This is a genomic window from Streptomyces sp. NPDC004539, assembly GCF_040610055.1.
Classification (GTDB): Bacteria; Actinomycetota; Actinomycetes; order Streptomycetales; family Streptomycetaceae; genus Streptomyces.
This window is the reverse complement of sequence record NZ_JBEXLS010000054.1, coordinates 1-40,472: the sequence shown is the minus strand read 5'-3', so window position 1 is coordinate 40,472 and position 40,472 is coordinate 1. Positions and strand designations below refer to the sequence as shown.

Annotated in this window: 38 protein-coding genes, 1 rRNA gene and 1 pseudogene; 32 read left to right on the top strand and 8 right to left on the bottom strand. The window is 72.2% G+C overall.

What is annotated here, in order from left to right; all coding sequences use genetic code 11:
• Positions 1-183: 183 nt before the first annotated feature.
• The 3 genes and pseudogenes from rrf (at position 184) to ABZX85_RS49645 (ending at position 2,565) form a co-directional block, all read left to right on the top strand.
• Positions 184-300: ribosomal RNA gene (rrf, locus tag ABZX85_RS49655) — 5S ribosomal RNA — on the top strand.
• A 156-nt stretch (positions 301-456) separates the two neighbouring features.
• A pseudogene (locus ABZX85_RS49650) lies at positions 457-1,617 on the top strand (hypothetical protein); the annotation flags it as partial.
• Between the two features lie 24 nt (positions 1,618-1,641).
• Complete coding sequence (locus ABZX85_RS49645; RefSeq protein ID WP_355885030.1) at positions 1,642-2,565, top strand: hypothetical protein; 924 nt, start codon at positions 1,642-1,644, stop codon at positions 2,563-2,565.
• A 59-nt stretch (positions 2,566-2,624) separates the two neighbouring features.
• Here ABZX85_RS49645 and ABZX85_RS49640 read toward each other — a convergent pair whose 3' ends face one another.
• Positions 2,625-3,911, bottom strand: a complete 1,287-nt coding sequence (locus ABZX85_RS49640; RefSeq protein ID WP_355885026.1) for a DUF1015 domain-containing protein — start codon at positions 3,909-3,911, stop codon at positions 2,625-2,627.
• Between the two features lie 83 nt (positions 3,912-3,994).
• On the opposite strand from ABZX85_RS49640, the gene ABZX85_RS49635 reads away from it, so the two are divergent.
• The 4 genes from ABZX85_RS49635 to ABZX85_RS49620 all read left to right on the top strand — a co-directional run bounded on the left by ABZX85_RS49635 (position 3,995) and on the right by ABZX85_RS49620 (position 8,045).
• Complete coding sequence (locus ABZX85_RS49635) at positions 3,995-5,023, top strand: HAD hydrolase-like protein (protein ID WP_355885025.1); 1,029 nt, start codon at positions 3,995-3,997, stop codon at positions 5,021-5,023.
• A 51-nt stretch (positions 5,024-5,074) separates the two neighbouring features.
• Complete coding sequence (locus ABZX85_RS49630) at positions 5,075-6,109, top strand: iron chelate uptake ABC transporter family permease subunit (RefSeq protein ID WP_355885024.1); 1,035 nt, start codon at positions 5,075-5,077, stop codon at positions 6,107-6,109.
• Positions 6,106-7,149 carry an iron chelate uptake ABC transporter family permease subunit gene (locus ABZX85_RS49625; protein WP_355885023.1) on the top strand — a complete coding sequence of 348 codons (1,044 nt, stop codon included), beginning with the start codon at positions 6,106-6,108 and terminating at the stop codon, positions 7,147-7,149. The genes ABZX85_RS49630 and ABZX85_RS49625 overlap by 4 nt, the downstream gene beginning before the upstream one ends.
• Before the next feature lie 83 nt (positions 7,150-7,232).
• Complete coding sequence (locus ABZX85_RS49620) at positions 7,233-8,045, top strand: ABC transporter ATP-binding protein (RefSeq protein WP_355885022.1); 813 nt, start codon at positions 7,233-7,235, stop codon at positions 8,043-8,045.
• Here the strand turns inward: ABZX85_RS49620 and ABZX85_RS49615 are convergent.
• Positions 8,029-8,376 carry an alkyl sulfatase C-terminal domain-containing protein gene (locus ABZX85_RS49615; RefSeq protein WP_355885021.1) on the bottom strand — a complete coding sequence of 116 codons (348 nt, stop codon included), beginning with the start codon at positions 8,374-8,376 and terminating at the stop codon, positions 8,029-8,031. The two genes, ABZX85_RS49620 and ABZX85_RS49615, sit on opposite strands and share 17 nt — an antisense overlap.
• A 42-nt stretch (positions 8,377-8,418) precedes the next feature.
• Between ABZX85_RS49615 and ABZX85_RS49610 the strand changes: the two genes are divergently transcribed.
• The 5 genes from ABZX85_RS49610 to ABZX85_RS49590 all read left to right on the top strand — a co-directional run bounded on the left by ABZX85_RS49610 (position 8,419) and on the right by ABZX85_RS49590 (position 13,756).
• Entirely contained in the window at positions 8,419-8,607 is a 189-nt protein-coding gene (locus ABZX85_RS49610) for a hypothetical protein (RefSeq protein WP_355885031.1), read from the top strand.
• Between the two features lie 14 nt (positions 8,608-8,621).
• Positions 8,622-9,437, top strand: coding sequence for a TlyA family RNA methyltransferase (locus ABZX85_RS49605; protein WP_355885020.1), 816 nt, complete (start codon positions 8,622-8,624; stop codon positions 9,435-9,437).
• Positions 9,434-10,339, top strand: coding sequence for an NAD kinase (locus ABZX85_RS49600; protein ID WP_355885019.1), 906 nt, complete (start codon positions 9,434-9,436; stop codon positions 10,337-10,339). The genes ABZX85_RS49605 and ABZX85_RS49600 overlap by 4 nt, the downstream gene beginning before the upstream one ends.
• A gap of 156 nt (positions 10,340-10,495) precedes the next feature.
• The gene (gene recN, locus ABZX85_RS49595; RefSeq protein ID WP_355885018.1) at positions 10,496-12,238 is read left to right on the top strand and encodes a DNA repair protein RecN; all 1,743 of its coding nucleotides are present in this window, start codon (positions 10,496-10,498) and stop codon (positions 12,236-12,238) included.
• 381 nt (positions 12,239-12,619) lie between these two features.
• Positions 12,620-13,756 carry a glycosyltransferase family 4 protein gene (locus ABZX85_RS49590; protein ID WP_355885017.1) on the top strand — a complete coding sequence of 379 codons (1,137 nt, stop codon included), beginning with the start codon at positions 12,620-12,622 and terminating at the stop codon, positions 13,754-13,756.
• Between the two features lie 10 nt (positions 13,757-13,766).
• Here ABZX85_RS49590 and ABZX85_RS49585 read toward each other — a convergent pair whose 3' ends face one another.
• From ABZX85_RS49585 to ABZX85_RS49575, 3 genes are all read right to left on the bottom strand, one after another.
• Complete coding sequence (locus ABZX85_RS49585) at positions 13,767-15,413, bottom strand: PucR family transcriptional regulator (RefSeq protein WP_355885016.1); 1,647 nt, start codon at positions 15,411-15,413, stop codon at positions 13,767-13,769.
• 65 nt (positions 15,414-15,478) lie between these two features.
• A complete protein-coding gene (locus ABZX85_RS49580) occupies positions 15,479-15,742 on the bottom strand; it encodes a hypothetical protein (protein ID WP_355885015.1) in 264 nt (87 codons plus the stop codon).
• A 150-nt stretch (positions 15,743-15,892) separates the two neighbouring features.
• A complete protein-coding gene (locus tag ABZX85_RS49575) occupies positions 15,893-17,719 on the bottom strand; it encodes a glycoside hydrolase family 15 protein (RefSeq protein ID WP_355885014.1) in 1,827 nt (608 codons plus the stop codon).
• Positions 17,720-18,176: 457 nt separating this feature from the next.
• Here ABZX85_RS49575 and ABZX85_RS49570 point away from each other — a divergent pair, with 457 nt between their 5' ends.
• From ABZX85_RS49570 to ABZX85_RS49520, 11 genes are all read left to right on the top strand, one after another.
• The gene (locus ABZX85_RS49570; RefSeq protein WP_355885013.1) at positions 18,177-19,826 is read left to right on the top strand and encodes a CTP synthase; all 1,650 of its coding nucleotides are present in this window, start codon (positions 18,177-18,179) and stop codon (positions 19,824-19,826) included.
• A gap of 88 nt (positions 19,827-19,914) precedes the next feature.
• Positions 19,915-20,541 (top strand): NUDIX hydrolase, encoded by a 627-nt coding sequence (locus tag ABZX85_RS49565; protein ID WP_355885012.1) that lies wholly within the window; start codon positions 19,915-19,917, stop codon positions 20,539-20,541.
• Between the two features lie 188 nt (positions 20,542-20,729).
• Complete coding sequence (locus ABZX85_RS49560; RefSeq protein WP_355885011.1) at positions 20,730-22,802, top strand: tetratricopeptide repeat protein; 2,073 nt, start codon at positions 20,730-20,732, stop codon at positions 22,800-22,802.
• A 110-nt stretch (positions 22,803-22,912) separates the two neighbouring features.
• Complete coding sequence (ald, locus tag ABZX85_RS49555; RefSeq protein ID WP_355885010.1) at positions 22,913-24,037, top strand: alanine dehydrogenase; 1,125 nt, start codon at positions 22,913-22,915, stop codon at positions 24,035-24,037.
• Between the two features lie 425 nt (positions 24,038-24,462).
• A complete protein-coding gene (locus ABZX85_RS49550) occupies positions 24,463-25,590 on the top strand; it encodes a ParA family protein (protein WP_355885009.1) in 1,128 nt (375 codons plus the stop codon).
• Complete coding sequence (locus ABZX85_RS49545; RefSeq protein WP_355885008.1) at positions 25,575-26,162, top strand: hypothetical protein; 588 nt, start codon at positions 25,575-25,577, stop codon at positions 26,160-26,162. Before ABZX85_RS49550 ends, ABZX85_RS49545 begins: the two co-directional genes overlap by 16 nt.
• A gap of 18 nt (positions 26,163-26,180) precedes the next feature.
• Complete coding sequence (locus tag ABZX85_RS49540) at positions 26,181-27,182, top strand: segregation/condensation protein A (protein WP_355885007.1); 1,002 nt, start codon at positions 26,181-26,183, stop codon at positions 27,180-27,182.
• 50 nt (positions 27,183-27,232) lie between these two features.
• On the top strand, positions 27,233-27,799 hold the full coding sequence (scpB, locus tag ABZX85_RS49535) for an SMC-Scp complex subunit ScpB (RefSeq protein WP_355885029.1): 567 nt from the start codon (positions 27,233-27,235) through the stop codon (positions 27,797-27,799).
• Positions 27,799-28,923: a pseudouridine synthase gene (locus tag ABZX85_RS49530; protein ID WP_355885006.1), complete on the top strand. Its 1,125-nt coding sequence runs from the start codon at positions 27,799-27,801 to the stop codon at positions 28,921-28,923. Before scpB ends, ABZX85_RS49530 begins: the two co-directional genes overlap by 1 nt.
• Before the next feature lie 120 nt (positions 28,924-29,043).
• Positions 29,044-29,808: an NUDIX domain-containing protein gene (locus ABZX85_RS49525; protein WP_355885005.1), complete on the top strand. Its 765-nt coding sequence runs from the start codon at positions 29,044-29,046 to the stop codon at positions 29,806-29,808.
• Positions 29,805-30,830, top strand: a complete 1,026-nt coding sequence (locus tag ABZX85_RS49520) for an ADP-ribosylglycohydrolase family protein (RefSeq protein WP_355885004.1) — start codon at positions 29,805-29,807, stop codon at positions 30,828-30,830. The genes ABZX85_RS49525 and ABZX85_RS49520 overlap by 4 nt, the downstream gene beginning before the upstream one ends.
• 38 nt (positions 30,831-30,868) lie before the next feature.
• Here the strand turns inward: ABZX85_RS49520 and ABZX85_RS49515 are convergent, their stop codons facing one another.
• Positions 30,869-31,300: a Rieske (2Fe-2S) protein gene (locus tag ABZX85_RS49515; protein ID WP_355885003.1), complete on the bottom strand. Its 432-nt coding sequence runs from the start codon at positions 31,298-31,300 to the stop codon at positions 30,869-30,871.
• A gap of 169 nt (positions 31,301-31,469) precedes the next feature.
• Between ABZX85_RS49515 and aroH the strand changes: the two genes are divergently transcribed.
• From aroH to der, 5 genes are all read left to right on the top strand, one after another.
• On the top strand, positions 31,470-31,832 hold the full coding sequence (gene aroH, locus ABZX85_RS49510; protein ID WP_355885002.1) for a chorismate mutase: 363 nt from the start codon (positions 31,470-31,472) through the stop codon (positions 31,830-31,832).
• Entirely contained in the window at positions 31,829-32,914 is a 1,086-nt protein-coding gene (locus ABZX85_RS49505) for a prephenate dehydrogenase (RefSeq protein ID WP_355885001.1), read from the top strand. Before aroH ends, ABZX85_RS49505 begins: the two co-directional genes overlap by 4 nt.
• A 108-nt stretch (positions 32,915-33,022) precedes the next feature.
• Positions 33,023-33,712, top strand: a complete 690-nt coding sequence (gene cmk, locus ABZX85_RS49500) for a (d)CMP kinase (RefSeq protein ID WP_355885000.1) — start codon at positions 33,023-33,025, stop codon at positions 33,710-33,712.
• A 107-nt stretch (positions 33,713-33,819) separates the two neighbouring features.
• Positions 33,820-34,407: a lysophospholipid acyltransferase family protein gene (locus tag ABZX85_RS49495; protein WP_355885028.1), complete on the top strand. Its 588-nt coding sequence runs from the start codon at positions 33,820-33,822 to the stop codon at positions 34,405-34,407.
• Positions 34,408-34,481: 74 nt separating this feature from the next.
• On the top strand, positions 34,482-35,936 hold the full coding sequence (gene der, locus ABZX85_RS49490; protein ID WP_355885027.1) for a ribosome biogenesis GTPase Der: 1,455 nt from the start codon (positions 34,482-34,484) through the stop codon (positions 35,934-35,936).
• A 61-nt stretch (positions 35,937-35,997) separates the two neighbouring features.
• On the opposite strand, the gene ABZX85_RS49485 is transcribed toward der, so the two are convergent.
• Together ABZX85_RS49485 and ABZX85_RS49480 are read right to left on the bottom strand one after the other, a co-directional pair.
• Positions 35,998-36,402 (bottom strand): hypothetical protein, encoded by a 405-nt coding sequence (locus tag ABZX85_RS49485; RefSeq protein WP_355884999.1) that lies wholly within the window; start codon positions 36,400-36,402, stop codon positions 35,998-36,000.
• A 62-nt stretch (positions 36,403-36,464) separates the two neighbouring features.
• The gene (locus tag ABZX85_RS49480) at positions 36,465-37,241 is read right to left on the bottom strand and encodes a hypothetical protein (protein ID WP_355884998.1); all 777 of its coding nucleotides are present in this window, start codon (positions 37,239-37,241) and stop codon (positions 36,465-36,467) included.
• A gap of 519 nt (positions 37,242-37,760) precedes the next feature.
• On the opposite strand from ABZX85_RS49480, the gene ABZX85_RS49475 reads away from it, so the two are divergent.
• The 4 genes from ABZX85_RS49475 to ABZX85_RS49460 all read left to right on the top strand — a co-directional run bounded on the left by ABZX85_RS49475 (position 37,761) and on the right by ABZX85_RS49460 (position 40,340).
• Complete coding sequence (locus tag ABZX85_RS49475; protein WP_355884997.1) at positions 37,761-38,516, top strand: transglycosylase family protein; 756 nt, start codon at positions 37,761-37,763, stop codon at positions 38,514-38,516.
• 113 nt (positions 38,517-38,629) lie between these two features.
• Positions 38,630-39,247: a transglycosylase family protein gene (locus ABZX85_RS49470; protein WP_355884996.1), complete on the top strand. Its 618-nt coding sequence runs from the start codon at positions 38,630-38,632 to the stop codon at positions 39,245-39,247.
• A 106-nt stretch (positions 39,248-39,353) separates the two neighbouring features.
• Positions 39,354-39,854 carry a hypothetical protein gene (locus ABZX85_RS49465; protein ID WP_355884995.1) on the top strand — a complete coding sequence of 167 codons (501 nt, stop codon included), beginning with the start codon at positions 39,354-39,356 and terminating at the stop codon, positions 39,852-39,854.
• A 270-nt stretch (positions 39,855-40,124) separates the two neighbouring features.
• Positions 40,125-40,340, top strand: a complete 216-nt coding sequence (locus tag ABZX85_RS49460; protein ID WP_355884994.1) for an I78 family peptidase inhibitor — start codon at positions 40,125-40,127, stop codon at positions 40,338-40,340.
• Positions 40,341-40,472: the final 132 nt, after the last annotated feature.

The following is a 40,472-nucleotide window of genomic DNA, read 5'->3' as shown; positions in this document are numbered from 1 at the left end:
GTTGATAGGCCAGATCTGGAAGCCCTGTAAGGGGTGGAGGTGACTGGTACTAATAGGCCGAGGGCTTGTCCTCAGTTGCTCGCGTCCACTGTGTTAGTTCTGAGACAACGAACCGTTGTCGGCTTCAGAGCAGAACCACACCATAATTAAAGAGTGTGCTTGTTCGCTCGAAACCATTAGGGTTTCGGTGGTCATAGCGTGAGGGAAACGCCCGGTTACATTCCGAACCCGGAAGCTAAGCCTTTCAGCGCCGATGGTACTGCAGGGGGGACCCTGTGGGAGAGTAGGACGCCGCCGAACAATATTTGGAGGACCCCTGGTCCCAGCGTTCAGCTGGGCCCAGGGGTCCTTTTGTTTTTACAATGCTTGAGGTACCGAAGACAGGAGTCACCGATGTCCACCAACTCTCCCGACGACCGACCGGAGCGCGACCAGCGGCGACGGGACAGTGGGGACCGCAACGACCGTGGTGATCGCGGCGACCGTGGCGGTTTCCGCCGCGACGACCGCCGTGACCAGGGCCGGGACCGGGGTGGCTTCCGTCGGGACGACCGGCGCGATGACCGCCGTGACAACGACCGCCGCGACGACCGCGGTGGCTTCGGCCGGCGTGACGACCGGGACCGTGGGCCTCGCCCCGCGTTCCAGCGCGATGACCGGCGTGACGACCGGGGCGGGCGCCCCGGTGGTGGCTTCCGCCGCGACAACGACCGGCGTGACAACGACCGCCGTGATGATCGCCGTGATGACCGTGGTGGCTTCCGCCGCGACGACCGTCCTTCCTTCAACCGGGACAACGACCGCGACCGTGGTGGCTACGGCCGCCGCGACGACCGCCCCGGTTTCCGCCGCGACGGCGACCGCCGTGACGACCGCCCCGCGTTCCGCCGTGATGACCGCCGCGACGGCGACCGTGGCGGTTTCCGCCGGGACAACGACCGCCCGTCCCAGGACCGTCCCTCTCACGACCGCCCGTCTTACGGCCGGCGTGACGACCGCGACCGTGGCTCGCGTCCCCAGTTCCAGCGCGACGACCGTCGCGATGACCGGCGCGACGGCGACCGGCGTGACGACCGTGGCGGCTTCCGTCGTGACAACGACCGCCCGTCCTTCCGCCGTGACGACAGGCGTGACGACCGCAGGGACGACCGCCGCGATGACCGTGGTGGCTTCCGTCGCGACGACCGCCCGTCCTTCAACCGGGACAACGACCGGGACCGTGGTCCTCGTCCCCAGTTCCAGCGCGATGACCGTCGAGACGACCGCCGTGACAACGACCGGCGCGACGACCGCGGTGGCTTCCGTCGCGACAACGACCGCCCCTCTCACGACCGTCCCTCCTACGACCGCCGTGACGACCGCGGCTCGCGCCCCGCGTACCAGCGCGATGACCGACGCGATGACCGTGGCGGCTTCCGCCGCGACAACGACCGCCCGTCCCACGATCGCCGCGACGACCGCCGCGACTCCGGCCGAGGCAACTACGGCGGCCCCCGTCGCGACGACCGAGGCGGGCGCCCCGGCGGCGGCTTCCGTGGCCGTGACGACCGCAGGGACGACCGCCGTGGAGGTGGCTACCGGGGTGGCCGAGACGACCGGGACCGGGATCACCGCGACCGTGACCGCGAGCCGATCAAGCGCCTGCCGATCCCCGAGGACGTCACGGGCGACGAGATCGACAAGGACGTACGGCAGGAGCTGCTGAGCCTGCCGAAGGGGCTCGCCGAGGACGTCGCCAAGAACCTGGTGATGGTGGCGCGGCTGATCGACGAGGAGCCGGAGAAGGCGTACGGCTACTCGAAGGTCGCTCTGCGGCTGGCGTCGCGGGTCGCCGCCGTGCGTGAGGCCGCCGGGTTCGCGGCGTATGCGAACCAGCAGTTCAGCGAGGCCCTCGCGGAGTTCCGCGCGGCCCGCCGGATGACCGGGAACACCGAGCTGTGGCCGCTGATGGCCGACTGTGAGCGCGGTCTCGGCCGGCCGGAGAAGGCGCTGGACATGGCCGGTGCCCCGGAGGTCAACAAGCTGGACAAGGCCGGCCAGGTCGAGATGCGGCTCGTCGCGGCGGGTGCCCGGCGTGACATGGGCCAGCTCGACGCGGCCATCGTGACGCTCCAGAGCCCCGAGCTGGCGTCCAACACGGTCCAGCCCTGGACCGCCCGCCTGCGGTACGCCTACGCGGACGCGCTCCTCGAAGCCGACCGCGTCGCCGAGGCACGCGAGTGGTTCGCCAAGGCCGTCGAGGCCGACCGCGACGGCAGCACCGACGCCTCCGACCGCCTCGCCGAGCTGGACGGTGTGGAGTTCGTGGACGCCCTCGACGAGGACTCCGAGACCCCCGAAGCGCCCGCGCAGGCCACCGTCACTTCGTCCGAGGAACCCTCCGAGGAAGCCGACGAGGCCGACGACGACCTCGAAGACGAGGACGACGAAGAGGCTGACGACGAGGACGACGCCGAGGACGAGGCGGAGACCGACGCCGAAGCCTCCGTCTCCGAGGACTCGACCCCGAAGACCGCCGCCCCGAAGGACTCCGAGGACTCCAAGGACTCCGACGACAACGCGTGACCCTCACACAATGGGCCCCCTCTCTCCAGAGGGGGCCCATTCGTCTGTCACGACCCCTCTCACACGTCCAACGCCCGCAACACCAGCCCCGTAGCCGGCTTAGGCCCGAACGACGTCGACTTCCTCGGCATCGTCACCCCCTGCCGGGCCAGCTCCCGCACGACCTCCTCCCGCACGGGATGCAGCAGCACGGCCGTCCCCCCGTCCCGCTCGGCCTTGAGGACGGTCGCCTCCGTGTCGTGGATGTACGCCACGCGCGCGGGATCGTCCTCCGGGATGTGCCAGACGGCGGCGAGGAGGGTGGCGTGCAGGACGGTCGCGTCGAGGGTGCGCCAGGCGGTCGGATGCTCGGCGGGGACGGTCCGCGCGAGGAGCGCCGCGTCCGGCCGGTCGACGAGGTGGAACGCGCCGTCCCCGGCGAGGAGGTACGCGTTCCCGGCGCACGCGGCGTCCGCGAGCGTCTCCAGGGCCTCCGGGAGGGCCGATTCCAGGCGCCGGACGTGGAAGCGGCCGTCCAGGGCGGCGACCGCCTCGGCGACCGGCAGGCCGGGCAGGTAGCGGTGGATGGCGCGCACGCGCAGCGGGTAGCGGGCGGTGTCGACGAGGAGGACCAGCCCGTGGTCCCAGGGGCCGGGGGAGGGGTGTTCCGCGCGGAGCATGCGGTACGTCGCCCAGCGGTGGTGCCCGTCGGCGATGAGGGCCTGGTGGCGGGCCAGGTCGGTCTGGACGCCGGTGACCTCGGCGGGGTCGGTGAGGCGCCAGAGGCGGTGCCGGTAGCCGTCGTCCGTGGTGGTCGCGAGCAGGGGCGGGCGGGCCGCCGTCCGCTCGACGAGGTCCGCCGTCGTACCGCCGTCGCCCCGGTAGGTGAGGAGGAGGGGTTCGAGGTTGGCGTGGGTGGCGCGCATGAGGGCCGCGCGGTCGGCGACGACGTGCGGCATGACGTCCTCGTGGGGCAGGACGATGCCCTCGGCGGGCTCCGAGACGCGCAGGGTGCCGATCAGGCCGCGTTGCAGCATGCCGTCCGGGTGGCGCTGTTCGTAGACGTACAGGGCCGGTTCGGGGTCCGGGGTGAGGATGCCCTCGGCGAGCCACTCGCGCAGGGTCGCGGCGGCCTGTTCGTTCCGCGCGGCGGGGGTGGTGGCCTGCGGAAGGATCAGCCGGACGATGTTGTGCGGGTCGGCGTCGTGGAGTTCGTGCAGGCCGTCCGGGCGGACGACGACGTCGTACGGCGGTGAGGTGACCGCGGCGAGTCCGCCGACCCGGTCGGGGTCGTAGCGCAGTCCTCGGAACGGGGTGAGTTCCAGCCCTCGGGGCGCCGTTGCCTGCGGGTGACCTGCTGTGTTCATCAGGGCATCGTACGGCTGTCAGTGGCATGGGGGATGATCGGTGGAAAGGCGAGCGAACGCTGATGAACGAGGAGCGATGCGGAATGGGGCAGGGCGTGCGGAGGGTTCCGGACGGCAGTGGGCGGGCCCTGAGCGAGGCGTACGACACCGCGCTGCTCGATCTCGACGGGGTGGTGTACGCGGGAGGGAACGCGATCGCGCACGCCGTGGAGTCGCTGCACACGGCCCGCGAGGGCGGCATGCGGCTCGCGTACGTCACGAACAATGCGCTGCGTACGCCGGACACGGTGGCGGATCACCTGACGGAGCTGGGGATAGCGACCGCTCCGGAGGATGTGATCACGTCCGCGCAGGCCGTCGCCCGGCTGATCAGCGAGCAGGTGCCCGCGGGCGCGCGCGTGCTGGTCATCGGCGGTGAGGGGCTGCGGGTCGCGCTGCGCGAGCGCGGGCTGGAGCCGGTCGAGTCGGCGGACGACGACCCGGTGGCCGTCGTCCAGGGGTACGGCGGCCCGGAGCTGCCGTGGGGCCGGTTCGCGGAGGCGTCGTACGCGATCGCGCGCGGGGTGCCGTGGTTCGCGTCGAACACGGACCTCACGATCCCCAGCGGGCGCGGCATCGCCCCGGGCAACGGCGCGGCGGTCCAGGTGGTCCGGATCGCGACCGGCGCCGAGCCGCAGGTGGCGGGGAAGCCGTTGCCCCCGATGCACCGGGAGACGATCCTGCGGACGGGCGCGGAGCGGCCGTTGGTCGTGGGGGACCGGCTGGACACGGACATCGAGGGCGCGTTCAACGGCGAGGTGGACTCGCTGCTGGTGCTGACCGGCGTGACGGACGGCGCGCAGCTCCTCGCCGCGCCCCCGCAGCACCGCCCGACCTACGTGGACCGCGATCTGCGCGGCCTGCTCACCGGCCAGCCGGAGGTCGTCGAGGACGGCGACGGCGGCTTCCGCTGCGGAGGCTGGACGGCGACGGCGGCCGAGGTGCTCGAACTGACCGGTGACGGCGACCCGTTGGACGGTCTGCGGGCGCTGTGCGCGGCGGCGTGGACGGCGGCGGGCGAGGGCTCCTGCGCGCTGGACGGGGGGAAGGCGCTGGCGAGGCTGGGGGTCTGAACCGCTGTCACCAGCACGGAGGCCATAGCAGGGTAGGCTAACCTAACCTCCGTGTTGGTCGACAGCGTTCCCGAACAGACGGTCTCCCCACCCCGGAGCAGGCGAGGGGCCCGGTCCCTCGGGCTCGTGGCCTCGGCGGTGCTCCTCGCGGCGGTAGCCGTCGCGAGCATCGCCATCGGGGCGAAAGAGCTGTCGCTGGAGCAGGTGTGGCACGGCCTGTTCGAGGACTCCGGGAGCTACGCGGACGTCGTCGTCGGCGACCGCCTCTCGCGGACCCTGCTCGGCGTCCTGGCCGGCGCCGCGCTCGGCCTCGCCGGGGCCGTCCTCCAGGCGCTCACCCGCAATCCGCTGGCCGACCCCGGCATCCTCGGCATCAACGCGGGCGCCTCCGCCGCCGTCGTCACCGCCATCACCTACTTCGGCGTCACGAGCCTGAACGGCTATGTGTGGTTCGCGTTCTTCGGCGCGGCGGCCGTCGGCGCGCTCGTCTGGTTCCTCGGCGGCAGCCGGGGCGCGACCCCGGTCCGCCTCGCGCTCGCCGGGACGGCGATCACGGCCGCGCTGTACGGCTACGTCCAGGCCGTGATGATCACGGACGACGCGGCGCTGGGCCGGATGCGGTTCTGGACGGTCGGATCACTGAACCAAGCCTCTGACGAGACGATTCTTCAGGTGCTGCCCTTCCTGGCCGTCGGCACCCTCCTCGCGTTCACGCTCGCCCGCCCCCTCAACGCCGTGGCCATGGGCGACGACACCGCGAAGGCGCTCGGCGCGAACCTGAGCCGCACCCGCGCGCTGTCGATGCTCGCGGCGACCGTGCTGTGCGGGGCGGCCACCGCGGCCTGCGGTCCGATCGCGTTCGTCGGGCTGATGGTCCCGCACGTCGTGCGCTCCTTCACCGGCCCCGACCTGCGCTGGATCATGCCGTACGCGGCGGTCCTGTCGCCCGTCCTGCTGCTCGGCTCCGACGTCCTCGGACGGGTCGTCGCCCGGCCCTCCGAGGTGCAGGTCGGCATCATCACCGCGATCGTCGGCGGGCCGGTGTTCATCTTTCTCGTACGGCGGCGGAGGACGGCCCAGCTGTGAAGACGAACCGGAAGAGCCGGGCCCTGCGCACCGGCGGGCTCTCGCTGCGCCTCGACCCGCGTGCCCTGGCCGTCACCGCCGCCCTGCTGCTGGCCGCGCTCACCGCGAGCGTCGTCCTGATCGGCACCGGCGACTTCCCGATCCCCGCCTCCGACGTCCTCAAGGTGCTGTTCGGGGACGGGAATCCGGGTCAGGAGTTCATCGTCAACGAGCTGCGGCTGCCGCGGGTCCTGGTCGGGCTGCTCGTCGGGGCGTCGCTCGGGCTCGGGGGGGCGCTGTTCCAGGCCGTGTCGCGCAACCCGCTGGGCAGCCCGGACGTCCTCGGGCTGAGCCAGGGGGCGACCGCCGGGGCGCTGGTCATGATCGTGCTGTTCTCCGGGTCCACCGCGCAGGTCACCCTCGGGGCGCTGGCCGGCGGGCTCGTCACCGGGCTGCTGATCTATCTGCTGGCCTGGAAGCGGGGGGTGCACGGCTACCGGCTCGTCCTCGTCGGGATCGGGGTCTCGGCCGTGGCGACCGCCGTCAACGGCTACCTCATCACCAAGGCCGACCTGGTGGACGCCGCGCGGGCCGTCGTCTGGATGACAGGGACGCTCGACGGGCGGGACTGGAAGCAGGTCTGGCCGCTGCTGGCGCTGGTCTGCGTGCTGGTGCCGGTCGTCCTCGCCAACGCGCGGGGGCTGCGGATGATGGAGATGGGGGACGACGTCTCGAACGCGCTCGGGGTGCCCGTCGAGCGCGTACGGATGCTGCTGCTGGTGTCCGCCGTGCTGCTCACCGCCGCCGCGACCGCCGCCGCCGGGCCCGTCAGCTTCGTCGCGCTCACCGCGCCGCAGCTCGCCCGCAGGCTGACCCGCTCGCCCGGCCCGAACCTCCTGCCCTCCCTCTGCATGGGCGCCGCCCTCCTGGTCACCGCGGACTGGGCCTCCCAGCGCCTCTTCGGCGACGGCCAGCTGCCCGTCGGCGTCGTCACCGGTGTCCTCGGCGGGGTGTACCTGCTGTGGCTGCTGGTCACCGAGCGGAAGGCGGGGCGGATATGAGCGGATCGTACGACCGCGAATCCCCTGACACCGGCCCGGCCCGAACCCCCGTCGTCACCCAGAAAGAGAACCCAAGGAGCACCGTGAACCGCCTCTCCGCCGAGAACGTCACCCTCGCCTACGACCAGCGGGTCATCGCCGAGCAGCTCTCGGTGGAGATACCCGACAACTCGTTCACGGTCATCGTCGGGCCGAACGCCTGCGGGAAGTCGACGCTTCTGCGGGCGCTCTCCCGGATGCTGAAGCCGCAGCAGGGGCGGGTGCTGCTCGACGGGCAGGCCATCCAGTCGATGCCGGCGAAGAAGGTCGCGCGCACGCTCGGGCTGCTGCCGCAGTCGTCGATCGCGCCGGACGGGATCACCGTGGGCGACTTGGTCGGCCGGGGGCGCTACCCCCACCAGGGCATCCTGCGCCAGTGGTCGACCGAGGACGAGAGGGTCGTCCAGGAGTCCATGGAACAGACCGGGGTCGCGGAACTCGCGGACCGGTACGTCGACGAGCTGTCCGGCGGGCAGCGCCAGCGCGTGTGGATCGCGATGGCGCTCGCGCAGCAGACCCCGCTCCTGCTGCTGGACGAGCCGACGACCTACCTCGACATCCAGCACCAGATCGACGTCCTCGACCTGTGCGCGCAGCTCCACGAGGAACAGGGGCGCACGCTCGTCGCCGTCCTGCACGACCTGAACCACGCCGCCCGCTACGCCACCCACCTGATCGCCCTCAAGGGCGGGCAGGTCATCGCCGAGGGCGCGCCGAACGACATCGTCACGGCGGGGCTCGTCGAGGAGGTGTTCGGGCTGCGCTGCCAGGTCATCGACGACCCGGAGACGGGGACGCCGCTGGTCGTGCCGGCCGCCCGCCAGACCCGTAGGAAGGCCGCTACAGCAGCTTCCTGAGGCTCAGCAGATCGCGGAAGCCCGCCTCCAGCTTCACCCGGCCGGACCCCCACGCCTTCGCGAAGTTCAGCTCACCGGCCACCAGGGCGACCAGGTCGTCCCCGGTCATCGTGAGGCGGATCTGCGCCTTCTCGGCGGGCGGGCCGGGGCGGACGTCGTCCACGACGATCGCGCCGCCCGTCATCCGGCCGGTGAACGTCACGTCCAGGTCGGTGATCCGGCACGTCACCGTGCGCTCCATCGCCGCCGCCGCGCGTACGTCGCCGTCGGCGCCCCGCATGTTCTGCGCGAGCTTCTCCAGTGCCGTCCGGCACTCCTCGATCGTGGCCATCGGGAGCGACGGTACACCGGGACGCCGGGGTAGCGTCGGGGCATGAACGACGGACCGTCCCCCGCACCCACCGGGAACCCCGAGGTCGACGCCCTCCTCGACCGGCTCGCCGACATCGGGCACCTCGCGACCGAGGGGCACGTGGAGGTGTACGAGGATGTACACCGAGGGCTGCGCGACGCGCTCACCGCGCTCGACGCCCGCCCGGGTCCATCGTCGTACGGGAATTAGGAGCTGAACCCACCGTGGCAGGAGTGGCACGTCGTCGTCTGGACGCGGAGTTGGTACGGCGCAAGCTCGCGCGGTCGCGGGAGCACGCCGGGCAGCTGATCGCGGCCGGGCGGGTCACCGTCGGCAAGACCGTGGCGACCAAACCGGCGACGCAGGTGGAGACCGCGGCGGCGATCGTCGTCCAGGCCGACGACGGCGACCCCGACTACGTCTCCCGGGGCGGGCACAAGCTCGCCGGGGCACTGGCGGCGTTCGTGCCGCTCGGACTCGCCGTCGAGGGGCGCCGGGCGCTCGACGCGGGGGCGTCCACCGGCGGGTTCACCGACGTGCTGCTGCGGGCGGGGGCCGCGCACGTCGTCGCCGTCGACGTCGGATACGGACAACTCGCCTGGTCTCTCCGCAGTGATGAACGCGTCACCGTCAAAGACCGTACGAACGTACGCGAGTTGACGCTTGATCTGATCGATGGGGAGCCTGTGGATCTTGTCGTGGGGGACTTGTCCTTCATCCCGCTCGGGCTCGTGCTGCCCGCGCTGGCGCGGTGCACGAAACCGGACGCCGACCTGGTGATGATGGTCAAGCCCCAGTTCGAGGTGGGGAAGGAACGGCTCGGCAGCGGGGGCGTCGTACGCAGTCCCGAACTGCGCGCCGAGGCCGTCCGGGGGGTGGCCGCGAAGGCGGCCGAGCTGGGGCTCGGGGTGAACGGTGTCACCGCCAGTCCGCTGCCCGGGCCCTCCGGGAACGTCGAATACTTCCTGTGGCTGCGTGCCGGGGCGCCCGCTCTGGACCCGGCCGATGTTGACCGTGCAGTGGCGGAGGGGCCGCGGTGACACAGAATTCTGGTCGTACTGTTTTCCTGCTCGCGCACACGGGGCGGCCCGCCGCCATCCGTAGCGCCGAGCTCGTCGTGAAGGGGCTGCTGCGGTCCGGGATCGGCGTGCGGGTCCTGGAGTACGAGGCCCGCGACCTGCCGTTGCCCGTGGAGGTCGAGCTGGTCTCCGAGGCGACTCCGCAGTGCCTTGAGGGGTGCGAGCTGCTGATCGTCCTCGGCGGGGACGGGACGCTGCTGCGCGGCGCCGAGTTCGCGCGGGCGTCCGGGGTGCCGATGCTCGGCGTCAACCTCGGGAGCGTGGGGTTCCTCGCGGAGGCCGAGCGGGACGATCTCGACAAGGTCGTCGACCGGGTGGTGACCCGGGCGTACGAGGTCGAGGAGCGGATGACCGTCGATGTGGTCGTCCACAGCAACGGGGACATCGTCCACACGGACTGGGCGCTGAACGAGGCGGCTGTGCAGAAGGCGGGCGCCGAGAAGCTGCTCGAAGTCGTCCTGGAGATCGACGGGCGGCCCGTCACCGGGTTCGGGTGTGACGGGATCTGTCTGTCGACGCCGACCGGGTCGACGGCGTACGCGTTCTCCGCGGGCGGGCCTGTCGTATGGCCCGAGGTGGAGGCGTTGCTGATGGTGCCGATCAGTGCGCACGCGCTGTTCGCGAAGCCGTTGGTGACGTCGCCGGATTCCGTGCTGGCCGTGGAGATCCTGCCGCACGTTCCTCCGGGGGTGCTGTGGTGTGACGGGCGGCGGACCGTCGAACTGCCGCCCGGGGCGCGGGTGGAGGTGCGGCGGGGGTCGGTGCCGGTGCGGTTGGCTCGGCTGCATCATGCTTCGTTCACTGATCGGTTGGTGGCGAAATTCGCGTTGCCGGTTTCTGGTTGGAGGGGGGCTCCGCACTAGCCCGCTGTGGGGGGTGGTGCTGGTTCGACGGCGGGTGCGGGGAGTGTGTGGCTGGTCGCGCAGTTCCTCGCGCCCCTAAAAGCTCTCCACTCACCCGCGAAACCTCCACCCGCCCGAGTGACAAGGGTGCCTCGCGCTTCTCCCCGCCCACCTCGTATGGTCTTCTGCGTGCTGGAAGAGATGCGGATACGGTCCCTCGGAGTCATCGACGACGCGGTCGTCGAGTTGTCGTCCGGGTTCACCGCCGTGACCGGTGAGACGGGTGCGGGCAAGACCATGGTGGTCACCAGCCTGGGGCTGCTGCTCGGTGGAAGGGCTGATCCGGCGTTGGTGCGGATCGGGGCCGAGCGGGCGGTCGTCGAGGGGCGGATCTCGCTGCCCTCGGGGGCCGCGGTCGCCCTGCGGGCGGAGGAGGCCGGTGCCGAGCTGGACGACGGGGCGCTGCTCATCAGCCGTACCGTTTCGGCGGAGGGGCGCTCACGGGCGCACGTCGGCGGACGGAGCGTGCCGGTCGGGGTGCTCGCGGAGCTGGCCGACGAGCTGGTCGCCGTCCACGGGCAGACCGATCAGCAGGGGCTGCTGAAGCTGACCCGGCAGCGGCAGGCGCTCGACCGGTACGCCGGGGACGCCGTCACCGGGCCGCTCGCCAAGTACGGGGAGGCGTACCGGCGGCTGCGGTCCGTCGCCGCCGAGCTCGACGAGATCACCACGCGCGCCCGTGAGCGGGCCCAGGAGGCCGACCTCCTGCGCTTCGGGCTCGACGAGATCGCGGCCGTCGAACCCCGCGCCGGCGAGGACGTCGAGCTGGCGGAGGAGGCGGAGCGGCTCGGGCACGCCGAGGCCCTGTCGTCCGCCGCGACCCTCGCGCACGCCGCTCTCGCGGGCAACCCCGAGGACCCCGAGGGCATCGACGCGGCGACCCTCGTCGCGGGCGCCCAGCGGGCCCTGGAGGCCGTCCGCTCGCACGACCCGGCCCTCGCCGCCCTCGCCGACCGGATCGGCGAGATCGGCATCCTCCTCGGCGACGTCGCGGGCGAACTCGCCGGGTACGCCGACGACCTGGACGCCGACCCCCGGCGCCTGGCGGCCGTCGAGGAACGCCGCGCCGCCCTCACCGCCCTGACCCGCAAGTACGGCACCGACGTGAACGCCGTCCTGGAGTGGGCGGAGACGAGCGCCGCCCGCCTCACCGAACTCGACTCCGACGACGAACGCATCGGTGAGCTGACCGCCGAACGCGACGCCCTGCGCACCGGACTCGCCGTCCTCGCCCAGGCGTTGACCGACGCCCGCACCGAGGCCGCCGACCGGTTCGCCGCCGCCGTCACCGCCGAGCTGGCCTCGCTCGCGATGCCCCACGCGCGCGTGTCCTTCGCGATCCGGCAGACCGAGGACCCCGAGGGCGTCGAGGTCGACGGCCGTACGGTCGCCTACGGGCCGTCCGGCGCGGACGAGGTCGAGCTGCTGCTCGCCCCCCACCCGGGCGCCCCGCCCCGGCCGATCGCCAAGGGCGCGTCCGGCGGTGAGCTGTCGCGCGTGATGCTCGCGGTGGAGGTCGTGTTCGCCGGCACGGACCCCGTCCCGACGTACCTCTTCGACGAGGTCGACGCGGGCGTCGGCGGGAAGGCGGCCGTCGAGATCGGCCGGCGGCTCGCCAAGCTCGCCAAGACCGCGCAGGTCGTCGTCGTCACCCACCTTCCGCAGGTCGCCGCGTTCGCCGACCGGCAGCTGCTCGTCGAGAAGACCAACGACGGGACCGTCACCCGCTCCGGGGTGAAGGTCCTGGAGGGCGAGGAGCGCATCCGGGAGCTGTCGCGGATGCTCGCCGGGCAGGAGGACTCGGAGACGGCGCGGGCGCACGCGGAGGAACTCCTCGCGACGGCGCGGGCGGACGCGTAGGACGACGGCTCGCGGGCGTGGGGCCGAGGCTTCGAGGGGCGCACTTCCTGACGGGGTGCGCCCCTCTCCTTGTCGGCCGAACGTCGGCCGAACGGGTGATGCGGGGGACGTCCGGGGGCCGTGTGACGGGCTGGTGTGCGAGGTTCTTCAGCCGTGGAGAGCTTGTTCGTACGTAACCGCACGGCGTCACTCATGTGGGTGACAAGAGGGTTCAGGTCAGGGGATTCCGCACAGTCGGGCGGTTCGGAACCGCCGTGCGGGCTGGCATCCTTGGCAGGGAGCGGGAAGGTGGGCGCGGGGGCCCCGTCCCCGTCGTCCCCGTGTGTTCCCTCCGTACGTCCCCCCGTGACCGTCCCATGCCGAACCAGGAGCCCCGGCCGCGTGAGCCACGTGAGCAGCCCTTCGTCCCAGGGCCAGGCGCCGCTGCGCACCGTACAGGTGCTCGGCGGCGGCAACGCCGGCAGCAGCGCACACGTGCGCTCGCTGACCGCCGGGCTCGTCGCACGGGGCGTGCGGGTCACGGTGTGCGCCCCCTCCGAGTCCGATCACACCTACGACTTCTCCGGCGCCGGCGCGGACCACATCCCCGTGCCGCGCAGCAGCGACCCCGGTTCCGTCGCCGCGCTGCGGGCCGCCTGCGCCGACGCCGACCTCGTCCACGCGCACGGCCTGCACGCCTCGTTCCGGGCCGTCCTCGCGCTCAGCGGGCGGCGCGTCCCGCTGGTCGTCACCTGGCACAACGGGGCCCGCGCCGAGGGGGCTCGCGCGCATCTGCTGCGCATGCTGGAGCGGCGGGTCGTGAAGGCGGCGACCGTCGTCCTCGGCACCACCTCCGGGCTCGTCGACCGGGCCCGGCGCACCGGGGCGCGGGACGCCCGGCTCGCCGCGGTGTCCCTGCCGGGGCGGCGGGAGCCGGACGGGCCGGACGGGCCGGGTTCGGCGGGCGGCAAGGTGCGGGCCGAACTCGGGGTCACCGAGCGGCCGTTGCTGCTGGCCGTCGGCTCCCTCGACCGGCACCGCGGCTACGACGTGCTGCTCGACGCGGCTCGGGCGTGGCGGTTCCTCGACCCCGTGCCGCTGGTCGTCGTCGCCGGAGAGGGGCCGCTGCGGGGGGAGTTGCAGGCGCGGATCGACCGCGAGGGGCTGCCCGTGCTGCTCGCCGGGCGCCGGGAGGACGTGCCCGGGCTGCTGGCGGCGGCCGATCTCGCGCTGCTGCCCGGCGCCGACGAGTCCCGTTCCGTCCTCGCGCAGGAGGCGCTGCGCGCGGGCGTCCCGCTGATCGCCCCGCTGACCGGCGGGGTGCGTGAACTGGTCGGGGACGCGGCGGAGTTGGTGGCCCCCGGGGACGCGGCGGCGCTGGCGGGTGCCGCGGTGCGGCTGCTGGACGATCCCGAACGGCGGGACGCGCTGCGGGAGTCGGGGTTGCGGCAGGCCGGGAGCTGGCCCACGGAGGACGAGACGGTGGCGCAGGTGCTGAGCGTCTACGACGAGTTGACGCAGCTTCGGCCCCTCGGCTGACCGCCCGTCCTCACTGCCGGTGCACGTGCCTGCGTGCCCTCAGGGCCAGGCTCAGGGCCAGCACCGTCTGAGGGTCCTCCAGGTCCGTGCTGAGCAACTCGCCGATTCTCGCGAGGCGGTTGTACAACGTCTGGCGGTTCAGGTGGAGTTCGCGGGCCGTCTCCGCCTTGCGGCCGGCGTGCGCGAGATAGGTCTCCAGGGTGGGCAGGAGCGGGGGCTTGGCGCGGGCGTCGTGGGCGCGCAGGGAGCCGATCGCGCGGTCCACGAAGGCCGCGAGGTCGGGGTGGTCGCGCAGCCGCCACAGCAGGAGGTCGATGTCGAGGTGGCGGGCGTCGTGCCAGGGGCGGGGCGGGAGGCCCTGGGCGGCCGTCGCCGCCTCCGCCGCGTGCCGCAGGCCCGCCGAGACCGCCGCCCAGGTGCCGGGCACGCCCACGACGACGACCGGGGGAGGGGAGCCGGGGCGGGGAGTGCCGGCGCGGTCCACGCCGGTGCGCAGCGCCGCCGCCGCGCGGTCCGCGAGCGCCGTCCGGTCCTGTTCCGCGCGCAGGGCGAGGAGGACCAGGACCCGGGCCTCCGCGGGGCGGACGCCGAGCAGCACCGGGACGCCCAGGGCGGCGAGCTCCTCCGCGATCGCCCTCGCGGGGAGCGTGCCGGGGTCGCCGAGGCGCATCACGATCGGCAGCAAGGGGCCCGTGCCGGGCCGGAAGCCGAGCACCCTGGCCTGCGCCGGGGCGTCCGCCGCGGCGATCCGCCCCTCCGCGAGGTCGCTCAGGAAATCCCCCCGCCCCCGCGCCGCCAGCTCCTCCTCCTGCCGCGCCTGCATCAGGACCACCGCGAGAATCCCCGCGGCACGCTCGGCCGCGATGCGGTGCACGGGGGCGAGGGGGGCGCGCACGGGGAGCAGTACGAGCCTGGCGCGCACCGAAGTGCCACCGACGCTCCCGATCACACCGGAGGCGGCGCCTGCGGGACCGCCCCCGCCCCCCGGTACCTCCACCACCACCGCCCCCGAAGGGGTCTCCTTCCCCGCGCCCCGCAGCCGTTCCCACACCTGGAGGGGTTCCGCGCCCTCCGGGCCCGCCCCGGCCGCGTACAGCAGCCGTCCCTCGACCGTCTCCAGGAACACCGGGTTGCCGCTGAAGTCCGCGAGGATGCCGAGGACCTGGGGGATTCCGCCGCCGCCGAGCAGGGCGTTCGTACAGAGCCGGTGCACTTCCTCCGCCCGCTGCAACAGGGCGTAGTGCCCGTTCACGATCTCCGTGTGGATCTCCTCGGTGACCGTCACGAACGCCACCTCGCGGTGGAGTTGGGCCAGCGGGAGGCCGGTCGCGCGGGCCGTGTCGATCAGGGCTGCGGGCAACCGGGTGAAACGGGGCCCGAGTTCGACCACGAGCGCGGCGATGCCCCGCTCGGCGAGAGTACGGACGAATGCACGCTGCTCGGCGGGCCGGGTCCCGAGACCGTACCCGGTCGTCAGAAGCAGCTCACCCCCCTTGAGCAGAGAAGCGATGTGCGGCACCTCCCCCGCATGCACCCACCGCACCTCCCGCCCCAGCCCCTCCGCCCCCGCCAGCACCTCCGGCAGCCCACTCCGCAGCCCCGGCAACTCCAGGGCACGCCGCACGGTGACGCCGGTGTGATCGACAGGGATGTCCATACGGGGACGCTACCCGGGCCCGGCCCACTCCGACACGGCCGACCGCCCCCGCACCCCCGCCACACCTACCAGGCGACCAGCTCCCCCAGCGCCGGCCCCAACCGCTCCGCGAGCCCCGCGTCCCACTCCGCGACCTCGGCCGCCGGCAAGCCCGCCGCCGCCCCCAGCGCCCCGCGCAGCTCCTCCCCGTCCAGGGACCGCACGAGCGTCGGCTCCAGGGGAAGGTCCGCCAGATACGCCCCCTTGCCATGGGCCGACGGCAGCCCCAGGCGCAGACGGGCGAGGGTGATCAGATGCGCCGGTTCGGGTGAACCGAACGGCTCCTGCACCGTCGTATCCCCGAAGAGCGTCCGCCACTGCGGGCCGTGTGGCCCGCACTCGGCCTCCCTTCAGCCGGGGAGGGTGTGCGGTCGCAGCGAACCGTCAGGACCAGAGCGAGGCTCAGGAGCCGTTCCTCGATCTGGTCCTTCCGCACGGTGTCAGCCGCCGTACGCGCCCGATGCCGTCAGGCGGAGGGCTGTGTCGATCAGGGGGACGTGGCTGAACGCCTGGGGGAAGTTGCCTACCTGGCGCTTCAGGCGGGGGTCCCATTCCTCGGCCAGGAGGCCCAGGTCGTTGCGGAGGGCGAGGAGTTTCTCGAAGAGTTTGCGGGCCTCGTCGACGCGGCCGATCATCGCGAGGTCGTCGGCCATCCAGAACGAGCACGCGAGGAAGGCGCCCTCGTCGCCGGGGAGGCCGTCGACGCCCTCGTCGCCGCCGGAGGTGGGGTAGCGGAGGATGAAGCCGTCCGGGGTGGAGAGCTCGCGCTGGATGGCCTCGATGGTGCCGATGACGCGCTTGTCGTCGGGCGGCAGGAAGCCCATCTGGGGGATGAGGAGCAGGGACGCGTCCAGCTCCTTCGAGCCGTACGACTGCGTGAAGGTGTTGCGCTCCTTGTCGTACCCCTTCTCGCAGACGTCCCGGTGGATGTCGTCGCGCAGATCGCGCCAGCGCTCCAGCGGGCCGTCCGCGTCGCCCGACTCGATCAGCTTGATCGTGCGGTCGACGGCGACCCAGGCCATGACCTTGGAGTGGACGAAGTGCCGGCGCGGACCGCGGACCTCCCAGATGCCCTCGTCCGGCACGTTCCAGTGGTCCTCCAGGTAGCGGATCAGCTTGAGCTGGAGCAGCGAGGCGTAGTCGTTGCGGGCGAGTCCGGTCATGTGCCCGAGGTGGAGGGCCTCGGTGACCTCGCCGTACACGTCGAGCTGGAGCTGGTGCGCGGCGCCGTTGCCGACCCGGACCGGGCCGGAGTTCTCGTACCCGGGCAGCCAGTCCAGCTCCGCCTCGCCGAGCTCCCGCTCGCCCGCGATGCCGTACATGATCTGGAGGTTCTCGGGGTCGCCCGCGACGGCCCGCAGGAGCCACTCGCGCCAGGCGCGCGCCTCCTCGCGGTAGCCGGTGCGCAGCAGCGAGGAGAGCGTGATCGCGGCGTCGCGCAGCCAGGTGTAGCGGTAGTCCCAGTTGCGGACGCCCCCGATGTCCTCCGGCAGGGAGGTGGTCGGCGCGGCGACGATCCCGCCGGTCGGCGCGTACGTCAGCGCCTTCAGCGTGATCAGCGAGCGGATCACGGCCTCGCGGTAGGGCCCGTGGTACGTGCACTGCGCGACCCACTCGCGCCAGAACTCCTCGGTCGCCTCCAGCGAGGTCTCCGGCTCGGGCAGCGGCGGGGGCTGCTTGTGCGAGGGCTCCCAGGAGATCGTGAACGCGATCCGGTCACCCGGCGCGACCGTGAAGTCCGAGTACGTCGTGAGCTGCTTGCCGTACGTCTGCGCGGTCGTGTCGAACCAGACCGAGTCCGGGCCCGCGACGGCGACCGTACGGCCCTCGTGGCGGTGGACCCAGGGGACGATCCGGCCGTAGCTGAACCGCATCCGCAGGGCCGAGCGCATCGGCACCCGGCCGGAGACGCCCTCGACGATGCGGATCAGCTGGGGCGCGCCGTCGCGAGGCGGCATGAAGTCGGTCACCCGGACGGTGCCGCGCGGGGTCTCCCACTCGGACTCCAGGATCAGCGAGTCGCCCCGGTAGGTGCGCCGGGTGGCTGGCGGTGGCGGGGCGTCGGCGGGATGCGCGGGGCCCAGGCGCCAGAAGCCGTGGTCCTCCGTGCCGAGCAGGCCCGCGAAGATGGCGTGCGAGTCGAAGCGGGGCAGGCACAGCCAGTCGACTGTGCCGTCCCGGCAGACCAGTGCCGCGGTCTGCATGTCTCCGATGAGTGCGTAGTCTTCGATGCGCCCGGCCACGTGCAACTCCAGTCGAACGGCCACGTCACCCCTCAGGGGAGAGGGGCTTATTGCGGTCAAGGGGTCGGTGTCATTTGCATGTCGTTGAGGGATGAAGCAAAGCAGTCGCCCTGCCCTGTGGCAAAACGCCATTTTTCGCTCAACGAGCTGACGAGCGTTCGTTGTTCCGGTGCGCAGGCGGGGGTGTCCCGTGAAGCAGCGGGCGGGCTCGGCAGCGAGTGTCTGAGCAGGATACGGCTCACGTAGATGATCTGCGTCCAGCTCCCGCGAACGCGGCTGCGCCGAACGGGTGAGCCAGGGTGAAAGCGTCGTCAAGGAACACGAAATCCTCGTCAAAGACTTGTGCCGGACCGTGCGCGGAGCGTGGCCGGAAGCCATCTCCCCGGGGCGCTGATACGCTGGTAGCCCGTGGACCGGAGGGCACGAAACCCCCGAACCGCAGCGACCCCCAGACCGCGACCACGGGAGCCCCCTCTTGGCCATGACGCCGAAATCTACGACGACCAAGCACATCTTCGTCACCGGGGGTGTCGCCTCCTCGCTCGGCAAGGGCCTGACCGCCTCCAGCCTCGGCATGCTGCTGAAGGCCCGTGGCCTGCGCGTCGTGATGCAGAAGCTCGACCCCTACCTGAACGTCGACCCGGGCACGATGAACCCCTTCCAGCACGGTGAGGTGTTCGTCACGAACGACGGCGCCGAGACCGACCTGGACATCGGCCACTACGAACGTTTCCTCGACCGCGACCTCGACGGCAGCGCCAACGTCACGACCGGCCAGGTGTACAACACCGTGATCGCCAAGGAGCGGCGCGGCGAGTACCTCGGCGACACCGTCCAGGTCATCCCGCACATCACCAACGAGATCAAGCACCGCATCCGCCGCATGGCGACCGACGAGGTCGACGTCGTCATCACGGAGGTCGGCGGCACGGTCGGCGACATCGAGTCGCTCCCGTTCCTGGAGACCGTCCGCCAGGTGCGGCACGAGGTCGGCCGGGACAACGTGTTCGTGGTCCACATCTCGCTCCTTCCGTACATCGGCCCGTCCGGTGAGCTGAAGACCAAGCCCACCCAGCACTCGGTGGCCGCCCTGCGCAACATCGGCATCCAGCCGGACGCGATCGTGCTGCGCTGCGACCGCGAGGTGCCGACCGCGATCAAGCGCAAGATCTCCCTCATGTGCGACGTCGACGAGTCCGCCGTCGTCGCCTGCCCCGACGCGCGTTCGATCTACGACATCCCGAAGACCGTCCACGGCGAGGGCCTCGACGCGTACGTCGTCCGCAAGCTCGACCTGCCGTTCCGCGACGTGGACTGGACGACGTGGGACGACCTGCTGGACCGCGTCCACAACCCCGACCACGAGATCACGCTCGCCCTGGTCGGCAAGTACATCGACCTCCCCGACGCCTACCTCTCGGTCACCGAGGCGCTGCGCGCGGGCGGGTTCGCCAACAAGGCCCGCGTGAAGATCAAGTGGGTCACCTCCGACGACTGCAAGACCCCGGCCGGCGCCGCGGCCCAGCTCGCGGACGTGGACGGCATCTGCATCCCCGGCGGCTTCGGCGACCGGGGCGTGCTCGGCAAGGTCGGCGCGATCAAGTACGCCCGCGAGAACCGCGTACCGCTCCTCGGACTGTGCCTGGGTCTCCAGTGCATCGTCATCGAGGCGGCCCGCAACCTCGCGGACATCCCGGACGCCAACTCCACCGAGTTCGACGCGGCGACGGCCCACCCGGTCATCTCGACGATGGCCGAGCAGCTCGACATCGTGGCCGGCGAGGGCGACATGGGCGGCACGATGCGGCTCGGCATGTACCCGGCGAAGCTCGCCGAGGGCTCCATCGTCCGTGAGGTCTACGACGGCAAGGAGTACGTCGAGGAGCGGCACCGCCACCGCTACGAGGTCAATAACTCCTACCGCGCGGAGCTGGAGAAGAAGGCGGGCATCCTGTTCTCCGGCACGTCCCCGGACGGCAAGCTCGTCGAGTACGTCGAGTACCCGCGCGACGTCCACCCCTACCTGGTCGCCACGCAGGCCCACCCGGAGCTGCGCTCGCGGCCGACCCGCCCGCACCCGTTGTTCGCGGGGCTGGTGAAGGCCGCGGTGGCCTCCAAGAGTTCGAAGTAACACGGCCGGTTGTACGGTGGCCGGGGCGTCTCCCGCTCAACGGGGGCGCCCCGGTTTTCGTTTGCGCACGTCGGAGAGGGCAAGAGCAATGGCGATCAAGGACACCCCGCAGGAATGGGAGATCCGGGCGACGGACACCCCCTTCGTCGGCAAGAAGACCTCCGTGCGCACCGACGACGTCGTCATGCCCGACGGCTCCGTCGTCCGCCGCGACTACCAGGTCCACCCCGGCTCCGTCGCCGTCCTCGCCCTGGACGACGAGGACCGCGTCCTGCTGATCAAGCAGTACCGGCACCCGGTGCGCGAGAAGCTCTGGGAGATCCCGGCCGGCCTGCTGGACGTCCCCGGTGAGAACCCGCTGCACGCGGCCCAGCGCGAGCTGTACGAGGAAGCGCACGTCAAGGCCGAGAACTGGCACGTCCTCACCGACGTCTACACCACCCCCGGCGGCTGCGACGAGGCCGTCCGGGTCTTCCTCGCGCAGGGCCTCTCCGAGGCCGAGGGCCGGCGCTTCGAGGTGGAGGACGAGGAGGCGGACATGGAGTACGCGCGCGTGCCGGTCGCCGAGCTGGTCCGGGGGGTCCTCGCGGGCGAGCTGCACAACAACTGCCTCGTGGTGGGCGTGCTGTCGCTGGTCGCGGCGCGGGCCGGGGACGGTCTCGGGGCGCTGCGCCCGGCGGAGGCGGCCTGGCCCGCGCGGCCGTTCGAGGCGTGACGGTTTCACGGTCGCACAGCCCGGGCGGCACCCGAGCGGTGTGACCATCGGCTGATCCGATCAGGGGACCTGAGGCGCCGTCACCGCCGTGCTCCGCGAGGAAGGTTGCAGAGCGTGAACTAGGCTCCCGTTGAGTGAGCCGAGAGTGCGTGCCGGTGTTGCGCGTGTGTGAGACGGGAGCGTGGCCCGTGGCGGATCAGGCAGTGGAGACGGACGGCGTGCTGCTGTCGGGCCACGCTGCGACGGAGGGCCAATTCCTGGGCCGTACCAGGGAGTTGAAGGAGCTGCGGGCCGACATCGAGCGCGTGGGCCTGGACACCCTGGTCGGCAAGAAGGCCCCCCGCGCGCGGGTGCTGCTCATCGCCGGGCGGCCGGGGTCGGGCCGGACCGCGCTCGCCGAGGAACTCGTCCGGCAGGTCGCCGGCCGCTACCGGGACGGCGTGCTGCGGGTCCGGCTCGCCGAGTCGGACGGCACGCCCGTCCCCGTCGAGCGGGCCGCCCGGGACCTGCTCGCCGAACTGGAGGTCGAGGCGCCCGCGGGAGCCGACCAGGACGACCTGTCCGCGCTGCTGAGGGACGCGCTCGCCGAGCGCCGTACGCTGCTGCTGCTCGATGACGCGCCGGGGGCCGAGCAGGTCGACGCGCTGTTGCCGGACAACCCGGAGTGCCTGGTGGTGGCGGTGTCCGGGGGGCCGTTGACCGGGATTCCGGATGTGCGGCCGTGCACGCTGGGCGGGCTGGACACCAAGTCGGCGCTGGACCTGCTGACGCGGTACACCGGGTCGGTGCGGGTGACGGTCGACCCGCGTTCGGCGGAGGGGCTCGTCGAGGTCTGCCAGGGGCAGCCCGCCGCGCTGATCCTCGCCGGGGGCTGGCTGGCCGCCCGGCCCGGCGCGGCCGTCGCCGACCTCGCCAAGCAGCTGAACGCCGAGGGGGACGAGGGGACGCCGCTGAGCCGGGTCTTCCGGCTGGTGCACGCGGGGCTGCCGGCCCCGGCCGCGCGGATACTGCGACTGCTCAGCCTCGCCCCCGCCGGACTCGTCGACCCGCACACCGCCTCCGCGCTGGCCGGCTGCTCGATCGGCGCCGCCCGCACCACCCTCGACGACCTGGCGGCCCACGGCCTGCTGCACACGGTCGCCTCCCCGCTCCCGCAGTACGAGGTCCCCGGCTGTCTGCACCCCCTGCTGAAGGCCGCCGCCGAGGCCCACGACCGCCCGGCCGAACTCCACCTGGCCCGCGCCCGCATGCTGGAGCGCACGGTCCGCCTCCTCCAGTCCTGCCGGGCGATCACCGAACCCGAGAACCCGCAGGCCCGCGCCCGCCTCCAGGGGCTGCCCCGGGCCCTGCGCTTCCCGAGCAGGCGGGCCGCCGGCGACTGGCTGAGACTGCGCCGCCCGGCCCTCCTCGCCTCCGCCCGCCTCGCCGTCGCGGACGGCGAACTGGACACCCTGGCCCGCCGGCTGATGTCCCAGTTCGTCCGCGCGATGGTCGCCCACTTCGGCACCCAGGCCGCCGCCCCGGACCTCTACGGCGTCCACCACCTCGTCCTCGACGTCGCCGAACGCCGCGACCTGCCCCGCGAACGCGCCGCCGCCCTCCTCAACCTCGCCGACGTCGACACCCGCACCGGCCGCACCGAGGAGGCCCTGGTCCGCTACCGGGCCGCGCTGGACGCCGGCCGGGAGGCGAACGACCCGTACGCGACCGGGCGGGCGATGGAGTCGATCGGCGGCGCGCACCTCGAACTCGGGGACTACGAACGGGCCGCCGACTGGTACGGCCGCGCCCTCGCCCAGCGGCTCGCGCGCGACGAACGCGCCGACGCCGCCCGGCTGTACGGCCGGATCGCCACCGCCCAGACGTACGCGGGCCGCTACGGCGAGGCCCAGCGGGCGTGGCGGGCGTCGGCGGCGGGGCACCGCAAGAACGGCGACGTGGGGGCGCACGCGCGGGCGCTGAGCGAGCTGGCGCGGGTCCAGGAGTACGCCGGACGCCCGGAGGAGTCGCTCCGGACCTGCCAGGAGGCGGTGGAGTGGGCGCGCCGGGCGGAGGACGAGCGCCTCCAGGCCGCCCTCCAGCTGCGGCTCGCCGACACACTGGAGCACCTCGGGGACCCGGCGGCGGCCCGGGTGCACCGGGCGGCGGCCGACCGGATGCTGGCCGACCGGATGCCGGTCCAGAAGCCGTCCGGCCGTGATTCCGAGGTGGAACACGGAGCTAACGCCTACGAAATCCGTAGCGCTTCGGCTGAAGATTGATGCTTTGAAAGGCTAGACACCGGGAACACCTTCATTAGACTGGCTCTGTCGCGCCGCCGTGCGATATATCCCGGTATACGCATACGTATACGTCCATTGAGCCGAGGACCGTGATCGACGTGAAGGTCGGCATCCCCCGCGAGGTCAAGAACAACGAGTTCCGGGTGGCCATCACCCCGGCAGGCGTCCACGAACTGGTCCGCCACGGCCACGAGGTCGTCGTCGAGCGCGGCGCCGGGCTGGGGTCCTCGATCCCGGACGAGGAGTACGTCTCGGCGGGCGCCGCGATCCTGGAGACCGCCGACGAGGTGTGGGCCGCCGCCGACCTGCTCCTCAAGGTCAAGGAGCCGGTCGCCGAGGAGTACCACCGGCTGCGCAAGGACCAGACCCTCTTCACCTACCTGCACCTGGCCGCGTCCAAGGAATGCACGGACGCGCTCGTCGCCTCCGGCACCACCGCGATCGCCTACGAGACGGTCGAACTCCCGGGGCGCGCGCTGCCGTTGCTCGCACCCATGTCCGAGGTCGCGGGGCGGCTCGCGCCGCAGGTCGGCGCCTATCACCTGATGCGCTCGGCCGGCGGGCGCGGGGTCCTGCCCGGCGGGGTGCCCGGCACCCAGCCCGCCAAGGCCGTCGTCATCGGCGGCGGGGTCTCCGGCTGGAACGCCACGCAGATCGCCGTCGGCATGGGCTTCCACGTCACGCTGCTCGACAAGGACATCAACAAACTCCGCGAGGCCGACAAGGTGTTCGGCACCAAGGTGCGGGCGATCATGTCCAACTCCTTCGAGCTGGAGAAGGCCGTCCTGGACGCCGACCTCGTCATCGGCGCCGTCCTCATCCCGGGCGCGAAGGCGCCGAAGCTGATCACCAACGAGCTGGTCTCCCGGATGAAGCCGGGAAGTGTCCTTGTCGACATCGCCATCGACCAGGGCGGTTGCTTCGAGGACTCGCGACCGACGACCCACGCCGAACCGACGTTCACCGTCCACGAGTCGGTCTTCTACTGCGTCGCCAACATGCCCGGCGCGGTCCCCAACACCTCGACCTACGCGCTCACCAACGCGACCCTGCCGTACATCGTCGAACTCGCCGACCACGGCTGGGCGCAGGCGCTGCGCCGCGACCCCGCGCTCGCCAAGGGGCTCAACACCCATGACGGCAAGGTCGTTTACCGCGAGGTCGCCGAGGCGCACGGCCTGGAGCACGTCGAACTGACGTCGCTGCTGGGCTGAGCGGGGCACGCGGCACGTGACAGCGGCACGGAACCAAGTCACCGTTTCATAAAGGCGATACGTCAACAAGACGCGTCAACGACGCACACCCGGCCGGGCCTTGTCCATAAGGTCCGGCCCAATGTGTGTATGGTCACTTTGCGATGCTCGGTCAACTCGCGGCGAAGATAACCTCTTCGACCGATTCGAGCACCGGTGAAGCCTGCTGTGCGACGGTCGTACGCCCTTGACAGCGTGATGTTTCTTTGCCGACACATCCGACCGGGTCCGGTGGATTGTGTTGCTGCGAACCGCCGACACGCCATAGAGTCGCCAACCGTCGGCATGGTGCCACGCTGACCTTGTCTAGAAGTTTCCTGGTCACCAAGGAGGTAAGACGACTTGTGAATGAGTCGACATTTTCTCCCGGGGGTGGTCAACCAGGAATGCCTGTAGGGGCCGAGGGCCCCCAGGGATTCGAGGCTGTCGGCTCCGTCGCTGTGCGCACCTTCGCAGCCCATCAGAGTCCGCAGACCCTGCGGACAGCACACCAGAGCATGGATGGCCATCACGTGAACGCCATGGCCGGCGACGGAAGTGGCGCGCCCCACAACCACTTCGCCGACTACGACGAACTGCCCGACGGGCACTTCTACGATCCCGACGCCGAATACGAGCCGGACCCCGAGTACGCGGCCACGCTCGCGCCCGACGCCGCCCGCCAGCGCCGCGAGCGCGTCGGCCCGACCGGACGGCCGCTGCCGTACTTCCCGATCCCGGGCCCGCTGACCGATCACGGACCCGCGACGATCATCGCGATGTGCAACCAGAAGGGCGGCGTCGGCAAGACCACGTCGACCATCAACCTGGGTGCCGCGCTCGCGGAGTACGGCCGACGGGTACTGCTCGTGGACTTCGACCCGCAGGGCGCGCTGTCGGTGGGTCTCGGCGTCAACCCCATGGAGCTCGACCTCACGGTCTACAACCTGCTCATGGAGCGGGGCATGTCGGCCGACGAGGTGCTCCTCAAGACCGCGGTTCCCAACATGGACCTGCTGCCGAGCAACATCGACCTCTCGGCGGCCGAGGTGCAGCTGGTGAGCGAGGTGGCGCGCGAGTCGACCCTCCAGCGGGCCTTGAAGCCGCTGATGGACGACTACGACTACATCGTCATCGACTGTCAGCCCTCCCTGGGCCTGCTCACGGTGAACGCGCTGACGGCCGCCCACAAGGTGATCGTCCCGCTGGAGTGCGAGTTCTTCGCGCTGCGCGGGGTCGCGCTGCTCACCGAGACCATCGAGAAGGTCCAGGAGCGCCTCAACCCCGAGCTGGAACTGGACGGCATCCTCGCGACGATGTACGACTCGCGCACCGTCCACAGCCGTGAGGTGCTCGCGCGCGTCGTCGAGGCGTTCGACGACCACGTCTACCACACGGTGATCGGCCGGACCGTCCGCTTCCCGGAGACCACGGTCGCGGGCGAGCCGATCACCACGTACGCGTCCAACTCCGTCGGCGCCGCCGCCTACCGTCAGCTCGCCAGGGAGGTGCTCGCCCGGTGTCACGCCGAGTGAGTCTGCCGGGGGCCGACGAACTCTTCCGTACGACAGGGGGGATGGCGCTCCAGCCGTCCACTCCCCGGCGACCCGGCGAGGGCCGGGTGCCAGGGCAGGCGGGCGACGGCGAGGCGGTCTCCGCCCCGTCGGAGGACGCGCCCGCCGCCGTACCCGCGCAGGGCGGGGACGGTGACGGGGCCGAACACGTCGCCGCCGACGCCGAACCGGGCGACGGGGGCGAACCCCGCAGCAGGGGAGCCGACCGGGCCGGTCAGCGGCGGGCGCAGGAAGGTTCTGCCACCGCGACCGCCGCCGTCACCTCCGCCGCGGCCGACGCCGAGTCCCGCAAACGGGGCCGCGCCGCCGCCCGGCGGCCCTCCGGCCGGGAGCGGCACGACGAGAAGATCACCGTCTACGTCTCCGCCGAGGAGCTGATGGACCTGGAGCACGCGCGCCTGGTGCTCCGGGGTGAGCACGGGCTCGCCGTCGACCGGGGGCGCATCGTCCGCGAGGCGGTGGCCGTCGTCCTGGCCGACCTGGAGTCCCGGGGGGACGCGAGCATTCTCGTCCGCCGGTTGCGGGGGCGGTAGGGGTAGCCTTCGGGGCCTATGACCTCGTATGACACGTCTTCCGCCACCGGTGCCCCCGGCGCGCGCAGGCGTGCGCTGGGGCGCGGGCCGGGGGGCGGGAACGATTCGCCGACGGTCGAGGAGCCACCGGTCGAGGAGCCCCCGGCCGAGGTGCCGGCCGCCGTCGCCGCCGAGGCGCCCGCCGCCGAAGCGGCCCCTCCCGACGGCGTCTTCACCGTCCGCCTCGCCAACTTCGAGGGCCCCTTCGACCTGCTGCTCCAGCTGATCTCCAAACACAGGCTGGACGTCACGGAAGTCGCCCTCTCCAAGGTCACCGACGAGTTCATGGCGCACATCCGGGCGATGGGCCCGGACTGGGACCTGGACCAGACGACCGAGTTCCTCGTCGTCGCCGCCACCCTGCTCGACCTCAAGGCGGCCCGCCTGCTGCCGGCCGCGGAGGTCGAGGACGAGGCCGACCTCGCCCTCCTGGAGGCGCGCGACCTGCTGTTCGCCCGCCTGCTCCAGTACCGGGCGTACAAACAGATCGCCGACATCCTCCAGCACCGGCTGGACGTCGAGGGCCGCCGCTACCCCCGTACCGTCGGCCTCGAACCGCACCACGCCGAACTGCTGCCCGAGGTCGTCCTCAGCATCGGGGCGGAGGGGTTCGCCAGGCTCGCGGTCAAGGCGATGCAGCCGAAGCCGAAGCCCCAGGTGTACGTCGACCACATCCACGCCCCTCTCGTCAGCGTCCAGGAACAGGCGCAGGTCGTGGTCGCGAGGCTGAGGGAACTCGGTGAGGCGGACTTCCGGACGCTCTGCGCGGACACGGACGACACCCTCACCGTCGTCGCCCGCTTCCTCGCCCTGCTGGAGCTGTACCGGGACAAGGCGGTCGAGCTGGACCAGGAGACGGCGCTCGGGGAGCTGGTCGTGCGGTGGGCCGGCGGGGACGCGGCGGCGTCGGTGACGGACGAGTTCGACCGGCCCGGGGAGCCGGAGGCGGCACGGGAGTCGACGGACGAGGAGCGGGTGTGAGCGGGGACGTCACGGAGCTGGAGCTGAAGCCCGCGCTGGAGGCCGTGCTGATGGTCGTCGACGAACCGGCGACCGAGGAGCATCTCGCGAAGATCCTCCAGCGGCCCCGGCGGCAGATCGCGGACGCGCTCAGGGAACTGGCCGACGAGTACACGGCACAGGGCCGCGGCTTCGAGCTGCGGGCCGTCGCCGGGGGCTGGCGCTACTACACGCGGCCCGCCTACTCGGCGGCCGTCGAGGGCTTCGTCCTGGACGGCCAGCACGCCCGTCTCACCCAGGCGGCGCTGGAGACCCTCGCCGTCGTCGCCTACCGGCAGCCGGTCAGCCGCAGCCGGGTCTCGGCGGTGCGCGGGGTGAACTGCGACGGTGTGATGCGCACCCTGCTCCAGCGGGGGCTGGTCGAGGAGGCGGGCGCGGAACCCGAAACAGGTGCGATCCTGTATGGGACGACGAACTACTTCCTGGAGCGGATGGGCCTGCGCGGCCTGGACGAGCTCCCGGAACTCGCGCCCTTCCTCCCGGAGGCGGAGGCGATCGAGGCCGAGACGTTGGAAGGGGTCCCGTCGTTCGATCCGGACGCTCCGGATTCAGAGGAAGACGACAAGACGGAACTTTGATGCGAAGCAGCAGCGGCAGGAACAGCAGCGGAAACAACGGCGGGAGCCGTGGTGGCAACAGCGGCGGCCGCGGCGGGAACAGCGGGGGCCGCGGCAACTTCCGCGGCGCCGGCAACAACCGCGACGACAACCAGGGCGGCCGGCCGAAGAAGCCCCGCCCCGAGGAGCGGCGCTACGACGTGGGCCCCGGCGCCTCCCCGGAGGGCCCCAAGTCCGGGCGCGGCGCCTCGGCGCGCGGTGGCGCCAAGGGCGGCCCGAAGCAGTCCTCGGGCAGCACCGGGCGCGGGCGCTGGGCGCCGGCGACCTCCCGGGAGTACGACGCCCGCGCGGAGGAGCGAAACCGGGAGCGGTACGCGGACAAGAAGGACGTGAAGCTCCCGAAGACCTTCCCGGGCGCCGAGCAGGAGGGCGAGCGGCTCCAGAAGATCCTGGCGCGCGCCGGCTACGGCTCCCGGCGGGCCTGCGAGGAGCTGATCGAGCAGGCGCGCGTGGAGGTCAACGGCGAGATCGTCCTGGAGCAGGGCAAGCGCGTCGACCCCGAGAACGACGAGGTCCGCGTCGACGGGCTGACGGTCGCGACGCAGTCGTACCAGTTCTTCTCGCTGAACAAGCCCGCCGGCGTCGTCTCCACGATGGAGGACAACGAGGGCCGGCAGTGCCTCGGCGACTACGTCACCAACCGTGAGACCCGGCTGTTCCACGTCGGCCGGCTCGACACGGAGACCGAGGGCGTCATCCTGCTCACCAACCACGGCGAGCTGGCGCACCGCCTGACCCACCCCAAGTACGGCGTGAAGAAGGTCTACCTCGCGCACATCGTCGGCCCGATCCCGCGCGACCTGGGCAAGCGGCTGAAGGACGGCATCCAGCTGGAGGACGGGTACGCGCGCGCGGACCACTTCCGGGTCGTCGAGCAGACCGGCAAGAACTACCTGGTCGAGGTCACGCTCCACGAGGGCCGCAAGCACATCGTGCGGCGCATGCTCGCCGAGGCGGGCTTCCCGGTGGACAAGCTGGTGCGGGTCGCCTTCGGCCCGATCACCCTCGGCGACCAGAAGTCGGGGTGGCTGCGGCGGCTGTCGAACACCGAGGTGGGCATGCTGATGCAGGAGGTCGACCTCTAGAAGGCGGCTGTACGGCTCTGTGACGGCCGGTCCCGGGTTCTCCGGGGCCGGCCGTCGCCGTGTGCGGGAAAGAGGCTCCTGGGGGTGCTGAGGGTCTTGCGGGGGAGTGGGGGCGGGTTTATGGTCGAGGTGACCATAAATGACGGCCGGGTGGGGGCGGGTGTGGACGGCTACGACAAGTACGCGTACGAACCCTTCGCCGTGACCGTCGATCTCGCCGTGTTCACCCTGCGCGCGGGCTCCCTGCACGTCCTGCTCGTCGAACGCGGCCAGGAGCCGTACGCCGGGGAGTGGGCGCTGCCCGGGGGGTTCGTGCTGCCCGAGGAGTCCGCCGAGAGCGCCGCCCGGCGCGAACTCGCCGAGGAGACCGGGCTCACCGACGTCACCGGACTCCCCCTGGAGCAGTTGCGCACCTACAGCGAGCCCGGCCGCGACCCCCGGATGCGTGTCGTCTCCGTCGCCTTCGCCGCGCTCGTCCCCGACGGCCCCGAACCCCACGGCGGGGGCGACGCCGCGCAGGCCCGCTGGACGCCGTACGACGAGACCGGGCCGCTCGCCTTCGACCACGGCCGGATTCTCGCGGACGCGCGGGACCGGGTCGGCGCCAAGTTCGAGTACACCTGCCTCGCCACCGCCTTCTGCCCGCCCGAGTTCACCCTCGGGGAGCTCCAGCAGGTCTACGAGACCGTCTGGGGCACCGGCCTCGACCGCCCCAACTTCCGCCGCAAGGTCCTCGCCACCCCCGGCTTCGTCGAACCCGCCCCCACCGCCGCCGCCCGGCTCACCGGGGGGCGCGGCAAACCCGCCGCCCTGTACCGCGCGGGGACGGCGACCGCTCTCCACCCGCCGCTCGTCCGGCCCTCCACAGAAGGACGCCCCTCATGAGTTCTACGACCACGGTGCGCAAGCGCGCCGCCACAGGGGCCCTCGTGGGGCTGGCCCTGGGAGACGCGCTCGGGTTCCCCACCGAGTTCAACGACGTGCCGCAGATCGAGGCCAAGTGCGGGCCCTGGCGGCAGATGGCGCTGCCCGCGCGGGCGATCGTCTCCGACGACACGCAGATGACGCTGGCGTTCGCCCGGGGGCTGCGGTCGGCGATGGACCGGGGGGTGCTGGGGCCGCTGCGGCTGGAGCATCCGGTGCGCGAGGAGTTCGTCAACTGGTACCACTCGCCCGAGAACAACCGGGCCCCCGGAGGGACGTGTCTGCGGGCGTGCGAGCTGCTGAACGACCCGCAGCGGCCCTGGCAGGACGCCAGCCAGATGGGGTCCAAGGGGTGCGGCGCCAACATGCGGGTCGCGCCCATCGGGCTCGCCCCCGGTCTCAGCGACGAACAGCGCGCGGGGGCCGCGCAGTTGCAGGCCGCCCTCACCCACGGCCACCCCACCGGGATCACCGCCGCCGACCTCACCGCCCACGCGGTACGGCTCCTCGCGCACGGCACCCAGCCGTCCGCGCTGATCGGCCACCTGCGCGCGTACGCGCTGGCCAACCGCAACCGCTACCGGCAAGCCTGGCTCGGCGACCTGTGGCGGCGCAGCCAGGACCCGACCGCCGAGCACTACATCGCGCGCGGGTGGGACGAGTGCCTCGCGGTCCTGGACCGCCTCGAGGCGGCCCTGCTGGAGCCCGACCAGGAGGCCGACCCCTGCCTCGCCACGGGCGCCGGCTGGATCGCCGAGGAGGCCCTCGCCACCGGCCTCCTGTGCTTCCTGCTGTTCCCGGACGAGCCGGTGACGGCCCTGCGGCGCGCCGCCTGCTCCTCCGGGGACTCCGACTCCATCGCCTGCCTCACCGGCGCCTTCGCCGGCGCCTGGCTCGGCGCCGACGCCTGGCCCACCGAGTGGGCGGACCGGATCGAGTACGGGAGCGAGCTGGTGACGCTGGGGGCGCTGTGGGACGAGTGACCACGCGCGCGTGGCGCTTGGGTACGCGCGCGTGACGCTCACACCAGGGTGATCGTGTCCCCCTTCACCGTGATCTCCTTCGCGGGGAGGGGGCGGGGGGCCGGGCCGCCCTTCACCGCGCCGTCGGTGATGCTGAACATGCTCTTGTGGCAGGGGCAGTCGATGGTGCCGTCGGCGACGGTGGCGACCGTGCAGCCCTGGTGGGTGCAGACGGCGGAGAACGCCTTGAACTCGCCCTTCGCCGGCTGGGTGACGACGACCTTCTGGTCCTTGAAGATCTTGCCGCCGCCGACCGGGATCTCCGAGGTCTTGGCGAGGTCCGTGGTGCCGGGGCTGGCACCGGGGGTGCTGCCCGACGAGGAGCCCCCGTCCCCGTTGCCGGAGCCGCCGCAGGCGGCCGTGAGCGCCACCGCGCTCGTCGTCGTCAGGGACGTCAGGAGGACCGTGCGGCGGGTCGCGGGGAGCGTCATGGGCGTCATCCTGGCACCGAAGGGTGGCAACGGGAAGCAACCGGGACGGAGTGGCACAAAGGCGTCCGGCGTCTCAGGGGGCGGGCGGGCGCGCCGTTGTCAGTGGCGCTGATTACGCTGGACGGTCCAGAGCGCGGTGGAGCGGCGTGGAAGAGCGAGGAGCGGTGGCGTGGCGGTACGAGCGGTCCGGGGAGCCGTCCAGTTGGACGAGGACGACGCCGGGGAGATGGAGCGCCGGGTCGGCGAGCTGCTCGCGGCGGTCCTGGAGCGCAACGCGCTCTCCGTCGACGACCTGATCAGCATCTGGTTCACCGCGACGCCGGATCTGCACAGCGACTTCCCGGCCGCCGCGGCCCGCAAGCAGGGCATCGTCGACGTCCCGCTGATCTGCGCGCAGGAGCTGGACATAGAGGGCGCGATGCCCCGCGTCGTGCGCCTGCTGGCGCACGTCGAGTCCGAGCTGCCCCGCGCGGACATCGCCCACGTCTACCTCGGTGCCGCCGGCGCCCTGCGCAAGGACATCGCCCAGTGAGGACCGCGCTCGTCATCGGAACCGGGCTGATCGGGACGTCCGTCGCCCTGGCCCTCGTCCGGCGCGGGGTCGTCGTCCACCTCGCCGACCACGACCCGGAGCAGGCGCGCACCGCCGCGGCCCTCGGCGCCGGGACCGACGAGGAGCCGGCGGGCCCGGTCGACCTCGCCGTCGTCGCGGCCCCCCCGATGCACGTCGCCGGGGTGCTCGCGGACGCCATGCACCGCAAGGCGGCGTACGGCTATCTCGACGTCGCCAGCGTCAAGGGCGGGCCCCGGCGGGAGCTGGAGGGGCTCGGGCTCGACCTCTCCCGCTACCTCGGGACGCACCCCATGTCCGGGCGGGAGAAGTCCGGTCCGCTGGCCGCGTCGGCGGAGCTGTTCGAGGGGCGGCCGTGGGTGCTGACGCCCACGCGCGACACCGACACCGAGGTGCTGAACCTCGCGCTGGAGCTGGTCTCCCTCTGCCGGGCCGTCCCGGTCGTCATGGACGCCGACGCGCACGACCGCGCGGTCGCCCTCGTCTCGCACATGCCCCACCTCGTCTCCAGCCTCGTCGCCGCCCGGCTGGAGCATGCCGAGGAGTCCGCCGTACGGCTGTCCGGCGGGGGTATCCGGGACGTGACGCGGATCGCGGCGTCCGACCCCCGGATGTGGATCGACATCTTCTCCGCGAACCCCGGTCCGGTGGCCGAGCTGCTGTCCGACGTCGCCGCGGATCTCGACGAGACCGTGCGGGCGCTGCGGGCGCTGGAGTCCGCGGACACCGAGAAGCGCAAGGCCGGGGCGGCCGGGATCGAGGACGTGCTGCGCAGGGGGAACGCGGGGCAGGTGCGGGTGCCCGGGAAGCACGGGTCGGCGCCTCGGGTCTACGAGGTGGTGGCCGTGCTGATCGACGACCAGCCGGGGCAGCTCGCCCGGATCTTCGCGGACGCCGGGCGGGCCGGGGTCAACGTCGAGGACGTCCGGATCGAGCACGCGACCGGGCAGCAGGCCGGGCTCGTGCAGCTCATGGTCGAGCCGAAGGCGGCGCCCGTGCTGTCGGCGGCCCTGCGGGAGCGGGGGTGGGCGGTGCGCCAGTAGGCGTTCCGCCGCCGCCGGACGGGCTGTCGTTGCGCAGCCAGTAACCTTGTGCGGGGCGTTCTCGTCGCCCCGCACACCCACCACCACGCACCAGGAAGGTGTCCCCCCGTGGAAAACGGCGCCGCCCGGCCTGTGATCGTCGCCATTGACGGTCCCTCCGGCACCGGGAAGTCGAGCACGTCGAAGGCTGTGGCCGGGGAGCTCGGGCTGAGTTATCTGGACACCGGGGCCCAATACCGGGCGATCACGTGGTGGATGGTGAGCAACGGCATCGACATCGACGACCCGACGGCGATCGCCGCGGTCGCCGGGAAGCCGGAGATCGTCTCGGGGACGGACCCGACCGCGCCGACGATCCACGTCGACGGCACGGACGTCGCCGGTCCGATCCGCACGCAGGACGTGACGTCCAAGGTCAGCGCGGTCAGCGCGGTGCCCGAGGTGCGCGCGCGGATCACCGAGTTGCAGCGGTCGATCGCCGCCGGCGCCGAGCACGGCATCGTCGTCGAGGGCCGGGACATCGGGACGACCGTCCTGCCGGACGCCGATCTGAAGATCTTCCTCACCGCGTCCGCCGAGGCGCGCGCCGCCCGCCGCAGCGGGGAACTGGGCCAGGGCACCGACGTCGCCGCGACGCGCGAGGCGCTGATCAAGCGAGACGCCGCGGACTCCACCCGCAAGACCTCGCCGCTCGCGAAGGCCACCGACGCGGTCGAGGTGGACACCACCGAGCTGACGCTGACGCAGGTCATCGAATGTGTCGTGACCCTCGTCGAGGAGAAGCGGGCCGGGAAGTGAGCACCCCTTCCAGAGCCGACGCGCCCTCCAGAGCCGATGCGCCCTCCCGGGCCGATGCGCCCTCCGAGAGGGGCGCCGAGGTCGGGCGGCGGATCGGCGTCGGGCTGATGTACGGGCTGTGGAAGCCCCGCGTGCTCGGCTCCTGGCGGGTCCCGGCCGCCGGGCCGGTCATCTTCGCCGTCAACCACTCCCACAACATCGACGGGCCGATGGTGATGGGCGTCGCGCCCCGGCCGACGCACTTCCTCATCAAGAAGGAGGCGTTCGTCGGCCCCCTCGACCCCTTCCTCCTGGGCATCGGCCAGCTCAAGGTCGACCGCGCGTCGGCCGACCGGGGCGCCGTCACCCAGGCCCTGGACGTCCTGAAGAACGGCGGCGTCCTCGGGATCTTCCCCGAGGGCAGCCGGGGCGACGGCGACTTCGCGGCGCTGCGCGCGGGCCTCGCCTACTTCGCCGTACGCGGGAACGCCCCCATCGTCCCCGTCGCCGTCCTCGGAAGCTCCGAGCGGCAGGGGAGGCTGTTCAAGGGGCTGCCCCCGCTGCGCTCCCGTGTCGACGTCGTCTTCGGCGACCCCTTCGACGCGAGCGACGGCACCGGCCGCCGCACCCGCAAGGCCCTCGACGAGGCCACCGAACGCATCCAGAAGCAGCTCACCGCGCACCTGGAAAACGCGAAGCGCCTCACCGGGCGCTGAGCGACACTTAGTAGTGGATCACCCCGAAATCGGGCGGTTCACCGATCACCACGATGAACGAGGTACGGAACTTCATGAACGACGACAACCACTCCGAGCACGGAGCGCTCGGTGACACCGAGTACGCGGAGTTCATGGAGCTCGCGGCGGAAGAGGGCTTCGACGTCGAGGACGTCGAAGGGGCCATCGAGGAGGCGGGGCACGGACCGCTCCCGGTGCTGGCCGTGGTCGGGCGGCCGAACGTCGGCAAGTCGACGCTGGTCAACCGGATCATCGGCCGCCGTGAGGCCGTCGTCGAGGACAAGCCGGGCGTCACCCGCGACCGTGTGACGTACGAGGCCGAGTGGGCCGGGCGGCGCTTCAAGGTCGTCGACACCGGCGGCTGGGAGCAGGACGTCCTCGGGATCGACGCGTCGGTGGCCGCGCAGGCCGAGTACGCGATCGAGGCCGCCGACGCCGTCGTCTTCGTCGTGGACGCCAAGGTCGGCGCGACGGACACCGACGAGGCCGTCGTACGGCTGCTGCGCAAGGCCGGGAAGCCGGTCGTGCTCTGCGCGAACAAGGTGGACGGGCAGAGCGGCGAGGCGGACGCCTCGTACCTGTGGTCGCTGGGCCTCGGGGAGCCGCACCCCGTCTCCGCGCTGCACGGCCGGGGCACCGGCGACATGCTGGACTCCGTCCTGGAGGCGCTCCCGGAGGCGCCGGAGCAGTCCTTCGGCACCGCCGTCGGCGGCCCCCGGCGGATCGCGCTGATCGGCCGCCCGAACGTCGGCAAGTCCTCGCTGCTGAACAAGGTGGCGAACGAGGAGCGCGTCGTCGTCAACGAGGTCGCGGGCACGACCCGTGACCCGGTCGACGAGCTGATCGAACTCGGCGGCGTCGTCTGGAAGTTCGTCGACACCGCCGGTATCCGCAAGCGGGTCCACCTCCAGCAGGGCGCCGACTACTACGCCTCGCTGCGCACCGCCGCCGCCGTCGAGAAGGCCGAGGTCGCCGTCATCCTCATCGACGCCGCCGAGTCCATCTCCGTCCAGGACCAGCGGATCGTCACGATGGCCGTCGAGGCGGGCCGCGCGATCGTCGTCGCCTACAACAAGTGGGACACGCTCGACGAGGAGCGCCGTTACTACCTGGAGCGGGAGATCGAGACGGAGCTGGGGCAGATCGCCTGGGCGCCGCGCGTCAACGTCTCGGCCCGCACCGGGCGGCACATGGAGAAGCTGGTCCCCGCGATCGAGACGGCCCTCGACGGCTGGGAGACGCGCGTGCCGACCGGCCGGCTGAACGCCTTCCTCGGCGAGCTGGTCTCCGCGCACCCGCACCCGATCCGCGGCGGCAAGCAGCCCCGCATCCTCTTCGGCACCCAGGCCGGCACCAAGCCTCCGCGCTTCGTGCTCTTCGCCTCCGGCTTCATCGAGGCGGGCTACCGCCGCTTCATCGAACGCCGTCTGCGCGAGGAGTTCGGCTTCGAGGGCACCCCGATCCATATCTCGGTGCGGGTGCGCGAGAAGCGCGGCAAGAAGAAGTAAACGGTTGCGGCAACAAGAAGGGCGGCTCCCCTCATCGCTGAGGGGAGCCGCCCTTTTGCCGTCAGTACCCCCGGCGCGGGCCCGGCGGCAGCGCCGCCGGGATGTGCTGCATCCCCGAGTACGCGTACTGGTACGACGGCTGCTGCTGGCCGAGCGTCCCCACCCGCTGCCACTGCCCCTGCTGCCGTGCGCTCTGGGCACCCGCGCTGTAGGCGCTGTAGGAGCCGCTGTACGACCCCGCGTAGCCCCCGCCGTACCCGCCGCCGTGACCTCCCGGCCCGCTCCCGAACGCCGTGAACCCCAGCTCCTCCTCCCCGCTCCGGTCGCCCGGCAGCGCCCGGAAGGACTTGACGTACTCGGCGTAGAGCGCGTCGTAGATCGGGGTGGCCGACTGCGTGTCCTGTCCGGAACGGGCGGACGGGAGCGCGGTGTAGGACGGCCACAGAGAAGCGTCGTAAGTGTGCACGTCTGTCCAAACGACCCGGGCGGGCAAGGGATGCGGTGGCGGGGGTGTGAGCGGGGTGAGGCTCAGGTGCCCGCGAGGGGCAGCGCCGCCGCCACCAGCAGGCCGTTCGCGGCGGCCTTGTCGAGGGCGTCCCGCAGCAGGTCCTCGCGGGGCTGGCGGCCGATCGAGCCGACCGGCGCCGCGAACATCAGCACCTGCTGGTGCTTGTTGGCGGCGGCCCGCCAGCCTTCGGTGACCTGGAGCGGCTGGTGCGCCTGCCACCAGGCGGCCGGCTGGGCGCCGTTGGTGCCGGGCTGGAGGATCGCGTGCAGCTGGCCGACGGCGAGCAGCACCGACCAGCCGTGCCGCACCGGCGGCACCTCGGTGAGCCGGCCGACCGGCGTGAAGCCCTGCTCGACGAGGAGCGGCAGGAAGTCGTCCCCCGAGCCGGTGGAGCCGGGGCGCGCGATCGGCCCGGTCGGTTCGACGACGAGCGCGGGGTGCAACTCCCCGGCGATCAGGACGAGTCCGCTCGTCACCCCGAGAACGGCCTGCTCCGGCGCGGACGTGGCGGGTTCGGCGGCGGAGCCGTTGATGGAACGGACGGCGCCCTGGAGCTGCTCCTCGGTCACCTGGACGACCTGCGAGGGCAGGCAGCCGGCGTGGGCGAAGGCGAGGACGGCGGTCTCGTCCCCGATGAACAGGACGGTGCTGGTGCGCTCGTGCTCGGAGTCGCCCGGGGTGCGGCAGGACGTGCAGTCGTAGCTGCCGGGGGCGTTGTCTCCGGTGAGCAGCCGGTCGGCTTCTTCGTCGCCGATCTCGGTGCGTACCTCGTCGCTGACGTCGAGCATGCGCGGCACGGTGGCTCCCTCGGGATGCTGTGCGGTGGCGGTCCGGGCGGGCCCCGGCTCATTCAGGCTCAACGGGCGAGCTGTGGTGGGAGTCACGCACCTGGGAGGACTGAACGAGGTTGCGGCACAGGGTCGGTCACTTTGGGCTGTCGTTCGAACACGGTTGGTCAAGTAACGGGTGGGTTACGGACGTTGGGCCCGTGAGGTGACTCACAGGGCGCTCTGGTTCATGGTCGACAAATACTGACATGACGGGATGTCAAAGCCGTTCAATCGAATTTGTTACCTGAGGTAACTCGTAACTGGCCTGCGGAAACAAGGAGTTGGTTGCTAACGGCTCGTCAGGGCTCCTAGATTCCTCCGCCGGTGCACCGAGCACCATCCGGAATCTGTACGCCGGCCGCGCTGGGACAGACAGCGCGCCGAAGCATCACGTCGGCGCACAGGGGGCGGAACGCGATATCGGCGTCCATACGCGGATAGCGTCCCGCTCGTCAGGGGGAACCGGGTCCGTAGAGAGGGAACTTCATGTCCGAGTGTGCCGATAACACCCGCCGCGCCCGCACCACCGCTGTCCTCGCGGGGGCAGTGCTTCTCGCCCCCCTCGGTCTGCTGGCCACGAGCGGCAACGCCGCCGCGGCCGACAGCGGGGTGTGGGACCGGATCGCCAAGTGCGAGAGCGGCGGCAACTGGCACATCAACACCGGCAACGGCTACTACGGCGGACTTCAGTTCTCCGCCTCCACCTGGCGCGCGTACGGCGGCACCGCGTACGCGTCGACGGCCGACCGGGCCTCCCGGGCGCAGCAGATAGCCATCGCCACCAAGGTCCAGCGGGGACAGGGCTGGGGCGCCTGGCCCGTGTGCTCGTCGCGGGCCGGCGCCTACGGCAGCGCGCCGTCCGGCTCCGGGGCGGGGACGGGGTCGTCGGGCTCCGGGTCGTCGAACTCCGGGTCGGGGTCGTCCGGTTCCGGTTCGGCGAAGAAGTACAAGAGCGACAGCTCGTACAAGAGCGGCTCCAAGAAGAGCGGGTCTTCGAGCAAGAGCGGTTCGTCGAGCCGGGGTTCGGGCACGAACTCGGCGCCGGGACGCTCCTCGGACCACGCCACGCGCGGGACCGTCCGCGCGACGCCGGGCGCGAACTACACCGTCCGCGCGGGCGACACGCTCAGCGCGATCGCCGAGCGCAACGGAACGACGTGGGGTCGCCTGTACTCGGCCAACAAGGCCGTCATCGGCGGCAACCCCGACCTGATCATGCCGGGGCAGCGGCTGCTCGTCTGAGCCGTCTCGCTTCTTCGGGGCCGGGCCCCATCCGGTGCGCCGACCGGGTGGGGCCCCCGCCGCGTCTGGCGCGGCTGGGCGGGGGCGTCCGGGGCGCTGCTTACGGTGACGCGATGGTTCTCGTCGCGTCGTTGCTGGCGGCACTGCTGCCGCTGACCGCTGTCGCCGCCCCCGCCGGGGCCCCGCCCCCGGCCTCCCTCGCCGCTCCGCCGCCCCCGCTGCCCGGCCCCGGGCGGGCGCCCGTGCCGTACGACTGCGCGCGGGACGGGTGGCCCTGGTCCTGTGTCGCCGACTGCGAGAGCGGGGGGCGCTGGGACGCGGACACCGGCAACGGGTACTACGGCGGGCTCCAGTTCTGGCCCCCCACCTGGAAGGAGTTCGGCGGACTTCGGTACGCGCCGCGCGCGGACCTCGCGACGAAGGAGCAGCAGATCGCCGTGGCCCAGGAGGTGCTGGCCGTGCAGGGGTGGGAGGCGTGGCCGGAGTGTTCCGCGCGGTACCGGCTGGCGGGGCGGATGCACACCGTGAAGCCGGGCGACACGCTCTCCGGGATCGCCGCCAAGTACCGGGTCGAGGGCGGGTGGCGGGCGCTGTACCGGCTCAACGAGGGCGTCGTGGGGCCGAATCCGGACCGGCTCAACCTCGGCACCCTGCTCATGCTCCCCGGGGGCCGGGCCCGGGAGGTTCCCCGGGCCGTCTTCGGACCGCCGCTGCGGGAGCGGGTGACGTAGGTGCCGTTTCGGTCTCGCTGTGGTTCAAGTGGCTTCTGCCGGGCGGCTGTTGGCTGCAAGATGCCTTCGAACAGCCAATCGACGTCGATACTTGGTGGTGCATCAGATGGCCCTGCGGAACAGCACCCGGCGCGCCGCGGGGGCGGCTGCCGCCGTCGCCCTCCTCCTCGCCCTCTCCGCGTGCAGCGGGGACGACGACAAGGAGAGCCGCGTGACTCCGGCCCCGTCCGCGTCGGCGACCCGGCCCACCGCGCCCGCCGACCCCGTCGCCGCCGAACAGTCCATCCGCGCCAACTGGACCAAGTTCTTCGCCTCCGGGACCACCACCGCCCAGAGACAGGCCCTGCTGGCGAACGGCAAGCTCCTCGCGGGCGTCCTGCGGTCCTACGAATCGGACACCGCCGCCCAGGGCGCCGTCGAGATCAAGAAGATCACGTTCGCCTCGGCGAAACGGGCCACGGTCACCTACACCTTGACTGGCGCCCCGAAGGACCGCACCGGCACGTCCGTCGAGCAGTCCGGCACCTGGAAGATCTCCGCGAACACCCTGTGCGCCCTCCCGAAGCCGACCGCCGGGGCGACCCCGTCGGGTGAGCCGGTGTGCTGAGCCGGTGTGGAGAGGGTGTGCATTTCCTACGGGGCGTCAGGTCGGGGAAGGGAATGTGCGGGGCGGTCGGAAAGTAATGCGGGGCCACCAATGGCGGGAATTCGCGGGTCGTGGCGCCGGGTGCTGGAATTGCGTTCGAATATGGACGGGGACGCTCGTACGTGTGACACGTACGGACCGAAACACAGGGTGTGATGCTGTGACTGAAGCGTGACCAGAAGTGGGAACTCGGGGTTCACGCGGGGCGATCGGGGGGCCTAGCGTGGGCACATGGCACCGATTCCCACTCCTGCCGAGGAGCCCCAGGACAGCCCCGAGGACTACGTCGGACTCGACGTCGCGGACGCCGAACGGCAGGCCCTGCAACGGGGCTGGTCGACCGTCAGACCCCTGCCGCCGGGGGCGATCGTCACCATGGAGTACCGGGTCGGACGGCTCAACTTCGAGGTCCGCGAGGGCCGGGTGACCCGCGCCTGGAAGGGCTGAGAGGCGGTACGACGACGGCGCCGGCCCCCGTGTGGAACGGGGGCTACGGCTCCGAACCCGTCTTCGCCGAAGCCCTCGACGAGGCCGTCGCCCACCTCACCCCGCACCTCGGCGAAGACCCCCTCGCCGACC

Coding starts and splice junctions, on each gene's coding strand:
- ABZX85_RS49640 (WP_355885026.1), bottom strand. CDS start 3,911: ATGAACACAGCAGGTCACCCGCAGGCAACGGCGCCCCGAGGGCTGGAA.
- ABZX85_RS49635 (WP_355885025.1), top strand. CDS start 3,995: ATGGGGCAGGGCGTGCGGAGGGTTCCGGACGGCAGTGGGCGGGCCCTG.
- ABZX85_RS49615 (WP_355885021.1), bottom strand. CDS start 8,376: ATGGCCACGATCGAGGAGTGCCGGACGGCACTGGAGAAGCTCGCGCAG.
- ABZX85_RS49610 (WP_355885031.1), top strand. CDS start 8,419: ATGAACGACGGACCGTCCCCCGCACCCACCGGGAACCCCGAGGTCGAC.
- recN (WP_355885018.1), top strand. CDS start 10,496: ATGGTCTTCTGCGTGCTGGAAGAGATGCGGATACGGTCCCTCGGAGTC.
- ABZX85_RS49585 (WP_355885016.1), bottom strand. CDS start 15,413: ATGGACATCCCTGTCGATCACACCGGCGTCACCGTGCGGCGTGCCCTG.
- ABZX85_RS49570 (WP_355885013.1), top strand. CDS start 18,177: ATGACGCCGAAATCTACGACGACCAAGCACATCTTCGTCACCGGGGGT.
- ABZX85_RS49565 (WP_355885012.1), top strand. CDS start 19,915: ATGGCGATCAAGGACACCCCGCAGGAATGGGAGATCCGGGCGACGGAC.
- ABZX85_RS49550 (WP_355885009.1), top strand. CDS start 24,463: ATGCCTGTAGGGGCCGAGGGCCCCCAGGGATTCGAGGCTGTCGGCTCC.
- ABZX85_RS49540 (WP_355885007.1), top strand. CDS start 26,181: ATGACCTCGTATGACACGTCTTCCGCCACCGGTGCCCCCGGCGCGCGC.
- scpB (WP_355885029.1), top strand. CDS start 27,233: ATGGTCGTCGACGAACCGGCGACCGAGGAGCATCTCGCGAAGATCCTC.
- ABZX85_RS49530 (WP_355885006.1), top strand. CDS start 27,799: ATGCGAAGCAGCAGCGGCAGGAACAGCAGCGGAAACAACGGCGGGAGC.
- ABZX85_RS49525 (WP_355885005.1), top strand. CDS start 29,044: ATGGTCGAGGTGACCATAAATGACGGCCGGGTGGGGGCGGGTGTGGAC.
- ABZX85_RS49520 (WP_355885004.1), top strand. CDS start 29,805: ATGAGTTCTACGACCACGGTGCGCAAGCGCGCCGCCACAGGGGCCCTC.
- ABZX85_RS49515 (WP_355885003.1), bottom strand. CDS start 31,300: ATGACGCTCCCCGCGACCCGCCGCACGGTCCTCCTGACGTCCCTGACG.
- ABZX85_RS49495 (WP_355885028.1), top strand. CDS start 33,820: ATGTACGGGCTGTGGAAGCCCCGCGTGCTCGGCTCCTGGCGGGTCCCG.
- der (WP_355885027.1), top strand. CDS start 34,482: ATGAACGACGACAACCACTCCGAGCACGGAGCGCTCGGTGACACCGAG.
- ABZX85_RS49475 (WP_355884997.1), top strand. CDS start 37,761: ATGTCCGAGTGTGCCGATAACACCCGCCGCGCCCGCACCACCGCTGTC.
- ABZX85_RS49470 (WP_355884996.1), top strand. CDS start 38,630: ATGGTTCTCGTCGCGTCGTTGCTGGCGGCACTGCTGCCGCTGACCGCT.
- ABZX85_RS49465 (WP_355884995.1), top strand. CDS start 39,354: ATGGCCCTGCGGAACAGCACCCGGCGCGCCGCGGGGGCGGCTGCCGCC.
- ABZX85_RS49460 (WP_355884994.1), top strand. CDS start 40,125: ATGGCACCGATTCCCACTCCTGCCGAGGAGCCCCAGGACAGCCCCGAG.